Here is a 57,671-nt window from a genome sequence, read left to right as displayed (position 1 = left end):
TCGTACGTCGTCGACATGCGTCAGCCGAAACGCGGGCTCGCGAACGTGCTCCTCGCCGACGGGCGGGACATCAGCGACAAGGTGTCGGTGATGTACGACATCTCGGGCTGGAGCCTTGGCCGGTTGTGGGGCGCGAGTGTCCAACCGGTCAACAGCGGCAGCCTGTTGGGGCTGCCCGTCCGGGCGGTGAAGACGGCGACGCGGGTCGGGTATGTCGCTCCGCAGGGCTGACTGCGGCTGCGCCTGGACGATCCGCGTGAGGTCGCTGCTCTCAACTCCCTGCTGCGGGACGGGGTTTCGGTACGGCGGGCAGCGGACGGCAGTGCGATCGTCCCGGCGTCGGCACGCAGGCGGGCGGTCGCGCTCGCCCGTACGTACGACGTGGCGTTCGACGCGACCAAGGCGACCGGTACGGCCGCCCTGCGTCGCACCCGGGTCGCGGCGGCCGTCACGCCCGGGGAGCTGTTCGCGCTGCGTGAGATGAACTTCGAGGTGACGCCGGTGTCGACGGCCGTCCTCAACGCCGGTTTCGACTGGGCGGGCGTGGATGTGCTGTTCGTGTCGCAGGGCGTGGAGTACGAGGGCCTGAACCAGGCCGCCCGTACGGCACTCGACGCCTTCCTCCGCTCCCGTGGGCTGGTCGGCCGGGGTGCCGAAGGGGCCGCGCTGAACTCTGCCGCCGGACTGCTGGCCGCCAAGCGGGTCGAGGGCAACGGGGACGCCAACGGCGTTGTCCGGGTGGTGAATTCCGGCCAGAGCCTCGTCACCGGCGGGGCGCCGGACCACGGGTTCGTCTACGCGCCCGTCTGGTTCACGGACCTGGGCCCCGACGTGCGGGTCGACCAGTCGTACGGGACCGGGAACCTTCTCGTCTCCGGGCACTGGCGGCCGTTGCCGGGCGGGTTCGGGGGTCCGGCGGCAGCGGCGGGCCAGGCGTCGGTGGTCAGCGGGCCGCACGCGGTGCTGTTCGGTACCGAGCCGCTGTTCCGGGATCACCCCAAGGGGGAGTTCGCACAGGTGGCACGTGCTTTGCTGACCGTGCCGACCGCGACGATCGGTACGTCGAGCGAGGAGAGCCGATGACGCAGGAGACCACCGAGACAGCCGGACGACTCGTCCGGGGCACGGTCGCCGAGGGCTTCGAGGCGGTGCGGGAGGAGTTCGCCGCCTTCGTCGCCGGTGAACTGCCCGACTACGAGGGCCAGTTGTGCGCGTACGTGCACGGCAGGCGGGTCGTCGACCTGTGGGCGGCCCCGGACACCGAGCCGGACGCGGGGCCGGACAGCCTCTACGGCGTGTACTCGTCCACGAAGGGCGCCGCCCATCTCGTGGTCGCCCTGCTGGTCCAGGAGGGCACCCTGGAGCTGGACCGCAAAGTCACCTACTACTGGCCGGAGTTCGCCCCGGAGGGCAAGGCCTCGCTGACCCTGCGCGACCTGATCGCGCACCGGGCCGGTCTGGTCGGCGCCGACGCCGGTTTCACCCTGGAGGAACTGGCCTGCGACCGGCTGATCGCCGAACGCCTCGCGGACCAGCGCCCGTTCTGGCGGCCGGGCACCGCCTTCGGGTACCACGCCCTGGTGATCGGCGCGTTGACCGGCGAGATCGTACGGCGCGCCACGGGCCGTACGCTCCAGGAGGTCCACGAGGAGCGGGTGCGGGTCCCGTACGGCCTCGGCTTCCATCTGGGTCTGCCGGAGGCGCTGGAGCCGCGCTTCCGTACCGTCCAGCCGATGCTGCCGACGCCGGAGCAACGGGAGTTGCTCGACTCGGTCCCCTCCGGACCGCACACGCTCGCGTCGATCGCGTTCAACCGCCACGGGGTGGAGCCCACCGACATCGAGTCACTGCCCAACCACCGGGTGGTCCGCGCCAAGGGTCCGGCGTCGGTCGGCGGGGTGGCGTCGGCACGTGGGCTGGCCGGGCTGTACGCGGCGGCGATCAGTGAGGTGGGCGAGCACGCGCCGCTGCTGAAGCCGGACACGGTCGCGGAGTTCGGCCAGTTCCACTCGGCCGGCTACGACCTGGTGGCGCGGACCCACAAGTCGTTCGGCCTGGGCTTCCAGAAGACCGCCGACGTCGCCTACCCGTTCCTGGGTGCGGGCACCATCGGTCACAGTGGCGCGGGCGGATCCCAGGCCTTCGCCGACCCGCACAGCGGCCTGGCCTACGGCTACACCCGCCGTCGGTACGCCTTCCCGGGCGGCGCGGCGCCGGAGAACGAGCGGTTCGTCCGGGCCGCGCACACGGCGGCGCTGCGCGGCTGAGCCACCCGTCCAGCGACAGAGGCCGCACCCCACGTCCGGGGGTGCGACCTCTGTCGTACCGTCAGAAAGGTCTGGTGGCTCAGAGCTTGACGATCATCTTGCCGGTGTTGTCGCCGCGCAGCACCCCGAGGAACGCCTCCAGGTTGTTCTCGATGCCCTCGACGACCGTCTCGCGGTACTTGAGCTCGCCGGAGCGGACCCAGGCGCCGACCTCCTCGACGAACTTCGGCTGGAGGTCGTAGTGGTCGTTGACCAGGAGACCCTCGATGCGGCCACGGGTGGCGATGAGGCGGGCGAGGTTCTTCGGGCCGGGGGCGGGCTCCGTGTTGTTGTAGACGGAGATCATGCCGCAGACGGCGATACGGCCGGCGTGCCTGAGGGCGCCGATGGCCGCCTCCAGGTGGTCGCCGCCGACGTTGTCGAAGTACACGTCGATGCCGTCGGGTGCGGCCTCGCGGAGCTGCGAACCGACCGGCCCGTCCTTGTAGTTGAAGGCGGCGTCGAAGCCGTACTCCTCGACCAGCAGCTTGACCTTCTCGTCGGACCCGGCGGAGCCGATGACCCGGGAGGCGCCCTTGAGCTTGGCGATCTGGCCGACCTGGCCGCCCACGGCGCCGGCCGCGCCGGACACGAACACCACGTCACCCTCCTTGAAGGAGGCGGTGCGCAGGAGGCCCGCGTAGGCGGTGAGGCCGGTCATGCCGAGAACACCGAGGTACGTCGACAGCGGCGCGGCCTCGGGGTCGACCTTGACTGCGTCCTTCGCGTTCACGGCCGCGTACTCGCGCCAGCCGAGGAAGTGCAGGACGTGGTCGCCGACGGAGATGCCCTCGGCGTTGGAGGCGACGACCTCGCCGACCGCCCCGCCCTGCATGACCTTGCCCAGCTCGAAGGGGGCGACGTACGACTTGGCGTCGCTCATCCGGCCCCGCATGTAGGGGTCCACTGACACGTACAGGTTCCGCACCAGCACCTGGCCCTCGCGGGGCTGCGGGACCTCGGCCTCGACCAGGGCGAAGTCCTCGGCCTTGGGCCAGCCGACCGGACGGCTGAGCAGGTGCCATTCACGGCTGACGGTGGGGAGGGCGGGGGTGGGGGCGTCGGACATGAGGGGGGCCTCCGGTGCGGCTCGGATGTTTCAGGCTCACTTGTTTCACTAACTGAAACAATAATGCTCCTGAATATTTCATGGTGTCAAGTAAAGAGGTAGCCTGGAGAGCATGGCCACACCGGAGAAGACCCGCCGCCGCGACCCCCTGACCCTGGAGGTCATCGACCTCATCGGCGCGGTCGTGGCCCGCTATCACGAGGAGTACGAGGAGGCGGCCACCCAGCACTCCCTCACCGGAGCGCAGGCCCGCCTGCTCAGCCTGCTCTCCCTGGGGCCACTGCCGATGCGCCAACTGGCGCGGAAGCTGCGGTGCGAGCCGTCGAACGTCACCGGGATCGTGGACCGGCTGGAGTCCCGGGACCTGGTCGAGCGCCGCCCCGACCCCTCGGACCGCCGGGTGAAACTGGCCGCCTGCACGGACGAGGGGCTCCGGGTCGCCCGGAGCCTGCGCGAGTCCCTGGACTTCGCCCGGGAGCCGCTGGCCGGGCTGTCCGACGAGGAACGGGTGCTGTTGCGGGGGCTGTTGGTGCGGATGGTGGAGGCGTAGCCGCAGAGATGGGCGCCGAAACAGGCGCGGGGCGGGCGTGGGGCGGCTTTACGTTCCATGAGGGGCAACTGTGCGTTGGCGATGAGTTGAACGAAATTGTTGACGATTTTGCCGCCACCAAATTACGTTCCTGAGCGCAGGCACACCCCTCACGGACCCCAGGAGTCATCGTGAAGCGCAGGACCGTAATCGGAGGACTCGGCGCGGCCGTCGCCGTCCCGGCGATCGCCACGTTCATGAGCAACGAGGCCATGGCATCCGGGACGTCCACATCGTCGGCATCCTCGTCCTCGTCCGGTGCGCTCGTCTTCGACAGGACCGCGTACACCGAGCTGACCACGACGATCACCACGGACGCCGGCGACAGGTCGGTGACGTACCACTTCTACAAGGCGATCACGTACGTCACGAACCCGGTCGACGAGAAGTACCAGAGCCTGAACGTCAGCGTCCCCGTCAAGATCGACGGTACGGCGGTCGACGCGACCCGTGCGCCCATCCTGTTCGCCAACTCGGTGGGCGGCTACCTGCCGTCGTCGGTCGCGGACGCGACCGGAGTGGGCGGCGCCGAGATGACCGGCACGCCCGGGGGCGGGGCGCCCACGGCGTCGGCATCCGCGTCCGCCTCGGCGTCCACCGGTTCGGGTGAGGTGGAGTCCGGCGGCAACGCCCAGGTGGACGGCCAGGGCGGGATGGTGAGCAACGCCAAGCTGGGGCTGGCGGCGGGGTACGTGGTCGTGGAACCGGGGGCGCGCGGCCGTACGCTGGTCGACTCGTCCGGCACGTACTACGGCACGGCGCCCGCCGCGATCGTGGACCTGAAGGCCGCCGTGAGGTACGTCCGCTTCAACAAGGGCCGCATCCCGGGCAACACCGACCGGATCGTCTCCTCCGGTACGAGTGCCGGCGGCGCCCTGTCCGCGCTGCTCGGGGCGTCGGGCGACAGCCCGCTCTACGCCAGGTACCTGAAGGAGCTGGGCGCGGCCGACGCGAGCGACGCGATCTTCGCCAGCGGCGACTGGTGCCCGATCACCGACCTCGAACACGCGGACATGGCGTACGAGTGGAACTGGGGCGCCAACAAGCTCGGTTCGGGGTCGCTGGTGGACCAGACGGTGTCGAAGGAACTGAGCACGGCGTTCACGGAGTACCAGGCGTCGCTGAAGCTCCGGGCGCGGGGGTTCGGCGCGCTGACGGCACGCAACCTGGACGACTACCTGCTGGAGACCTTCCTCCAGCCGGCCGCTACCAAGTACCTCACGTCCCTTTCGGAGTCTGCGCGTTCGACGTACCTGGCGGCCAACACCTTCATCACGTGGGCGGGCGGGAAGGCGACGTTCACATGGGCCGACTTCCTGACGCATGTGGGGGCGCGGAAGAAGGACACGCCGGCGTTCGACGCGTTCGATCTGTCCGCCGGGGAGAACAACCTGTTCGGGGCCGGGACGACGCAGGCCCGCCACTTCACGCTGTACAGCCTGCGGCACGAGGGCAGCGGCAGTGCGCGGCTGGACAGTGACCTGCCCGGGAAGCTGACGCTGATGAACCCGATGCCGTTCCTCGCGAAGCGGAATCCGTCGCGGGCGAAGCACTGGTGGATCCGGGTCGGTACGAAGGACAGCGACACGTCGCTGTCGGTGGTGGGGAATCTCGCGGCGAGCCTTGAGGGGTTGGGGGATGACGTGAACGCGGCGATGTACTGGGACTCGGGGCATGGGGCGAACGACGATGCGGCGGACTTCGTCGCGTGGATCGCGAAGGTGACGGGGTACAAGGGCTGAGGTGGGCCGGGGCTGACGGTTTCTCGCCCCCGCCGCCCCTACCCGTCCCGTCCCTCGGGGGCTCCGCCCCCGAACCCCCGTGTCGCGCTGAACGCGCTCGTCCTCAAACGCCGGACGGGCTGAATGGTGCGGGTCGGACTGGATGGTGTCGTCCGGGCCGCAAGCAACCTCGACCGGCCGGAACCCCTACGAACACCACCACAGAAACTGCTCGCACGTTTCCGAAGGTGACGGTTCCGGGGTCGGGTCCGTGGTGGTCGGGTCGGTGGTCGGGGTTGTCGAGTCCGTCGGAGTTGTCGAGGACTGCCCCCTCGTCGGGGTCGGTGCCGTGCCGATCGGCGCCGACTGGGCGTCCCTGCTCGTGGTCGGTGAGACCGACGGCGACGGTGATCCCGAGCTCTCCGACGCGGACGGTGATGCCGTCGAGGACGGGGACGCCGGGTCCGACGTGTCGTCGTCCACCGTGGCCGACTCGTCGGACAGGGGCGTCTCCGTGGCGCCGGTCCCCGTCGTCGCCGTACCGTCCGCCGTCTCGCCGTCCGCCGCCGTCGCGGTGTTCGGGTTCGAGCCCGGCGCGTCCGTGCCCAGCTCGGCGAGGCTCAGCCCGCCCGCCGCGAGCACGAAACCGGCGACGACGAGCAGCGCCCGCTTCCGTCGCCGGCGGTGTGCGGCGGCCTTGCGGTCACGCCGGCTGCCGCTCGCCTGCCCGGCTTCCCCGGCCTCGGCCTCATCCTCGTACTCGTCGGTGTCCTGCGCGGCCGGGGCAGCGGCAGCCACCTCGCGTCCGCGTCCGCGACCCGCCTTGCGGGCTGCCGCCCGTCCCGGACGGTCCGCCACCACATCATCCGTTTCCGGGCGCGCGTCGGCCTCCTCCGCGTGGCGGTGGAGGGGGGCTGTCGCCGAGCCGCACCCCGGGCAGGCAAGTGCGCCGTTGAGGTGCCGCTGGCAGTGCTGGCAGTAATCCATGACGCGGGAAGAATAGGTCCCCGCAGGGACCGTTCCTAGGGGTCTCTGTGAATATTCCGTACGGAACTTGCGTTTCGGGTTTGCCCAGTTGAGGTCAAGGCCGATCATTCCACGCCATCTCTGGCACGCCGGAGCGGTCCGTCGCACGGCGTACGCGCGACGAACCGCTCCCGGTCGGAGAGTCTCCCCGGTGGCTCAGGTTTTCTTACGGGCCGTCATGGCCCGCTGGATCAGGATGAACGCGCAGAGCAGCACACCGGTGGCGATCTTCGTCCACCAGGAGCTGAGCGTGCCCTCGAACTGGATGATGCTCTTGATGAGGCCCAGGACGAGGACGCCGAACAGGGTGCCCAGGACATAGCCCGAGCCGCCCGTCAGCAGTGTGCCGCCGATGACGACGGCGGCGATCGCGTCGAGTTCCATGCCGGTCGCGTGCAGCGGGTCGCCGGACTGGATGTACAGGGTGAAGAGCAGACCCGCCAGGGCGGAGCAGAAACCGCTCACCGTGTACACCGCGATCTTCGTGCCGCCCTGCGGGAGACCCATCAGCATGGCCGAGTGCTCGTTGCCGCCGATGGCGTACACCCGGCGGCCGAAGCGCGAGTAGTGCAGGACGTAGAAGGCGACGGCCAGCACCACCAGCGCGATGATCGCGCCGATCGACAGGAAGCCCACTCCCAGTTGTGCCTGCGCCTGCGCCATGCTGCTCACCGAGGAGTCGTCGATGGCGATCGACTCCTTGCTGATGACCAGGCACAGGCCCCGGAAGAGGAAAAGGCCGGCGAGGGTCACGATGAAGGGCTGGATCTCGAAGTTGTGGATCACATAGCCCATCAGGAAGCCGCCGAAGGCTCCGACGCCCAGCGCGATGGGGATGACGACCACGATGGGCAGACCCTGCTTCTCCACCAGCCATGCCGTGAGCATGGTCGTGAAGCCGATCACGGAGCCCACGGAGAGGTCGATGCCGCCCGAGAGGATGACGAAGGTGGCGCCCACCGCGGCGACCAGCAGGTAGCCGTTGTCGATGAACAGGTTGAGAAAGACCTGCGGTTCGCCGAAACCGAAGTTCTGGTAGCGGCCGAGGCCCACGAGGTACATCACGAGGAAGAGCGTGGCGGTCACCACGACGGGCAGCCGCCGGTCGCCGAGCAACTGCGCGGCCTTGGACGGCGTACGACGGTTGTCGGGAGCCGTGGGCGTCTTGGTGGTCGTGCTCATCACGACACCTCCATCTTCGGGGCTGCCGCGGTCGTCGGGGCGGTGTCCGCCGGGGTGGCGGCAGGTGTGCCGCCGCCCTTCGCGCCGGACCCGGAGCCGAACTTCCCTCCGAACTTCCCGCCGAAGACCTTGGTGCGGAACTTCGGGGACTGCAGCAGGCAGACCACGATGACGACGGCGGCCTTGAAGACCAGGTTGGTCTGGGTCGGCACGCCGATGGTGTAGATCGTCGTGGTCAGGGTCTGGATGACGAGGGCGCCCACCACCGTGCCGCCGATGGAGAACCGGCCGCCCAGGAGCGAGGTGCCGCCGATCACCACGGCGAGGATCGCGTCGAGCTCGATCCACAGGCCGGCGTTGTTGCCGTCAGCGGCGGAGGTGTTGGAGCTGATCATCAGGCCCGCGATGCCGGCGCACAGGGCGCAGAACACGTACACCATGATCTTGATGCGCAGGGACCTGATGCCGACCAGCCGGCTGGCCTCGGCGTTGCCGCCGACGGACTCGACCAGCAGGCCGAGGGCGGTGCGGCGGGTCAGGGCCACGGTGACGGCCACGACCGCGGCCACCACGAAGATGGAGAAGGGCAGCGTCAGCCAGTAGCCGCCGCCGATCAGCTTGTACGGCTCGCTGTTGATCGTGATGATCTGGCCGTCGGTGATCAGCTGGGCCACGCCTCGGCCCGCGACCATGATGATCAGGGTCGCGATGATCGGCTGGATGCCCATCCGGGCCACCAGGAAGCCGTTCCACAGACCACATACGACGGCTGCCACCAGGCCGATGCCCATGGCCAGGAAGACCCCGGACAGGGAGTCCTGGTCGGCCTGGTCGCTGATGTACGAGCAGGTCAGGGCGCCGGTGATGGCGACGACCGCGCCGACGGAGAGGTCGATGCCGCCGGTCGCGATGACCAGGGTCATGCCGACCGCCACCAGGATGAGCGGCGAGCCGAACAGCACGATCGAGACGAGGCTGCCGTAGAGGTGGCCGTCCGCCATCTTGACCGAGAAGAAGTCGGGGGTGAAGGGAACGTTGATCAGCAGCAGGACGACCAGCACGACCACCGGCCAGAACAGGTGATGCTGCGTCAGCGCTCGCCAACGGGGAGTGGTGGTCACTGGTGCTCTCCGCTCGCGATGGTCTCCAGGATCCGGGTGGGGGTGATCTCGGGCCCGTTGGCGATCTGGGCGACCAGCTTGCGGTCGCGCAGCACGCCGATGGTGTGGCTGAGCCGGAGTACCTCCTCCAGTTCGGCCGCGATGTACAGCACGGACATGCCTTCCTCGGAGAGCGAGACCACGAGTTTCTGGATCTCCGCCTTCGCGCCGACGTCGATGCCGCGCGTCGGTTCGTCCAGGATCAGCAGCTTCGGCTGGGTGATGAGCCAGCGGGCGAGCAGCACCTTCTGCTGGTTGCCGCCGCTGAGCCGGCCGACCCGGGCCTCCGGGTTGGCGGGGCGGATGTCCAGTGCCTTGATGTACTTGGCGACGAGTTCGTCGCGCTGGGCGGCCGGGATGGGCCGGGTCCAGCCGCGGGAGGCCTGGAGGGCGAGGATGATGTTCTCCCGCACCGTCAGTTCGGGTACCAGGCCCTCGGTCTTGCGGTTCTCGGAGCAGAACGCGACGCCGGCGCCGATGGCGGCGTTCGGGGCGCTCATCGAGACCTGCTTGCCGTCGATGGTGACCTTGCCGCTGTCGGGCTGGTCGGCGCCGAAGAGCAGCCGGGCGAGTTCGGTGCGGCCGGAGCCGAGCAGACCGGCCAGGCCCAGGACCTCGCCCTTCTTGATCTCCAGGTCGAAGGGGGCGACACCGCCCGTCCGGCCGAGGCCTTCCGCCTGGAGCAGGGTCTCGCCGACCTCGGCGTGCAGCTGGTGCTCGTGGAGCCCCTCCAGCTGGTCCATGGCCTTGCCGATCATGAGCTGGATCAGTCCGACCTGGTCGAGCTCGCTGACCAGGTGCTCGCCGACGAGGGTGCCGTTGCGCAGAACGGTCATGCGGTCGCAGATCTCGTAGATCTGGTCGAGGAAGTGCGAGACGAACAGGATCGCGACGCCCTCGTCCCTGAGCTGGCGCATCAGGCGGAACAGTTCGAGGACCTCGTCGCGGTCGAGGCTGGACGTCGGCTCGTCCAGGACCAGCACCTTGGTGCCGGTTCCGGCGCCGTCGCTGTCACCGGTGCCCACCGCCCGTACGATCGCGACCAGTTGCTGCACGGCCAGCGGGTACGAGGACAGGGGCGCGGTGACGTCGAGGTCGAGGCCGAGCCGGTCGACCAGTTCCGCCGCGTCCTTGCGCATGCGCGACCACTGGATCTGGCCGAAGCGGATGGGTTCACGTCCGATGAAGATGTTCTCCGCCACCGACAGGTTGGGGCAGAGGTTCACCTCCTGGTAGACGGTGCTGATGCCGGCCTGCTGGGCCTGGAACGGGCTGTCGATCCGGACGGACTGACCGTCGAGGGTGATCTTGCCGTCGTCGAGCGGATAGACGCCGGTCAGCACCTTGATGAGGGTGGACTTACCGGCTCCGTTCTCGCCCATCAGGGCGTGTATCTCGCCGGGGAAGAGCCGGAAGTCGACACCCGACAGAGCGCGTACCCCCGGAAACTCCTTGACTATGCCCGTCATTTCCAGGACGGGCCGCGGCTCTGCCATACCTCTCCTAATGAGGAGGCCACCGGCTTTGCCGGTGGGTAACTTCGTTCCGTGTTAAGTTGATTACGCTCTGCGAGGGGCCGGTTCGGGCTGGACCGCAGCCTGCGGGCTGGAAGCCCCCCAACCGGGGCGGAGTCACGGCAGCGCTCCTCTTTGAAGCGAGCCGCTGCAGGCCCAGAGGGCCCGGCCGACCGAGATTTCGGTCGGCCGGAGGCTCCCTGCCGATGGGTGCGGTCGGTCAGTACTTGCGGGTGGGGAGTGCGGCCTTGGCCTGGTCCTGCATGAAGTCGCCCTCCTTGGTCTTGATCCAGCGCTCGACCGTCTCGCCGTCCTTGACCTTCTTCACGACCTCCATCAGCTGGGGGCCGAGCAGCGGGTTGCACTCGACGATGGCGTTGATCTTGCCCTCGGACATCGCGATGAAGCCGTCCTTCACGCCGTCGATCGAGACGATCAGGATGTCCTTGCCGGGCTTCTTGCCGGCCGCCTCGATGGACTGGATGGCGCCGATGGCCATGTCGTCGTTGTGCGCGAAGAGGACGTTGATGTCCGGGTTGGACGTGAGGAAGGCGGCCATGACCTGCTTGCCGCCGGCGCGGGTGAAGTCACCGGTCTGACTGACGACGATCTTCCAGTCGGAAGCGTGGTCGGCGTCCATGACCTCCTTGAAGCCCTTGGCGCGCTCGATCGCGGGGGCGGCACCGGTGGTGCCCTCCAGCTGGGCGATCTTCACGGCGCCCTTGTGGCCGGCCTTCTCCAGGACCTTCTCGAGGATCTTGCCGGCGCGGCGGCCCTCTTCGGTGAAGTCGGAGCCGACGAGGGTGACGTACAGGGACTCGTCGGAGGTCTCGACGGAGCGGTCGGTGAGGACCACGGGGATCTTCTTGGCCTTGGCCTCCTTCAGCACCGCGTCCCAGCCGGTGACGACCACCGGGGAGAAGGCGATGACGTCCACGTTCTGGGTGATGTAGCTGCGGATCGCGGAGATCTGGTTCTCCTGCTTCTGCTGCGCGTCGGAGAACTTCAGGTTGTAGCCGGCCTCCTTGGCCGCCGCCTTGACCGAGTCGGTGTTGGCGCTGCGCCAGCCGCTCTCCGAGCCGACCTGCGAGAAGCCGAGGGTGATCTTGCCGTCGCCGCCGGAGCTGGTGGAGCCGCCGTCGTCCTCCTTGGCGCAGGCCGCCAGGCCCGTCGCAGCCGCCACGCCGACCGCCGCAGTGAGGAAGTTCCTTCTGTTGAGCATGTGTCTTCTCCTTTGAAGAGCCGGCCCGGTGATGGGCCCGCTGGTACTCGTGGTGCTCGTTGGTACTCGTGGGGCTTGTGTGGTGCTGGTGGTGCTGGTGGTGCTTTTGGTTCTTGTGGGGCTCGTGCGACAGGCCGCGATACGTCCTACCTGTCGATCATTGTTCGAGATATCGGCCACACTGATGGGGCGGGGACGATCGTCGAACCGGTCGGTGCCCCCTCAGCCGGGAGCGGTCGCCGACTGAGGGGCGTACGGGAAAGTGCTGGCGCGGACGAGGAGTTGGGGTTCGATGGCGACCTGGGGCGTCCCGGAGGGGGTCCGGCCCTCGATGAGCTCCAGCAGCAGGGCGATGCTCTGCTTGCCGACCGCCGAGAAGTCCTGCCGGACGGTGGTGAGCGGCGGAGCGAAGAACTCCGACTCCGGGATGTCGTCGAAGCCGACCACCGCGACGTCCTGGGGAGTGCGCACGCCCGCCTCCCGCAGCGCCCACAACACCCCCAGTGCCATCTGGTCGTTGGCGACGAAGACGGCGGTCAGACCCCGGCCCACCCAGCCGGCCAGTTCCTGGCCCGCACGGTAGCCCGACAGCGGACTCCAGTCCCCCCGCAGCGGCGCCGGCGGTTCGACGCCGGCCTCCTCCAGGGTCATCCGCCAGCCGTCGGCCCGGTCCACCGCCTCCTGCCAGTTCTCGGGCCCGGCGAGATGCCAGACCGTGCGGTGGCCCGTGGCCAGCAGATGACGGGTGGCCAGCCGTGCGCCCAGCCGCTGGTCCACGTTGACGCTGGGGATCTCCACGCCGGAGCCGGTACCCACGGCCACCACCGGGAAGGGGTGGCGGAGTTCGGTGAGGGCCTCGACCGCCGACCGCTGCGGGGCGAGGGCGATCACTCCCTCCACCCCGCCCTCACTGAGCCGGTGCATGGCCTCGGACAGCGTCTCGACCGTCAGTTCGCGAAGACTGACCGTCGAGACGAGATACCCCTCGGCACGTGCCGCCTCCTCCAGCGCGAACAGTGTGCTGGCCGGCCCGTAGAGCGTGGTGTTGGAGGCGACCACACCCAGGGTGAGGGTGCGCCGGGTCGCCAGCGCCCGTGCGGAGGAGTTGCGGCGGTAGCCCATCTCCTCGATGGCCTGCAGCACCCTGGCCCGTGTCCCTTCGCGCACATTGGGGTGGTCCCCCAGTACACGGGACACGGTCTGGTGGGACACACCGGCCTGGCGTGCCACGTCGGCCATGGTGGGCGGCCGGAGCTGCGAGCGGGGCTGGGAGCTGGTCTGCGAGTGGGTCACGGCTGCACCTCCCTGGCGGTCGTCTGCGGACAAGCGGATAAGTCCTGTGGGGTGGACGGTCGCCTCCGCGCCGCCGGCCTCACGCCGGGTTTCCGGAAAGCTCCAGGGCACCGGACGGGAAGGCAAGTTGTAACACTGCCGACATGACGCTCGTACCTCCCTCGATGCCCTTGGGCGACGATTGGTGAAGCGGAGGTCATTGTGAGCGCTAACAATCGGCGGCGGTCAAGAGGGCTGCGTCAGGGAGGCCGTCACGGTTGGATAACGCGGCAGGCGAAGGGCAGGAGGGGTGTCGCTCCGGCGATGTGGGAACGGATGGCGGTAGTCCAGGACGCGGCGAGGGTTGTTTGTTCGACCCATTGACACTCCGCCCGAAGCATCCTTACTGTCGCGACAGCATTTCGAACAAGTGACGAAATCTCGAACATGTCACACAGGACTTAGGGAGTACCGTGCGCATCACGGGAATCAGCACGCACGTGGTCGGGACGCCGTGGCGGAACCTGACCTACGTCCAGGTGCACACCGACGAGGGACTCACCGGCGTCGGCGAGACCCGCATGCTGGGCCACACCGACGCGCTGCTCGGCTATCTGCGCGAGGCAGAGGTCAACCACATTGTCGGCTCGGACCCGTTCGCTGTCGAGGACCTGACCCGCCGCATGAAGTACGGCGACTACGGGCGCGCCGGCGAGATCGTGATGTCCGGCATCGCCGTCATCGAGATGGCGTGCTGGGACATCAAGGGCAAGGCCCTCGGCGTGCCGGTGTGGCAGCTGCTCGGCGGCAAGGTCACCGACAAGGTCAAGGCGTACGCGAACGGCTGGTACACCACCGAGCGCACGCCGGAGGCGTACCACAAGGCGGCGAAGGGCGTCATGGAGCGCGGTTACAAGGCGCTCAAGATCGACCCCTTCGGGACCGGCCACTTCGAGCTGGACCACGAGCAGAGCCTGTACGCGGTCTCCCTGATCGAGGCCGTGCGGGACGCCATCGGGCCGGACGCCGAGCTGATGCTGGAGATGCACGGCCGCTTCTCGCCCGCCACCGCCATCCGCCTCGCCAAGGACCTGGCGCCCTTCAAGCCCGCGTGGCTGGAGGAGCCGTGCCCGCCGGAGAACCTGAAGGCGCTGGAGAAGGTCGCCGCCAAGGTCGACATCCCGATCGCCACGGGTGAGCGGATCCACGACCGGATCGAGTTCCGGGAGCTCTTCGAGAGCCAGGCCGTGGACATCATCCAGCCCGACGTCGGTCACATCGGCGGCATCTGGGAGACCCGCAAGCTGGCAGCGACCGCCGAGACGCACTACGTGCTGGTCGCGCCGCACAACGTGGGCGGACCGGTGCTGACCGCCGCCTCCCTCCAGGTCGGGTTCAGCTCGCCCAACTTCAAGATCCTCGAGCACTTCAACGACTTCGCGGACGCGGAGATCAAGAAGGTCATCAAGGGCGCCCCGGAGGTCGTGGACGGCTACTTCCACCTCTCCGACAAGCCCGGCCTCGGTGTCGAGCTGGACGTCGACGCGGCCGCGGAGTTCCCGCAGCAGCAGGCCCGCTTCGACCTCTGGGCAGAGGGCTGGGAGCGGCGCAAGCCCAAGGGGACCGAGTGAGCGGCGCCGTGGTGATCGAGGCTCCGGGCGAGCACCGTCTGGTGCCGCACGAGCCTCGCCGGCCGGACGCGGGCGAGGCCCTCGTCCGGGTCCACGCCGTCGGCATCTGCGGCAGCGACCGCGAGGTCTACCAGGGCAACAGGCCGGAGGGGTACGTCCGTTACCCCCTCACCCCGGGTCACGAGTGGTCCGGGACGGTGACCGAGGTCGGGGCCGGAGTGCCTTCGACCCTCGTAGGCAGCAAGGTCGTTGGCGAGGGTTTCCGCAACTGCCAGGTGTGCGACCGCTGTCACGCGGGCGAGACCACGCTGTGCTCGGCCGGGTACGAGGAGACCGGGTTCACCGAGCCCGGCGCGATGGCCACCACGCTGACGCTGCCGGCCCGGCTGCTGCACGTTCTGCCGGAGGACGCGGATCTGACGGCGGCGGCGCTGCTGGAGCCGGCCGCGTGCATCGCGGCGGCCGCGCTCAAGGCGAACGCCGTTCCGGGTGAGCGGGTCGCCGTGGTGGGCACGGGCACGCTCGGGATGTTCGCCGTTCAGTTCCTGAAGGCGGGCTCGCCCTCCGAGCTGCTCGTCGTGGGGACGCGACCGGACCGGGCCGAGCTGTCGAAGAGGTTCGGTGCCACGGACTTCCGTACCAAGGACCAGCAGCTCCCCGACGACTTCGACGTCGTCATCGAGACCGCCGGGTCCGCGGACGCGGCGGTCACCGCCGCCGCCCTGCTGCGCCGCGGCGGCCGGCTGGTCCTCACGGGGATCCCGGCGGCCGGTGCGGACGGTCTGGACCCGACGGATCTCGTCGTACGGCAGCTGGAGGTGCACACCGTGTTCGGTGCGGCGCCGGACGCCTGGGCGCACACGGTGCGGGTCTTCGGGGCCGGACTCCTGGACCCACTGCCGCTCGTCACGCACGAGCTGCCGTTGGAGGAGTTTCCGCAGGCCATCGAGTTGGTGGGATCCGGCGATCCGAAGGTCGGGAAGGTCCTGCTGCGGCCATGACACACCCCTGAGCCGTACGCCGGTACGGGGTACCTGACGACCCCGTACCGGCGTACATCCAACGTCTTGTGCACCCAGAGCCGCGAACCTTGTCCGAAATACCGAACCCTCCGACCTGCCGGACCTGCCGGACCTGCCGATCCTGAAGGACAGATTGTGACCGACACCACCGCCTCCGCAGCCCGCCGCCCCGGAGAGCAGGCGCTCGCCGCGCTCGGCCTGGACGCGCCCGCCCTAGACCCCGCCGACGCCTCCCCGCACGCCTTCCCGGGTGGTGGACGCTGGCGTACCGAGGTTCCCTCCGTCGAGGGGCCCGAGGCGCTGGGTGTGGTCCTCAAGGAGTCCTCGCGGCTCGATGTGCCGATCCACCGGGTCAGCCAGGGCAGCGGTATCTGGATGCTGACCGACGCCGAGATCACCGAGATGGTGGAGGCGACGGCCGAACGCGACATCGAGCTCTGCTTGTTCACCGGTCCGCGCGGCACCTGGGACATCGGCGGCTCCACCCGTACCGACTCCAAGGGCGGCGGACTGCGTGCCCGCGGTCACGACGCGGTCGCCGGGTGCGTCGAAGACGCCGTCCGGGCAACGGAGTTGGGCGTGCAGTGCCTGCTCATCGCCGACGAGGGCGTGCTGTGGGCCCTGCACCGGGCGCGGCTCGCCGGGATCATCCCGGCGGAGACGACGCTCAAGGTGTCGGCGCTGATCGGGCCGGTGAACCCGGCCGCGTACGCCGTGTACGAGAACCTCGGCGGCGACTCGATCAACGTGCCGAGCGATCTGACGCTCGATCACCTCACGGAGATCCGGCGGGTGTCGGCCGCTCCGATGGACATGTACATCGAGGCCCCCGACGATCTCGGCGGCTACATCCGGATGTACGAGGTCGCCGAGCTGATCCGGCGCGGCGCACCGCTCTACCTGAAGTTCGGTCTGTCGAAGGCTCCCGGGATCTACCCCTACGGCAACCACATGCGTGAGCTGACCCTGAGCACGGCCAAGGAGCGAGTGCGGCGCGGCCGACTCGCTCTGGACCTGCTCGCGCGGCACGGGGCGGACGCCGACATGGCTCCGCTCGGCTCGCGGCTGCCGGGCGACCTGAAGCGGTTCGAAACGCCTGCATAACGTTACGGACAACTCCCCTTCACAAAACACGACGCAGTCGAACAGACTCCGACACGACTCCCTCGGGTTCCTCCCGCACCGCCGACAGGGCACCCGAACCGCCAGACCGCTCCTGGCCTCACGACATCAAGGATGATGATCATGCGTACTCGCAGAGCCGCACTCTCCGCCATAGCCACCTCGGCTGTCCTCGCCCTCTCCCTCTCCGCCTGCGGGCAGAGCGGTGAGGGTGGCAGCGACGCCGGCGGGGACAGTGCCAAGGGCGGCACCATCGGCATCGCGATGCCCACCAAGTCCTCCGAGCGCTGGATCGCCGACGGTGCCAACGTGGTCAAGGACCTGAAGTCGAAGGGCTACAAGACCACGCTGGTCTACGGCGAGGACGACCCCGACCAGCAGGTGTCGCAGATCGAGAACCTGATCACGCAGGGTGTGAAGGCGCTGATCATCGCGGCCATCGACAACAAGTCGCTGAACAACGTGCTGCAGCAGGCCGCCGACGCCAAGATCCCGGTCATCTCCTACGACCGTCTGATCCTCGGCACGAAGAACGTCGACTACTACGCGTCCTTCGACAACGAGAAGGTCGGCGCGCTCCAGGGCAACTACATCCTGGAGAAGCTCGGCCTCGCGGACGGCTCGAAGAAGGGCCCGTTCAACATCGAGCTGTTCGCCGGCTCGAACGACGACAACAACACGAAGTACTTCTTCGGCGGCGCGATGAAGGTCCTGCAGCCGTACATCGACAAGAAGCAGCTCGTCGTCAGGTCCGGCCAGACCGCGCTGACCCAGGTCACCACGCTGCGCTGGGACGGCGGCACCGCGCAGAAGCGCATGGACGACATCCTGACCGCGGCCTACAAGACCGAGCGGGTCGACGCGGTGCTCTCGCCGTACGACGGTATCTCCATCGGCATCCTGTCCTCGCTGAAGTCGGACGACTACGGCTCCAAGAACAAGCCGCTGCCGATCGTCACCGGCCAGGACGCCGAGGTCGCCTCGGTGAAGTCGATCATCGCCGGCGAGCAGTCGATGACCGTCTACAAGGACACCCGCGAACTCGCCAAGGTGGCCTCGAACATGGTCGACGCGGCGCTCACCGGCAAGACCCCGGAGACCAACGACACCAAGACGTACGACAACGGTTCGAAGGTCGTTCCCGCGTACCTGCTGGTCCCGGTCAGCGTCGACAAGACGAACTACCAGAAGGTCGTCGTCGACTCCGGTTACATCAAGGCCGGCGACCTCAAGTAACACCCGCACACCATAGATTGGCAGGCACGACCATGGCGGGACCCGTCCTGGAAATGCGCTCGATCGTCAAGACCTTTCCCGGCGTAAAGGCGTTGTCGGACGTCACCCTGACCGTCCGTCAGGGCGAGGTCCACGCCATCTGCGGGGAGAACGGCGCCGGCAAGTCGACCTTGATGAAGGTCCTCTCCGGCGTCCACCCGCACGGCACCTACGAGGGGGACATCCTCTTCGAGGGGGAGGTCGTGTCCTTCAAGGACATCAGGGCCAGCGAGCACCGCGGCATCGTTATCATCCACCAGGAACTGGCCCTGGTGCCCTATATGTCCATCGCGGAGAACATCTTCCTCGGCAACGAACAGGCCAGCGGCGGCGTCATCAGCTGGAACGAGACGCTGAAGCACGCGACCCGGCTGATGCGCCGGGTCGGCCTCGACGACCATCCGCAGACCCGGGTCGCCGACATCGGTGTCGGCAAGCAGCAGCTCGTGGAGATCGCGAAGGCGTTGTCGAAGGAGGTGAAGCTGCTCGTCCTGGACGAGCCGACGGCCGCGCTGAACGACGAGGACAGCGGCAAACTCGTCGACCTGATCCTGGAGTTGAAGGAACAGGGCATCACCTCCATCATCATCTCCCACAAGCTCAACGAGATCCGGAAGGTCGCCGACTCGGTGACGATCCTCCGCGACGGCCGGACCATCGAGACCCTCGACGTGAAGGCCGCGGAGACCACCGAGGAGCGGATCATCAACGGGATGATCGGCCGGGACCTAGACCACCGCTTCCCCGAGCGCACCCGGCACGACGGGGTGGCGGGCGAGGCGCCGGCCCTGGAGATCCGCAACTGGACGGTCCATCACCCGATCGACCAGCAGCGCAAGGTGGTTGACGATGTGTCGATCTCCGTGCGACGCGGGGAGATCGTCGGTATCGCGGGCCTCATGGGCGCCGGCCGCACCGAACTCGCGATGAGCGTCTTCGGGCGGACGTACGGCCGGTACGCGGGCGGCACGGTCCTCAAGGACGGCGCGGAGATCCGTACGAAGACCGTCCCGCAGGCGGTCGCGCACGGCATCGCGTACGTCACCGAGGACCGCAAGCACTACGGGCTCAACCTCGATGACACCGTCGGCCGCAACATCTCGCTCAGCGCGCTGGACAAGGTGTCCAAGCGGGGCATCGTCGACGGCCACGAGGAACGCAAGGTCGCCGAGGGCTTCCGCAAGTCCATGAACATCAAGGCGCCCAACGTCTTCGAAACGGTGGGCAGGCTGTCCGGCGGCAACCAGCAGAAGGTCGTCCTCAGCAAGTGGATCTTCACGGGTCCGGACGTGCTGATCATGGACGAACCGACGCGCGGCATCGACGTGGGCGCCAAGTTCGAGATCTACACGGTCATCGACAAACTGGCCGCCGAGGGCAAGGCGGTCGTATTCATCTCCTCCGAGCTGCCGGAACTGCTCGGCATGTGCGACCGCATCTACACCATGGCCGCAGGGCGGCTGACCGGTGAGTTCTCGCGGGCGGAAGCCTCGCAGGAATCGCTGATGCGTCAGATGACGAAGGACAAAGAGGTAACGCGATGAGCACGGATGTGACCGCCAAGACGCCGGCCCCCGCGCCGACGGGAAAGAGCGGAACCGCCGCCGCCGACGGCCTGCTGCGGCTGCTGTTCGACGGTATGCGCCGCAACATGCGCCAGTACGGCATGCTGATCGCCCTCGGCGTGATCGTGGCCCTGTTCGCGGTGTGGACCGACGGCGACCTGCTGCTGCCGCGCAACGTCTCCAACCTGGTGCTGCAGAACAGCTACATCCTGATCCTGGCGATCGGCATGATGATCGTCATCATCGCGGGTCACATCGACCTGTCGGTGGGCTCGATCACCGCCTTCATCGGAGGTGTGGCAGCGGTACTGATGGTCAGGAACGACATACCCTGGCCGCTCGCCGTGCTGCTGTGCCTGGCCATGGGGGCCGCCGCGGGCGCGGCACAAGGGTTCCTGATCGCCTACGCGGGCATGCCGTCGTTCATCGTGACCCTCGCCGGCATGCTGATCTTCCGCGGTCTGACCGAGGTCTTCCTGGAGGGCCAGACGCTCGGCCCGTTCCCGGAGGGCCTGCAGAAGACCGCCAACGGCTTCCTGCCCGAGGTCGGCCCGGACACCAACTACCACAACCTCACACTGCTGCTGGGTCTCGCACTGTGCGGTTTCGTGATCCTCCAGGAAGTACGCGACCGCAAGCGGCAGTCGGAGTACTCGCTCGAGGTGCTGCCGGCCAAGCTGTTCGCGGTGAAGCTGGCGGCGCTCAGCGCGGCCGTCCTGACCTTCACGATGCTCCTGGCCAGCTACAAGGGTGCCCCGGTCGTCCTCCTCATCCTGGGCGTGCTGCTGGTCGGCTTCGGCTACATCATGCGCAACGGGGTCATCGGCCGCCACGTCTACGCCATCGGCGGCAACCTCCCGGCGGCCAAGCTGTCGGGCGTGAAGGACAAGAAGGTCACCTTCCTGGTCTTCGTGAACATGGGCATGCTCGCCGCCCTGGCGGGTCTCGTCTTCGCGGCCCGCTTCAACGCGGCCTCGCCGAAGGCCGGCCTGAACTTCGAACTCGAGGCGATCGCCGCCTCGTTCATCGGCGGCGCGTCGATGAGCGGCGGTGTGGGCACCGTCCTCGGCGCGATCATCGGTGGCCTGGTCCTGGGCGTGCTGAACAACGGCATGAACCTCGTCGGCATCGGCACCGACTGGCAGCAGGTCATCAAGGGCCTGGTACTGCTGGCGGCGGTCGGCTTCGACGTGTGGAACAAGCGCAAGGTCGGTTCGTAGGCACGTAGTTCGGCATCACGTCCTGTCGTGGGTCCTGCGGGCAACTGCCCGCGGGGCCTTCGGCTTTTGTACGTCGACATGGGAGGCAGAGCTGTGGGAGGCAGGAACCCCGTGAAGGAACTCTTCGGCAAACTCGCCGACGGTACGGAGATCCACCGCTGGTCGCTGGAGAACGGCGGCACCCGTCTGAAGGTCCTGTCGTACGGCGGGATCGTGCAGTCCCTGGAGATCCCGGACGGCGAGGGCCGGTACGCCAACGTCTCCCTGGGCTTCGACACCATCGAGGACTACGTCGCATCGAGCCCCTACTTCGGCGCCCTGGTCGGCCGGTACGGCAACCGCATCGGCAAGGGCCGGTTCACGCTGGACGGCACGTCGTACCAACTGTCGGTCAACGACGGCGAGAACAGCCTGCACGGCGGCGGCGAGGGCTTCGACAAGGCCGTCTGGGAGGTCGAGCCGTTCACGCGGGGGGCGGACGTGGGCCTGGTCCTCCAACACACCAGCGCCGACGGCGAGATGGGCTTCCCCGGCACGCTGAGCACGAAGGTCACCTACACCCTCACCGAGCACGGCGACTGGCGTATCGACTACGAGGCCACCACCGACAAGGTCACGGTCGTCAACCTCACCAGTCACGTCTACTGGAACCTGGCCGGCGAGAGCGGCGGCTCGGTCGACGGCCACGAGCTGGAGATCGCCGCCGCCCGCTTCACCCCCGTCGACTCCGGCCTCATCCCCGCCGGTGAGCCGGCCGAGGTCGCGGGCACCCCCTTCGACTTCCGGACGCCCAAGACGGTCGGCGCCGACCTCCGGGTCGCCCACCAACAGCTGCTGTACGCCAAGGGCTTCGACCACAACTGGGTGCTCGACAAGGGCGTCACGGCCGAGCCCGAGCACGTCGCCACCCTCAAGGACCCGTCGTCCGGGCGCACGCTGCGGATCGCGACCACCGAGCCCGGCCTCCAGTTCTACTCGGGCAACTTCCTCGACGGGACCCTCGTCGGCAGCGGCGGCGCCATCCACCGCCAGGGGGACGCGCTGTGCCTGGAGACCCAGCACCACCCGGACTCACCGAACCGGCCGGACTTCCCGTCCACCGTGCTGCGTCCCGGCCGGACCTATCGCACGACGACGATCCACTCGTTCGACACGTGACCGGTGTTACCGAGGGTGACAGCGGTGATCGGTTTCACAGGAGCTTCACAATTTTCCATCGAAACCACAGCGGTTGAACAGCACCACACAGCCATCCGTATTCAGGGACGGCCCGTACTCCCCCGCGCGGGCCACCCTGAGCCGGAGGACCCGTCCTCCCCAACGGGTCCGCCACATACGGAGGTTCCATGGCCGACAACGTCACCTCGCTCTTTCGCAGCACGGCGGCGCACAGCCCCTCGATGGCTGCGCTCGCGCGAGAGAGCGACGGGACCGGCCCGGTCGACTTCTGTATCCCGTGCAACCCCTACTTCCCCACTCCGGCCATGATGGACACCATGTCGGCGCGGCTGCGTGACATCATCACGTTCTACCCGAGCAGCGCCGACACGATCACCGCCGAGCTGTGCAATCTGCTCCAACTGCCGCCGCAGGCCGTGGCGATGGGCAACGGCTCGACCGAACTGATCACGTGGATCGACCACTTGCTGGTCCGCGAATCCCTCGCCGTCCCCGTCCCCACCTTCGGTCGCTGGACCGACCAGCCCATGGAGACCGGCAAGCGGGTCGACATGTTCCCGCTCCAGGAGTCCAGCGGCTTCAATCTCGACCTGGGCCAGTACGCCGAGTTCATCCGCGCGCGTGGCACCCGGGTCGCCGTCATCTGCAACCCCAACAACCCCGACGGCGGCTTCCTGCACAAGCACGCGCTCGTGCAGTTCATGGACGCGATGGCCGACCTCGACCTGATCATCATCGACGAGTCGTTCCTCGAGTTCGCCGACGCGGAGGCCGAACCGAGCGTCGTGCAGGAGGCGATGATCCGCCCCAACGTCATCGTCCTGCGCAGCCTCGGCAAGAACTTCGGTCTGCACGGCATCCGCTTCGGCTACATGGTCGCCAACCCGTCGCTCGCGGGCCGCGTCCGCTCGATGCTGCCGAAGTGGAACCTCAACGCCTTCGCCGAGTACGTGGTGTTCATGCTCAAGGAGCACGGCCAGGAGTACATGCAGAGCCTCCACCAGGTGCGCCGGGACCGCCTCGACATGGCGAGCCAGCTTTCCTCCCTGCCCGGTCTGACGGTCTACCCGTCACAGGGCAACTTCCTCTTCGTGCGCCTCCCCGTCGGCGCCGAGGGCACCGTGGTCCGGGACCGGATGCTCACCGAGCATCGCATCCTGATCCGCGAGTGCGGCAACAAGATCGGCTCGTCCAGTCGCTTCGTGCGTCTCGTGGTGCGCCCCCAGGTGGACGTACGTCGCCTGGTGTCCGGCCTGGAACAGGTGCTCTACGGGACCAGGAGGGGAGCCGCCGTACCGGAGCTGAGCGCAGCGACCAACTACAGCTCGGGCACGGCGGCGGTGGACCGGCTGGTCAGTGCCACCAACGGGGGCGGTATGCCGGGCCTTGCCGCTCAGGCCCTCGGTACCGGTATGCCGGGGCTCGCGGTGGCCGCGGCAGCCGGTACCGGCATGCCGACGCCCATGCAGGCACCGATGCAGGCTCCCATGCCGATGCAGATGCCCGCCGCCATGCAGATGCCGGCGGCGATGACCGCGCAGAGTTACGGCGGCGCGGGACAGAGCTATGGCGGCGGGGGGCAGAGCTACGGCGGCGCGAGCATGCAGATGCAGCAGCCGCCCATGCAGCAGCAGCAACCGCAGCAGGTCCCGCAGCCCCAGATGCAGCAACCCCAGATGCAGATGCAGCAGCCGCCGATCCCCCAGCAGCCGCAGCCCCAGCAGATGGTTCCGCAGCAGCAGCCCACCCCCTCCGGTGTCCCGGCCCGCAACGGCCTCACGGCCGCCCAGGTCCGCGGCACCACCGGCCCGGGCCTGGCCCCGGCCCCGGCGACGGGCTGGCCCGCCGCGCAGAGCTGGCCGAACCCGGCGGGCATGGGCCAGGCGGGCTGATCACCCGCCCCGGACCCCGGGGATCAGTGATCGTTCTCCAGGTGGAGTTTGAGCAGGTCGACGCCGTAGTCGCCCCCGTTGGGGGTCCTGACGACGGTGTGGAGGTGCTGCTGCGTGGGCGTGCCCCCGGGCCCGCCCGATGGGGACCTACCCTGTCTCCCACCCCTGCCGCCTCACCAGCGACCACCACCCCGGTACGTCCACCTCGGCCCGTACCGTCTTTCCCGGTGGCTCCCGGTCCAGCACCTCCCAGCGGTCGGCCACCGCGTCGACGACGACCAGCCCGCGCCCGGACTCCACCAGGGGCAACGCAGGCCGTACGTCCCTCGGTCCCGGCGGGCGCGAGCCGCTGCGGCTGTCGGTGACCTCGACGCGCACGCTGCCCGTGACGAGCGTGAGCCGCAGCTCGAAGTCCCGCCCGGGGACGCGTCCATGGGTCACCGCGTTCGCCGCCAGCTCGGCGACGATCACGGAGACGGCCTCGGAGACGTCCGAGCCGTACGGGATGCCCCAGGCGTCCAGTTGGCCCACGGCGAGGTGCCGGGCGAGGCGGGCGCCGCGCGGGGTGGCACTCAGGCGCTGGGTGAACATACGTACGGTAACCGGGTGCTGGGGGGCCGAGGATGCGCTCATGCGCCCAATGTGACGGGCGAGAGGGCCACTTCACCAGGTCGGAGCCGTGTACGCCGGGGCAGCGTACGCGGCTACGGACTGGACAGTACTCGTCACCGCACGTGACCATGGGTGCGCTGGGTGTGTACGGCGGGACGAGTGCGCGAGAGGTGGCCGACGATGGCTGAGAGCACGCAGGGGATTACGGGCGGCGAGCCGGAGTTCTCGGACAGCTTGCGGACGTTCGGGGCGGTGGTCCAGGCCCTGCGCGAGCACATGGGGATGACCAGGAGGGAACTGGCCCTGGCAGTGCGGTTCTCCGAACATACGGTGGCTTCCGTGGAGTTGGGGAGGCGCATGCCCGACCCGGAGTTCGTGGACCGGGCGGATGTGGCGCTCGGCAACACGGGGGCACTGAAGAAAGCGGCCGAGTTCCTGAACCGGCAGCCGGGGTTGGCGGCGTGGTTCAGGAGGTGGGCGCAGCTGGAGGGGACGGCGATCAGTCTGTGCACGTACGAATGCCGCCTGATTCCGGGCCTGTTGCAGACGGAGGCATACGCGCGAGCCGTGACGACGAGTGTGCCGCCGCGACCCGCCGAGGAGGAGATGAACAAACGAGTCGAGGCCCGGCTGGAACGGCAGAAGCTGCTCTCCGTGCAGCGGAATCCGCCGTGCTCGTTCAGCTTCATCCTGGAACAGGCGGTGCTGGAGCGGCACACGGACGGTGAGGAGGTCACCCGGGAACTGCTCGACCATCTGCTGGACGTGATCGACCGGCACTGGAACGTGGAGATCCAGATCATGCCGCTGCGCCAGCCCGTACACGCGGGGCTGGACGGGCCGTTGCGGCTGCTGGAGACACCGAAGAACAAGTGGTTCGCCTACTCCGAGGGGCAGGAGAACGGCCGTCTCATCTCTGACCCAAAAGGGATCAGCATCCTCCACCAGCGGTATGCGAAACTGCGCTCTCAGGCTCTGCCACCGGAGGACTCCCGGAGCCTGCTGGAGCGGATGCGAGGAGCGCTATGAGGACGACGCCCAACCTGGCCTGGTTCAAGAGCAGTTACAGCGGCTCCCAAGGCGACGACTGCGTCGAGGTCGCCACCTGCCCCGGCACCATCCACATCCGGGACTCCAAGGACAAGGCGGGCCCCCAACTCGCCCTCTCCCCCACCACTTGGGCCGGCTTCGTCGCGTACGCCGCCAGGGTCCGAACTTGACCTTGCCGGGCCCGACGATCCGCACCACCACACCGGGAGATCGGAAACACAGGGTCCCTGTCAGGGCGCCGACAAGGACTCAGAAACGATCGAGGTCAAGCCGCCCTGAATGGGTTGATGTAGAACATGGGAACACATAGGGCGACGATGGCAAGCAGATCCAGCCATGAAGGCAGAAGCGCAATACGAATTTTTGCCAGGCGAAAGGATCCGCGCCTTCCCGCTTCACCCATCTGACGTCTCGCGGTAATCACCAGCTGGAACAGGGCGATTCCGCTGGTGACGGAAAACGTAAATCGACCCACAGTCGCAGCAACTGATTCCGGCGAGAGGGAATCGGTGATCACATATGCGATCGCACCAAAGGTGAATGCCGCAAGAATTACTCCCCACCAGGCGATGCCGAGGAAGGAGTTGAAGTCGATCAGCGAATCCGGGTCCACCTCTCCGGTGTTTACCTTTCGCATGCTCTCTATGAGCTGCTCGCGCTCTTCGGGGTCAGTGAAGCTCTTGACTGCCGCCCTGGCGAGAAAATATTCGAACTCGATCATTTTTGGGTCGTTCCGCTCGGGCCCGGTTCGGACCTTGAATATTCCAGGCCCGAACCGGGAAATCAGCGCTTTTACGGGCTAGAAATAGTGGTGGCGGTTATGCCACCAGTACCTTCCCTCGTAGGCGGCTCCCGCGCCCCAGCCGAATCTGTCGGAGTAGCTTCGGTACCGATGGTAACGAATCCCTCGCCGCTTCAAGGCCCGCCTGGCCCTGTGGAAGGCGCGCCTGGTGGCGTATCTTCCGCGGGCCAGTCTTGCTGCTCGGCGCTCCGCGGAGCGGGCGGCGAAACGGTACCCATAGCTGGCTCCGCCGGAGAAGACACCTGCGACGTCCAGCGCGGCACCGACATAGTCGCCGTGCCTGTAGTCATTGTATGCGTCGTAGGCTCCGCTGATCATTGCGGCTACGGCAAATCCTTCGCCTACAAATGGAATGAACGAGCCGACTGTCAGAATCGTGGTGCGGTGATTCTTGACGAAACTCCATGTGCGTCCCCAGAAGGACTGGCCGTCGAGGTCGAACTGGTTGACAGGGTCGCCGCCACAGTAGTCGTACGCGTTCGCACTGCCGCCCGGGACCGGGTCGACCTGGAGGAAGCGTCCAATCGTCGGGTCGTACAGGCGGACGCCCATGAGAATGGCGCTGGTGACTGTTTCGCTGGAGCGCTGCTTCCCGCCGAGCCAGCCATAGCGAGTAGCTGCGGTGCTGTCCTCGGCGTTGCCGAACTCGTCGTAGGACTGGGCGGTCGGGGCCACCGAGGTGTCCACCGGGAGCTGGACAATGGTGTCACCGTGCAGATCAGTCAGCTGGAGGACGGTGCCGCCGGTGGCGCTGGTGGTGGCGTCGAGGTCTCCGCTGGTGCCCTGGACGTTGCGGGTGAGGGTGCTGCTGGTCTCCTGGGTCCAGTCGGGGCTGTCTCCGTCGGCGCCGTAGTGGTTGGTCTTGGACGAGGTCTGTGTCCAGGTGCCGCTGCTGTCGGATTCGGTAGTCCAGGCGGCGAGGCGTCCGGTCGCGTCCAGGGTCCAGGTCTGTCGGTTGGTGCCGGAGGTCTGCTGGCGGACGAGGTCGTTGGTGTAGTAGCCGATGGTGGCACCGGAGGCCTGGGTGGTGGTGCGGCCGAAGGCGTCGTAGACGGTGCCGGAGGTGGTCAGGCGGTCGGCGGTGTCGTAGGTGTAGGAGGTGGTGGTGGCGCCGGTGCCGGTGCACGCGGAGCCGACGTCACTGGTCGAGACCGCGAGTGCGGTGCGGTTGGTGTTCTTGTCGAAGGTGTAGCTCCTGCGGGTGCAGGAGCTGTCGGCGGCTGTGTCGTCGGCCTGGGTCAGGCGGCCGGCCGCGTCGTAGGTGTAACTGCGCGACCGGGTCTGGCCGTTGCTGTCGACGTCCGCGACGGTCTGGCCCTGGACGGTGTGATCGGCGGCGTCGGAGGCGACGACGGTGGCGTCGCTTCCGGTGCCGAGACGGTAGACCCGGGAGGTCTCCGCTCCGGTCTCGTCCTGGGTGTCGGTGAGGGTGTAACCCCCGGGCAGAGTCTCGGTGGCCAGGTCACCGTCCGCGTCGTAGGTGGCGGAGAAGGTCCCGGCGACGGAGTCGGTGCGGGAGGTTTCCAGACCGCGCGGGTCCAGGGTCGTGTCGTAGGTGTAGGTGGTCGTGGACGGGGCCGAGTCGGTGGTCTTCACCGGGCGGTCCAGGGCGTCGTATGCCTTGGTGGCCGTGTTGCCGGCGCCGTCGGTGTAGGAGATCTCCCGTCCGAGCTGGTCGTAGGTGTGGCTGACAGTGCCCGCGCTGGTGGAGACCGTGGCGACGCGGCCGGTACTGGGGTCGTACGTGGTGCTGGTGTCCGGGACGGCTGTGCCGGTGCCGCCGGTGATGGCGGTCGTGAGGATGCGCCCGGCGCCGTCGTAGGTGTGTGTAGCGGTGCGGGTCACGGAGTTGGCGGTCTCGGTGACGATGGCCTGGTTGCCCCACCAGTCGTACTGGATGGTTTTGGTGGGCAACTGGGTCGGGTTGGTGCCGCCGCCGGTGATGGCACCGGCCGGTCCGGTGGAGCAGATCTGGTCGGCCCATTCGAGACTGCCGTTGCAGGTGCCAGTGCCGGTGGCGGAGTAGTAGGTGGTCACCGTGGTGTCGGCGTCGGTGCCGCTGGACGTGGGCTGGGTGGTCTTGATGACCCGGCCCTGGGAGTCGTAGGACGTCGTCGTGGTGATCGCGAGGCCGCCGGGGTCAGTGACCTGCGTGATGGGCAGGCCCTTGCCCCAGTCATAGGCAGTGGTGCTGGTGCGCACGTCCGCGTCGGAGGGGTAGTTCTCGGCCCAGGCCCCGGTCTTGGTCGTGGTGACCTGGTTGGCGACGTTGGCGGTGCCGTCGGTGGGGCGGCCTTCGTCGTAGGTGTTGACGGTGTGCGAGCGCAGCGGCCAGGCGGTGCCCGCGGGCAGGTCGGTGCCACCGGAACCGGCGGCGAGTGCCGAGGTCAGGGTCGCCATGTGCAGCGGACCCTTCTCGTCCAGCTTCTGCAGGCCGTCGGTGGAATACGTGGAAAGGGTGGACAGCAGTCCGGCGCGGACGGAGGTGGTGTCGCCTGCGATGTGCAGCAGGCTGAGCTCGTCATAGCTGTCGCCGCTGGTGGCGGAGGTCAGTGCGAGTTCCCGGTTGCCTGCGGTGAGCTGCATGACGCTGTTGCCGAACCGGTCATAACCGGTGGTGGTGATGTGTCCGCCCGGGGAGGCGGTGTTGACCTCCCTCCCGGAGGCGTCGGTGTAGGTGATGGTGGCGCGGGTGTAGTCGGTGGCCGACAGGCCGGAGCCGGTGTGGGAGGCCGGGACGGCGTCCGGCGGGAAGACCGCGGTGGCGTCGGCGGGGACGTCGCTCTGGCCCCAGTCGTCCACATCCGAGGTACTCATCTGGTTCGGGGCATTGGTACCGGACAGCGGTACGTCGTAGACGACGGACGTGGTGGCGGTGTTGCCGTCGAGGGTGCTCGCGCTGCCCTGGGCCAGGGTCGGCCGGGAAGCGGTCAACAGCATGCCGGTGCCCGCCGTGTCGTAGGTGAAACTCCATGCCAGTTGCGACTGAGACTGGTACCCGGTGACGCGGCCGGCGCTGTCGTAGGAGTACTGCGTTTGCGTGGCCTGCGACAGGTTGGGGTTCCACTCCTGGCGCAGTTTGCCGCCGGCGTCGTAGCGGTAGGTCGCCACGGTTTTGTAGGTCGCCGCTGTCGCACCGGGAGCGGTGGACCACTCGCGGATTTCCTGGACCCGGCCGGTGTAGTTGCCGAAGTCCGATCCGGTGCTGTAGCCGGTGGCGCTGGTGGAGGTCGCGTAGACGAACTCCAGTACCCGGCAGCCGACCGCCGACGGAGTGGACTGGCAGACCGACTGCGAGACCGCGGAGGTGGGCGCGATCAGGTACTTGGGGCGGGAGAGCGTGGTGCTGCCCGGTGCCAGCTCGGAGACCACCTCGGTGCTGGAGTTGGCGGTCGGCGGGGAGGTGGTGGAGACCTGCCAGGTGGTGGCGGTCGGGGCCGCCTTCACGAAGGTGGTCGTGGTGCCCTGGTCGTCCTTGAGGGTGAAGTCGCCGGTGGTCGCCGACTGCGTCAGGGTCAGGTCCTCCGAACCCGGCTCAGGCTTCCAGCCCCCCGCGGAGGTGGCGGTGAAGCCGGTCTCGTCGCCGTCCACGTCCACCAGCGCCACCGAGGTGGCGGTGGACTGCTTCAGGTACGACCAGTCCGAGTCGGTCAGCTCGGCGATGACGCCAGAGGTCCACTGCGAACCGAAGATCGCCGCCTGGCCTGTCGCGTCCGACCCGGCGGTCGGGCGCCGCGAGGACGCCATGCGCGACACGGACATCCCGAATGCCGAGGCGTCGGTCTCGGAGACGGTGAAGTCACCGGTGAGCGCGTTGACCGCGCCGGGGCCGATGTCCTCTGACGGCGCGGTGCCGGCGTTGCGGTCCACGGTGACGGTGTTGGACTGGCTGTAGCCGGTGGTGGAGCCGTCGGTGAAGGCGGCCCGGATGTCGATCGGCCCGTCCGTGGACACCGACGAGGTGACGTCCCAGGTGAGCGGGGCCGGAGCGCCGCTGGTGACGGTGACCGGCCAGGCCGATACGGAGGAGCCGTCGGAAGTCTTGGTGACATGGGTGACCGGGACGTTGGTCCAGGTGTCGGTCTCACCGTGCCGGTACTGGTAGGTGACCCCGGTGTAGGTGGTCTTGCCGGTGGAGGTCAGGCTGACCCGGCGTGCGGTGCTGTCCCCGTTGCCGGGGGTGAGCAGACCGGCTCCGTCGGCGCCCACACCGAAGTTGTACGAGGTCGTCGCGGTGGAGATGTTGCCGCCGGAGTCGATCGTCTTGGCATACAGCGTGTGCCAGCCGAGGTCGGGCGCAATGGAAAAGGTCAGTGGGTCGCCACCATTTCCATCCACGGTGTCGTAGACCGACTTCGGAGTGGTGGAGTCGTCCAGGCCCCACAGGTAGCCCTGGCCGTCGGTGGAGGAGGTGTCCAGCGTGCAGGTCACCGACCCCGACGCCTTGTCCACCCAGGTGTCCTGGGCGTAGGTGGTGCACGAGACGGTGGGGGCGTTGGGCTTGGCGACATTCGGCACGAAGTAGATGTAGGACGACCACGAGCCGTAGTCGACGCCGTCGTAACCGCGTACCCGCATCCGCAGGTGTGAGGCGGCCAGCTGGCTGGCTGCCGGGATCGTCAGCTTCGCCGTGCCGCCGGACGACACCGACGCCGAGGTGGCGGTGTAGGAGTACGAGGTCTCACCGCTGTACGACGGGTCGTTGGTGATCTCGAACTGGCCCTTGACCGTCGAGCCGTCCGCGTCGGTGACCTTCGCCGACAGGGTGGGAGTGTAAGTGGTCACGTACCGTTTGCCGCTGTAGGCGTTCACGGAGCTCGGCGAGACCGCCAGCCCGCTGGTGGTGGCGTAGGAGTTGTAGTTCACCACCAGTTTCGGCGCATAGCCGGACGTATCGTAGTTCGCGGAGCGAAAGCGCCGCCAGCTGGTGGAGTCACTCTCGTCCGCGCTGCGGATCTGCAGACCGTAGTTGGCCGCGCCGTTGGCCCAGGCCTGCACGATGGTCTGCAAATTCCAGTTCGAGTAGGTGGCCGGGCAGGAAGAGCTGTAGCCCCAGTGACCCGTGTTGTTCGCCACGTCCGTGGTGGTGGTCGAGGGCTGCGAACTCCATGTCACCGAGGACGACGACCAGGTGGAAGTGATCCGCCGGGCCTGGGTCGCCGCGCCCGAGGTGGCGCAGGTCGCGGAGTAGTAGTTGTACAGCGACATCGTCGCCGAGGTGATGTCCTTGCCGGTGAACTTCGATACGTCGAACTTCAGGTACGCGCGCGCCACATCGCTGCCGGAGTCGTACGTGCCCGACTTCAGCTCGGTCGAGGACACCTGCGAGTCGGTGTAGTCCGGCGTCTGCACCCAGGTGTCCGTGGTCACCGCCAGCGTGGAGGTCGGATCGACCGTCACCGGATACGTCGCCGTGGCCAGGAAGTCGGCGGCGGGGGTGAGTACCAGGGTCTGCGACCCGTCGTCCGCGGTCTCGACCTTCGTGGCGACCTGTTCCTGGTGCGCCGACTCCCCGGACGCCGCGTCCTTGGACGCGTCCCACATCATCGGTGCCGGGGCCTCGGCGACCAGCTTCCCGCCGGAGTCCTTCAGCAGCAGGTGCCCGGAGTCCGCCTGGGACAGCGTCAGACCCTTCAGGTCCAGCGGGATCCGGTACGACGTCGCGGCGTCCGGCCGCTGGGTCAGGACCAGGTTCTCGGAGAACCCCTGAGCCAGAGCGGTGACCTTCAGAGTCTGCCCGCTGCCCAGGTCGTAGGAGGCAGTGGCGTCCTTCACCGTCGGGGTGGGGAGCTTGTCCTCCCAGCCCAGCCCGAAGGACGTATCCCCCTTCGACACTGACGCCAAGGACTTGTCCCCGCCGTCGGACACCACGATGTCCGCAGCCGCCGCCTCCGGGGCAAGGTCGGCTCCGGTGTCGGACAGCGACGTGTCGATGTCCTTCCACACACCGTCCTGCTTCACCCGGATCGGCCCCGCGTACGCCTCCGTCGACAACGTCCCATCAGGCAGGGCGTAGCTCGTCGAGTCCGCTGTGCGCTCCGACAGCACCTCGATCTTCCGGTTCTGCAACCGCGCCATCAGCACCGCCGACGCCTCGTCCTGCGCCTGCGCAGGACCCAACGCCTTCGTCGAGGTCGATGTCGTGGTTGTCGTCTCGGGGGTGACGGCTATCGCCTGCCCCGTCGATTCCACAACCATCGCCGTCTCAATGGCCAGGAACAGGGCCAGCACTCCAGCTGTCCGTCTTATCCGTCTGCGCACAGACAGTGCGCCCGACACCCTGAACGGACCGGGAGGCCCGCCGGTGGACCAAAAACTCATCGCATCTCCTTCAAGCCGATCTCCGCATGAGAGATCAATGAGAGAGATTTACAGGGCTGAACAGCACTCGGAAAGGCACTGCTCCACGAGGAAATATTTTACATGCACATGCCAATAAGACGTAAATAACCCATAACGACCCGGATGGATGTGAACAAAATGATCAGATCGATATGCGGACTCGACAATTCATCTCGGCAGCCTTTGATGACGAATTTGCTAAAACGAGGAAAGGGCAGGACATTGCCATGAAGGCGCCATTACTCATCCATAGGCGATGCCGGTCCACAGGGGACAAGCGGGCCGGCCAACGGCCTTGGCACCTCGTGTTGGCGTACACGTGAACGTGACTCTGGCAAGATTTTGTCAGGCAGGCCACGTCATACGCCGGATGCTGCAGGAGCGGACGATCCCCTCCACCGCCGGCGTCGACAGCCCACGCTCCGCCGACTCGACGACCTGTGCGGCCAGTTGCCGATCGAGCGCTACGACGAGACGGCCCCCGGCCGTGGACACCGAGCCGGTGCACTCCACCCAGGTGCAGCCGGGACCCGGAGGGCCGTTCATACAACCGCCGGAAAACCCAGAATCGTCGAACGCACGGCACGTCCACTGCGTCACAGTCCCGACAGCATCAGCTTCGGGGGGACCCCATGCGTACGCACACCACCCGCACCACGACCCGACTCGCCCTCGTTCTCACCCTCACCACCGCCTTGTTCGCGGCCGGTTGCGGCAGCGAGAAGGCGGAGGAGAGTATCGGCACCAAGCCCCGCGACCGAGACACCTCGTCGCCGGGGGACGGTCGCGCCCAGCAGGTCGCCGACGCCTGGGACGGCTCCAAGGCCGCCGAGGCGTGGCGCAAGGGCTACTTCCCCATGGGCGAGGCGGCCCAGCCACCCGCCGGCGGCTTCCACAGCAAGGACGACAAGACGGCCTTCACGATGGAGAGCTACGTACTGCGCGGCGAACTCCCCACCACCGCACCCGAGGAGGGGACGGCGAAGTGGGAGGGCGGTGGCTCACTCACCCGCCCCCTGATGGACGCGCGACAGGCGTACACCGCCCTGGACCGCGTCGAGAGCTCCGACGTCCCTCACCTCACCGTCACCGGAGCCAGGTCGGGCGAGATGACGATCGCGACGAGCCGGGGCCCGGCGTCCGTGCCGGCCTGGCTGTTCACGCTGGACGGATATGACGAGCCGCTCAAGCGCGTCGCCCTGCGCCCGTCGAAGCTTCCGAAGTCGCCGATCGGGCAGTTCGGGGAGTCACCCACCGAACTGACGCAGATCCCGCGGCTGGTGAAGGTGTCCGGGGACGGGCGGACCGTCACCGTGATGGCACACCATGGCTCCTGCGACGACGGCCCTCGCGTGCAGGCACGGGAAACGGACGGCAGTGTGGTGCTCTCGGCGACCGTCGCCCCCGGGAAGCAGGATCCGGATCTGGCCTGCGCCGCCGTCATGCTCGGCAAGAAGGTGAAGGTCAAGCTGGACCGGCCGCTGGGCGACCGGGTTCTCCTGGACGCCTTCATGGGACGGCCGGTGCCGTACGGCGAGTGGGACTCACCGAGCTGGAGTTGAGACGGCACCCTTGTCGCTCCAACCCCCTTGTCTCACAATCGACTTGACGCATCGTCACTTTGCCGGATCCCCAGCTTTTCGACAGCTCACGGACAGCTGATGCCACTACATTGCCGTGTTCATGACAGAGATTTCGGAAACGCCCCCCACTGCGATCGGACGCCGCACCGTTCTGATCGCGACCGGTGCCACCGCCGCCGCCCTGGCCGTGGCCGCCGCCGTGCCCGAATCCCCGGCCCCCACCGCAGACAAGACCGCTCCTGTCGCAGCCGCGGCCGTCTGCACCCTCACGAAGGAGTTGACCGAAGGCCCCTACTACCTCGACGGCCAGTACGTCCGCGCCGACGTCCGCGAGGACAAGACAGGTATCCCGCTCAAACTCACCCTCACCGTCGTCGACGACGACACCTGCGCACCCCTCAGCAACGCGCTCGTCGAGATCTGGCACTGCGACGCCCTCGGAGAGTATTCCGGCTACGTCGGCAACAACGGGCACAACGAGGCGGACGACGGCACCTTCCTGCGTGGCGGCGTCCTGACGACCTCCAGCGGAATCGCCAACATCACCACCGTCTACCCCGGTTGGTACCGGGGCCGCTGCGTCCACATCCACGTCAAGGTGCACAAGAACGTCACGCTCACGTCCAACGGCTCGTTCACCGGTGGCACGGAACTCCACACCGGTCAGTTGTTCTTCAACGAGACGATCACAGCGAAGGTCGCGGCACTCTCGACCTACGCGGCGAACACGGTCACCCGCACCACCCTCGCCCAGGACTCGATCTACGACGACGGGGGCGCCACCTCCGGCCTCCTCACCCTTACCGCGCTGGGGAGTTCGACCTCGGCGGGGTACGCGGGAACGCTGACCCTGGGAGTGGAAAGCAGCTGACGCCGGCAGCACCGGCGTAACTCCGCACAACGGGAGGGGTGTTGTGGACACGGCCGGCCGTGTCCACAACACCCGCACGCCCACCGAGCCGACGGGCGGCGCCCCACTCACGGGACGCCGTGCAACCGGCCGGCCCTACAACCGCGTGACGGCTCCGACGGTTCCCACGGTCCTCACTTCGCGGGGCACTGCTGCCACGCCAGGTGGTAGATCGTGTCGATCTCGCCGTCCGTCGAGTCCATCGCCATGAAGCTGGTGCCCGTCGACGTTCCGGCGTTCACCCGCAGCTCCGTATTGATGTTGAAGTTGCGCTGAACTCCACAGGGCGCCCAGACCAGTTGGGCCCACTCGGTGGAGTCCGTGGCCTGCCAGTTGTCGTTGTACGGGCCGTTGTACGTGTGGGTGCGGAACGCCGTGTTCGACGAGCCCTGGAAGTAGTACGAGGCCCGCTGGATGCCGCTCGCGCCCCGCTGAAGGGCCGCGAAGCCCCGGTAGTCGACGCTCGCGATGGCGTACGTGAAGCCCGCCGGGACGTGCACCAGCAGATTGAGCTGGCAGTTCTTGCGGAACGCCGTCGGGTCGGAGTTGCCGCCGACCTGGGCGAGGTAGTCGCTGTAGGTGACGGTGAAGGCGGTGTTGTCGCCGGAGACGGCCACCGCGGCCGTACCCGCGGGACAGCCGGAGCCGTTCACCGTGGCGACCTTGATGACGATCTTGTCCGGGGGCGGGTCCTCGAAGGACGACCCGGCACCCTGTGCGGGTATCGCAGCGGCGAACAGAGCGGCTATCGCGCCGCTGACGAGCAGGCCACCAGCCATGTTTCTCCCTTTCATCGCAGTGATGCTGTGGGGGGTGAGAATCACGCACGCAACAGTCATGGGCATGCCAAATACATGCACGTGACTGCGCTCAACCTGTGATTGAGCCATGAAGAATCTGTGAAGGCCGAGCGGTCGCAGCATAGGTGGCCGGGCAGACCCCAGCCACGTCGATCCCCGGCCAATCCCCGCCCCCGCGCGGCCGGTTCCACCCATCGATGTAACGCGCAGCCATCATTGCGCCACGCGGAGTGTGCCCCAACTCCGCACCAAACCCATGGAGTTGGGCGGTAGGTCCCCAGGGCATTCATAGCCGCGATTTAAGGTAATCCTCAGATACGTCCCTAAGTTTCCGGGACATGACAGAGAACACGAACCCCCAGAACAGCGCCCCCCAGACCGCCGCCGAGACCCTCTCCGACACCACAGCCACCGCGGGCAAACACCGGCTGAGCAAGACCGTCCAACGGCGCCGTGTCCTGATCGGCGGCGGCACCGCCGCGGTGGTCGGCGGACTCGCGGTCGCCGGCTTCGCGTCCGCAAGTCCCACCACCTCGGCCACGGAGTCCGAGACGGCCACCAGCACCTCCGAGGACAGCTCCTCGTCGACCACGAGCAGCGTCTGTGTCCTCACCGCCGAGGTCACCGAGGGCCCCTACTCCCTCGACGGCGCCCTCGTCCGCGAGGACATCCGCGAGGACAAGGAAGGCTTCGAGGTCCAGCACACCTTCACCGTCGTCGACCTCACCAACGACTGTGCGCCGCTCGAAGGCGCCCTCGTCGAGCTCTGGCACTGCGACCACCTCGGCGAGTACTCCGGCTTCGTCGGCGGCAACGGCCACCAGGAGGAGGACAACGGCACCTTCCTGCGCGGCGGGCAGCTGACCGACGCGAACGGCCAGGCCACCATCGTCTCGATCTGGCCCGGCCACTACATCTCCCGCGCCGTCCACATCCACATGCGGGTGCACACGGACGTCACGCTCACGGACACCTCGTACACCGGCGGCGAGGTCATCCACACCAGTCAGCTCTTCTTCGACCCGGACATCAACGCGAAGGTCCAGGCCACCTCCCCCTACTCGGCGAACACCACCAGCGAGACCCTCCTCTCCGCCGACAGCGTCTACGACGACGGTGGCGCCTCCTCCGGACTGCTGACGCTCACCGCACTCGGCTCCAGCGTCTCCGACGGCTACAAGGCCACCCTCACCGTGGGTGTGGACACCTCCGGCTGAGCCCGGAGACGTGAACAGCCTGAGCGCCGTACGAGGACGGCACTCAGGCTGTTCACGTTGTTCCCGTTGTTCACGCCGGGAAGGGGAACGGGAGGCGTGCTACTTCAGGTAGACCAGGCCGTCCGTCGTGACCGCCGGGCGGCCGCTCGTGCCGACGACCACGATTTTGACCGTGTGTTTGGCGCTCGCGCTCCAGCTCTTCGTCCAGATCGCGTCGCGGTACTTGGTCGTCGCCGACTTCAGGTCCACCGTGGCGACCTTGACCCCGTCCACGAAGACGTTGACCTGACCGGACGTCGAGGCCCGCGACACCGCGAGGGCGGCCGAGCGGCCGGTGAACGTCCAGGTCAGCGCGGCGTTCTTGGCGGAGCTGGAGTACGACTTGCCGCCCAGGTAGCTGGTCGACGACTTCGTCGTCCAGGTGCCGGTGCGAGTCGCCGAGGTCTCCTGGAGGATCACCGGGGTACCGGCGACCGAGGCCGCCCTGGTGTTGCCCGCCTGGTCGTACGCCGTCATCGACCAGGTCGTGGCCGCGCCGGGCTTGGCGGCCAGGTCGGCGCTGACGATCGTCGGGCCGTACGTCCTGGCGACCGGGGCCGTCAGGCGCACCTCCTTCAGCGCGGCCGAGTCCGTGGCCTTCCACTTCAGGGTGACCGGGACGGCCGTCGTCTCCACCGTGCCGGCGCGCAGGGCGAGGTTCGGCGCGGTGGTGAAGGCGGGCGGGGTCGTCTCGGCGACGACGGTCGCGGCGGCGGTGGTCGTCGCCTGCCCGGAGATGTGGGTGGCCCGTACGGACACGGAGTGCGTGCCGAGCGCCAGGTTCGCCTTCGCCGAGGTCGCCGTACCGTCGGTGGTGGCGGCCACCTTGCCGTCGACCAGCACCTCGTACTTCGTGATCAGAGCGGCCGGGGTGGTCGCCGACCAACTGACCGTCGTGGCCGACTTGGTGTACGTCCGCGTGCCCGAAGTGCCCGCGCCCGTAACCGAATTGAGGCTGAGACCGGTGACCGGGCCCGCCGCATAGCCGCGGATGGTGGCCAGTTGGGCATGGAGCCTGGTGCCCGGGCACTCGGTGGCGTAGCCGTCGCCGTGGCCGTGGATGGTCGGGAAGGAGAGCTGGTCGCCCGTCTTCCACGTCCTCGTGTTGTACTCGCTGGTCCCGGCCGCGCCCGCGGTGAGCGTGGTCGTACCGGCCGGGTCGACGCCGTACTGGCCGAGCTTCCAGGCGGCGAGGCGGGCGACGGAGGTCAGCACGGCCGTCGGCGGATCGACCAGGTTGTAGTTGCCGAGGACCGAGACGCCGGTGGTCTGGCTGTTGAAGCCGTAGGCGTGCGCCCCGAAGACCGGCTTGTCGACCCCGCCCTTACGGCCCTCGAAGATCGTGCCGCACTTGTCGACCAGGAAGTTGTAGCCGATGTCCTTCCAGCCGTTCGATTTGACGTGGTACGTGTAGATGGCGCGGATCATCGCCGGAGACTGGTCGCACGTGTAGTCGTTCGTCTCGGCGGTGTGGTGGACGACCACCGCCTTGATCCCGTTGGTGAGGTAGTCCGGCGCCTCGGGGCTCATCGACTCGTCCGCGCCCCAGCCCGCCCGCGAGGTGATCGGCGGCTTGGGAGCGGTGGACGGCGGGGCCGTGGGGCCGGTGCTCGCCGAGGCGTCCGGCGAGGCAGGAGCCGAGGTCGTCGCCGGCGCGGTCGTCACGGGCGCGCTGCTCGGCTGCTCCGACGTGCCGGGGGAGGCCGAGGCGGACTCGGTCGGGGAGGCGGAGGCAGGGGCGGACGCCGAGTCCGTCTGTGTCGGCGAGGCGGAGTCCGTCTCGTCCGGCGTGATCGTCGCGTCCGGCGACTCGGTGCTCGCAGCCGCCACGTACCCCGCCGGCTCCAGGTCCGAGGCGGAACCGGTGCCAGGGTCGATCATGTCGACGCGCAGTCCCTCGGGCAGGTCGGCTGACGCCTTGCCGTCGACCCGGACCTCCACGCCGTCGGACGCGCCGACCCACGCGGGCTCGGTGCCGGCGCGGGTCGCGCCCTCCTCGCCGGGCCCGCTGTCCGTGCCAAGCTCCAGCCAGGACGACCAGGTGTCGGTGCCGGCCTCGCGGGTGCGGACCTCGACCTTGCCCGCCATGCGGTCCGACGGGTCGGACCAGGTGACGCCGAGCATGCTGAACGGCTTGGTGTCCCGCTTGGCCAGCGTCGCCGAGTCGCCGTCGGCGGCGACCTTCAGCGCCGCCGCGTACTCCTCGCTCGCGATCGGCCCGGAGACCGGCTTGCCGTCGTCGGCCGCGTTGTTCGCGCCCCCGCCGCTCACGCTCTGCACGATCAGAACCCCGGACACACCGGCGGCCACAACGGCCCCGACGCCCCACCCTCGACGCGATCTCAGCAGACTCATCCCCGTACGCACACCCTTCACCTGGACCCCACACATTGCATGCACATGCAGGGGTCAAGGTATCGGGAGAGTGAAGGGCGTCAACGACCAACTCGCAATTTCACCCTTCCAAGTGGTTTAGGAGCGCTCCGATGGAGCAAGATAAAAGATTCTGAAAAACCGGAAATCTGGAGAATTCACGGGTTTTCCCACGCAGCCGGTTCCGCCGCCAGCCCCCGCACCGGCTCCGGCAGCTCCCCCGCCGCCAGATCGGCGAAGGTCACCCCCTCCAGCACCTTGCGGACGTTGGCGCGCAGGGCGACCCACAGCGGCAGCAGCGGTTCGGCGGGGCCGGTGTAGGCGAGGCCGGTCGGCCGTTCGCCGCGCACCGACACGATGGGCCCGTCGACGGCCCGGACGACGTCCGCGACGGTGATCCCGGCGGCGGGACGCGCCAGCCGGTAGCCGCCGTTGCCACCGCGCCGGGAGTCGACGATCCCGCCGCGCCGCAGATCCCCGAGGATGCCCTCCAGGAACTTGTGCGGAATGGCCTGGGCCGCGGCGACGGTCTCCGCCTTCACGGCACCCTCGTCCTGCCGTACGGCGAGCTCCAGCACCGCTCGCACCGCATAGTCCGCCCGCGCCGAGATCCTCATGGGGTCATTGTCGGTCGTCACGGTGTGGACAATGACCGCACCCGCTCATCCGCGATCACTCACGCGGGTCCCGTACGGCCGAGGAGACCACGTTGGTGTTGAGCAGACGAACCTTCACCGCATTCGCGGGCACCGCCGCCCTCGGCCTCTCCCTCAGCGCCAGCGCCGGCATGGGCTCCGGCGGCCCGGGCGGGTCGGCGTACGCGGCCCACACCGCGCCCACCGGCCCGGCCCCCGACCCGCCCTCGGCGGACGGCCGCCGGCACACCGTCGGCTTCGACCGCTACTCCCTCCTCGTCGACGGCCGCCGGCTCGTCCTGTGGTCGGGCGAGACGCACCCCTTCCGCCTGCCGAGCCCGTCCCTGTGGCGGGACGTCCTGCAGAAGATGCGCGCGCACGGCTACAACGCCGTCAGCATCTACGTGGCCTGGAACCACCACTCCCCCGCCCCCGGCCGCTACGACTTCACGGGCGTCCGCGACCTCGACCTCTTTCTGCGCCAGGCCGCCGAGACCGGCCTGTACGTCATCGTCCGCCCGGGCCCGTACATCAACGCCGAGGTCGACGCCGGCGGCTTCCCCGGCTGGCTGACCGCGACAAAGGGCCGCGCCCGCACCTCCGACCCGACCTATCTCGGGTACGTCGACGAGTGGCTGACCGCCGTCAACAGGATCGTGGCCCGCCATCTCCACACCCAGGGCGACGGAACGGTTCTGCTCTACCAGATCGAGAACGAGTACGGCTCGTACGTCACCGAGCCGGCCGGCGTCGACTACATGGCCCACCTGTACGCCAAGGTCCGCGCCGACGGCATCGACGTCCCCCTCTTCCACAACGACCTGGGCCGGAACGGCTACTGGGCCCCCGGCTCCTTCGACACCGGTGGCGAGCGCGGACGTTGGCTGTACGGCTTCGACGGTTATCCGGACCCCGATCAACTCCCACCGGACTGGGGGCACTTCGGCATCGGCGGCGAGAAGGGCGGGTCCACGGCGAGTCCCGAGACCCCCGGATTCATCCCCGAGTTCGGGGGCGGCTGGTTCGATCCGTGGGGCGGGGCCGAGTTCGACGGCGCGGGGTACGCGGGGTCGGCGCGGACCCGGGACGCGGCCTACGAACGGCGCTTCTACCTCACCAACCTCGCCAACGGCATCACCGTCCACAACGTCTACATGACCTTCGGCGGCACCAACTGGGGCTGGCTGCCCGCCCCGCAGGTGTACACGTCGTACGACTACGGCGCCGCCTTCGACGAGGGGCGCCGGGCGACCCCGAAGGTCGTCCCCATGCACCAGTTCGGCCATCTGGTGCGGTCCGTCCCGGAGTTGGCCAAGCTGGACCGGGCCGAGGACATCGCGGCAGGGGGCGTCCCGGCGGATGCCGGGCGGATCAGGGTCTACCACCTCACCAACCCGGACACCCACGCCCACGTGTACGTCCTGCGCAACGACTCCCCGGAGCCGGTCACCTCGACGCTCCCGGTCGCCGGGATCTCACTGCCGGTCACCGTCCCCGCCTCGGACGCCCGACTCCTCGCCGCCGGAATCGCCCTGGGGCGGCGGAAGCTGGCGTACTCCAACGCCCAGCCGATGCTGTGGCTGACCGTCGGGCGCCAGGACGTCGCCGTTCTCACCGGCCGGGCGGGCGAGGCGACGGTGACGGCGGTGGAGTGCGCGAGCGAGCCGACGGTGACCGTGCTCGCGGGGGACGCGGAGTCCTCGTACGCGGACGGGCGGGTGCGCGTGACCGCCCGGCTCGGCGGGCTCACCCGGGTGCTGGTGGAAGGCGGCGGCGTCTCGGCTCCCCTCCTTCTCCTCCTCGCCGACGACGAGACCTCGGTGCGGCTCTGGCCGCGCGAGACTCCGTCGGGGCCGGTGCTGGTCCACGGGCCGCCGCTGCTGCGGACCGCCGAACTGCGGGGCGACTCAGTGCGGTTGACCGGGGACACCGTCGAGGCCGCCGGGCTGGAGGTGTGGGCGCCGGGCGGGATTCGTGAAGTGGTGTGGAACGGGCAGACGTTGAGGACGTCGGCCACCGCCTCCGGAAGCCTGCGGGCCGAGGAGCCGTTGGCGGGGGTCCCGGCGGTCGCGCTGCCCGTGCTGGGCGGCTGGCGGCGCCAGGAGGAGAACCCCGAGTCCGAGCCCGGCTTCGACGACGCCGACTGGACGGTCGCCGACCGGACTTCGACGTTCAGTACGACCGCCGTGCCCGACGGGCAGCCCGTGCTGTTCGCCGACGACTACAACTTCCACTACGGGGACGTCTGGTACCGGGGCTCCTTCACCGACGCCACGGGTACGGAGTCCGTGTCCCTCTCCTACAGCACCGGGACGCAGGGGCTGCTGATGGCGTGGCTGGACGGTGAGCCGCTGGGCACGCACCGGATGCCGGTGCCCGACAAGAAGACCGTGCGGAAGGGGAGTTGGGCGGCCACGGCGGCCTTCGGCGTGCCGGAGAAGGTGCGGACGGCCGGCGCACATGTGCTGTCCGTGCTGGTGCGGCGGATGCAGCACGACATGGACGGGAAGGCGCGGGACACGCACAAGGTCGCGCGCGGCCTGACTGCGGTGACCTTCACGGGTGCCACTCCTGCGGTGGGCTGGCGGTTGCAGGGTGCGGCGGCGGCCGATCCGGTGCGCGGACCGCTCAACACCGGTGGGCTGTACGGGGAACGGTCGGGCTGGCATCTGCCGGGGTACGCGGACGACGGCTGGCCCCCGGTCGGCCTTCCGCGTACCGAGCGGCGGCGGCAGGGGGTGACCTGGTACCGGACCGGGTTCCGGCTCACCGTCGATCCGGGCGTCGACGCGTCGATCGCACTGGTGCTGGAGGACGATCCGGCACGTGCCTACCGCGTCCAGATCTTCCTGAACGGCTGGAACATGGGCCAGTACGTCAACGACGTGGGCCCCCAGCACACCTTCGTCCTCCCGAACGGCATCCTGCGCACCCGGGGCGCCAACACCCTTGCCCTGGCCGTGCTTTCGGACGGGACGACGGAGTCGGGGCCGGGGCAGGTACGGCTGACGCTGCTGGGGAGCGCGGCCGGGGGAGTTCCGGTGACGGTCGTTCCCTCCCCCGGCCGGTAGCCGGAGACCTGGCTACGCCAGCCTGATCACGTTCCACGACAGCGGCTCCAGGACGGCGGTCAGCCTGCCGTCCTGGAGGGTGGTGCCGGTGGCCTGGTGCGGGGCGACGCGCTCCGGGTCGTCCAGGGTGTTGGCGGCGTCCGGGTCGGCGTCGGCGATCACACTGTGCTCGACGACCGACGTCAACTCCAGGCCGTTCAGGACGACTTCGAGAGGCAGCGGCTGCGTACGGTCGCGGTTCACGGCGAAGACGGTGACCGTGCCGTCGTCGGCGCGTACGGCGGTGGCGTGCAGCAGGTCCGTCTCGCCGTACTTCTTCGTCTCGTACGTCGGCGAGTCCACCCGTACGTCGAGGACCTCGCCGCGCCCGTACCTGCTGGCTTGCGCGAACGGGAAGAACGTCGTCTGGCGCCAGGCCGGGCCGCCCGGCTCGGTCATGATCGGCGCGATGACGTTGACGAGCTGGGCGAGGCAGGCGACGGTGACGCGGTCCGCGTGCCGGAGCAGGGCGATGAGGAGCGAGCCGAAGACGACGGCGTCGGTGACGGAGTAGACGTCCTCCAGCAGCCGGGGGGCCTCGGCCCAGTCCCGTGCGCCGGAGTTCTCGATCGCGTGCCACTCCGACATGTACCAGACGTTCCACTCGTCGAAGGAGAGGTTGATCTTCTTCTTCGACTTGAGGCGGGCGCCGACGTGGTCGCAGGTCGCGACTACGTTGTCAATGAACGACTCCATGTCCACGGCGGAGGCCAGGAAGGAGTCGATGTCGCCGTCCTCGGGCTGGTAGTAGGCGTGCAGGGAGATGTAGTCGACCAGGTCGTACGTCTCCTGGAGGACCGTCGACTCCCACTCGGCGAACGTCTCCATGCCCTGGCTGGAGGAGCCGCAGGCGACCAGTTCGAGGTCCGGTTCGATCTGGCGCATCGCGCGGGCTGTCTCGGCGGCGAGGCGGCCGTACTCCTCGGCGGTCTTGTGGCCGGTCTGCCAGGGTCCGTCCATCTCGTTGCCGAGGCACCACATCTTGATGCCGAACGGGTCCTTGTCGCCGTGCGTGACGCGCAGGTCCGAACGAGCGGTGCCGGAGGGGTGGTTGGCGTACTCCTGGAGTTCGAGGGCCTCGGCGACCCCGCGCGTGCCGAGGTTGACGGCCAGCACCGGCTCGGCCTGCGGGCCGATCTTCCGGAGGAAGTCGATGTACTCGGAGAGCCCGAAGCGGTTGGACTCCGTGGAGCGCCAGGCGAGGTCGAGGCGGCGGGGGCGTTCGTCGGCCGGGCCGACCGAGTCCTCCCAGTTGAAGCCGGAGACGAAGTTGCCACCGGGGTAGCGGACGGCGGTGACGCCGAGTTCGCGGACAAGTTCCAGCACGTCCGTGCGCAGGCCCGCTTCGTCGGCGGAGGGGTGGCCCGGCTCGAAGACGCCGGTGTAGACGCAGCGGCCGAGGTGTTCGACGAAGGATCCGAAGAGACGGGGACTGACCTCGCCGACGGTGAAGGCGGGATCGATCGTGAAGCGGGCGGTGCGGGACATGGGTTCCTCTCCGACATTCGGCGTGCGGTGCGCGGGTGCGGTGTGCGGCAAATCAGCGTTCCGTATATCGGCGTTCGGTATATCGGTGTCCGCTCGTAACTTCGAACAGGACCGTAATTTTGGAGTGTCCGCACGTCAATGGCGCGCGGGTCCAACGATCGTTCCGTGGTCTCCAACGATCGTTGGATTCTCCTGGTGCGCGAGGGTCCGGACGCGTAGGGTCGGCCCGTGAGTGAGCCCCTCTCGAAGACCCTCGCCCTCCTCGAAGAGCGCATCGCCGAGGCCCGTCTCGATCGCGCCGAAGTCCTCGACATTCCAGGCCTGTCGGCCCGTACCGCCCTCACCGAGGGTGAGATCCGGGCCCTGCTGACCGAGGGCGCACGGCCTCCGGCCGACGACATCGAGAGCCGTATCCGGCGCCGGGTGCGCACGCTCCACGAGACGCGGCTCGCGGCGAGCGGCAGGAAGCGCGGCGAGGTCTGCAAGGAGATCGCGGACGCCCTGTCGATCAGCCCCGAGTGGGCCCGTCAGCTGCTCCTGGGCAAGAAGATGCCGAACGTTCCCGACCTCACCGCGCTCGCCGCGTTCTTCGGGGTCGAGCAGGGCACCGGCTTCTTCACCGACCCCGCGCCCATCGCCTTGAACCGTGAACTCCGCCGGCTGCTGGAGGATCTCGGCGGCGCCGAGGAGGGCCCGCTGGTCCGGTTCGCGACCCGGCACGGGGTCGTCACGCTGGCCCTGCGCGGCCGGCGGCTGACCCCGCGCAAGCAGGAGGCCCTCGCGGTGATGCTCGAAGGGCTGCTGAGCGGCGGCGAGGAGACGGACCGATGACGCCGAGGGGGGTGACGAGGCGCGTCCTGGCGGCGCTGCTGCCCGCCCGGGCCGCACACCGCTTCCGGACCCGGGCCGCGATGCGCGAGCTGACCGGAGCGCTCGACGCGGCACTGCGGGAGCACGCCAACAGCCCGTCCGACGGACGGGAGTTGTGCCGGGCGTTGTGCGAGGAGATGAGTGAGCGGCGCGGGCGGCGCGTCGACCTTCGTTTCGAGCGCTTCCCCGACGAGATCGAAGTCACCGGTCTGTGGGTGGAGTTCCACGACTTCGACCTCGTCATCGTCGAGGAGCGGGCCGAGGCGGTCCAGCAACTCGTGATCCTGGGCCACGAGTTGTGGCATCTGCACGCCGGGCACTGTCACCACCACAGCGCCGGCGCGACCGCCGCCCGGGTACTGGCCGACGAGCAGTCCTGGCAGGGCGGAGCGCTGGCCGTCGCCGCCCGCAACGGCTCCCGGGCGGCCGACGAGGCCGACGCCGAGGAGTTCGGCCACCGCCTCGCCACCGTCTTCCGGCCGTGGGTGGAGGACCGTACGGCGAGCACGGGCAGCAGCGGTGTGCAGGCCTCCCTGGGGTATCGCGGCCGGGGAAGCGGAAACGCCCGGCGATGAACCCCTCCGGCTTCCCCGGTGAGCCGTACTCCGTCCTCGTGTTCGGGATACCGGTCGCGTTCCTGGCCGCCGCCCTGGTGTTCAAGCTGCCCAGCATCGTCAGGCTGTGGCGGGACCCGCTGCGGCGCGCGGTCGGCGGGCTGCTGCTGCTCGCCTGCGGCATCTTCGTCCTCGCGGCGCCACCGGCCGTCGCCTGGACCAACCGGGTCACCGGCGTGCCCAACATCGCGGCGCCCCTGGTGTACAGCTTCCTCGTCGCGTTCTGCGGCGCGAGCCTGCTCCTGATGATCGCGTGGCGCGGCGGCCTCACCGGCCACTCGCCGGGATCGGCCAGGGCGCGGCGCGCGATGCGGTGGGTCGCCGCCGGGCACGCGGGGGTGATCGTCGCGCTGTGGGCGTTGTTCGCGCTCGCGGACGTACCCGTGGAACGCCGGCGGGACCTGGACACGTACTACGCCGGTACGCCCTTCATGCGCGAGCTGATCGTGCTCTACCTGCTCGCGCACACCACGTCCTGTGTGCTGACGTTCCGGCTGATCCGGGACTGGATCCACACCGTCGCACTCGACGTGTGGCTGCGCCTGGGTCTGCGGTCGCTGGCCGTCGGTTATGCCGCCAACCTGGTGTTCGACGCGGCGAAGGGCACGGCCGTCGTCGCCCGGTGGACGGGCGGCGACCTGGATCCGCTCTCCACGGAACTCGCCCCCCTCGCCGCGTGCGTCGGGGCCGTTCTGATCGCGACGGGGTTCGTGCTGCCGCACGCCGGCCAGTATCTGCGCGACCGCTGGCGGATCCGGCGCGGCCTGCTCCGGCTCGGCCCGCTGTACGACCTGCTGCGTACCGCCACCGGCAGAGGCGTCCCCTTCTCGCTGCGGGCCACCCCGGAGCTGCGGCTGACCCGCCGTGAGACGTTCATCCGCGACGCCCTGCTGCAACTCGCCCGCCACTTCGACGAGGAGCTGCGGCGACGGGCGTACGAGGCCGCCGTGGACCTGGGACACGGGCCGGGGCGGGCGGGGGCGCTGGCGGCGGCGGTGACGATCCGGGACGCGATCGAGGCGCGTGCCCTGTCCCGTACCCCTTCACCCCAGGTCACCGGCCGCGCAACGCGTTTACTCACGGACCTGCTCCGGGACATCGAATCCGTGTCCCAGGTCCTGAGTCACCCCGATGAGATCGAGGCGGTGCGCGCCCTCGCGACCGCCACAGTAGAGAGCCTGCACGTATATGAGTGATCAGTCGTCTCCCGTCAGATCAGCCGTGGTCCTCGGCGGGTCGCTCGCCGGGCTGCTCGCGGCCCGCGCCCTGGTCGGGTTCGCCGACCGCGTGACCGTCGTGGAGCGTGACGTCCTGCCGGACGGACCTGAGCCGCGCAGGAACCTGCCGCAGGCCCGGCACGCGCACCTGCTGTGGTCCGGCGGTGCCCGGGCCGTCGAGGAACTGGTGCCGGGGGTGGGCGAGTTGCTGCTCGACGCCGGTGCGCACCGGTTGGCGGTCACCACGGACATGGTCGCGCTGGCGCCGCAGGGCTGGTTCCGGCGGTGGGAGGAGTCGCACCACGTCCTCCTGTGCGGCAGGGACCTGCTGGACGCGACGGTCCGGGCCCAGATCCTGGACGACGACCGGATCAAACTGGTCGAGCACGCCGAGGTGCTGGGCCTGGAGGGCACGGACGAGGCCGTCACCGGCGTGCGGTTGCGCGGCGCCGACGGCAGCCGGCGCACACTCCACGCCGACCTGGTCGTGGACGCCACCGGCCGCGCCTCGCGTACCCCGCACTGGCTGCGCGAGTTGGGACTGCCCGAGCCGCCCCGCCGCGTCGTCGACTCCGGGCTCGCGTACGCCAGCCGGATGTACCGGGCGCCCGAACCGGCCCGGCACGGCTACCCGGTGGTCAACGTGCTGGCAGACCCGAGGGCGGGCGGTCCGGGCCGGGCGGGTGTCCTCATGCCGATCGAGGACGGCTGCTGGCTGGTCTCCCTGTCCGGCACCCGGGGCAGCGAACCCCCCACGGACGGCTCGGAGTTCACGCGTTTCGCCCGCGAGGAGCTGCGCCACCCGGTGATCGCCGACCTGCTCGCGGGAGCGGAGGCGCTGACGGACGTCTCCGTCACCCGGACGACGTCGAACCGCCGGCACTACTACGAGCGGATGCGCGACTGGCCGGAGAACTTCACGGTGATCGGCGACGCGCTGGCCGCGTACAACCCGGTCTACGGCCACGGAATGTCGGTGGCGGCCCAAAGTGCCCTGGCCCTGAGGGATGTGATCCGCCGTCAGGGCTGGGGCACGCCCGGTCTGTCGCGCCGTGTCCAGAAGGCGGTGGCCCGTCCGGTCGCGGCGGCCTGGGACCTGGCGACGGGCCAGGACATCTTCTACGCCGGCGCCACGGAGCAGGGCCCCACCCTGCGGGACCGCCTGCTGGCGGCCTACGTGGGACGCCTCATGTACACGGCGACGGGCAACGGCCGGATCGCGCGCCGGGTGACGGACGTGACGTCCCTGGAACGCGGAGCGGAGGTGCTGCTGGCGCCGAGTGTCCTGCTGGCGGCGGCGATCGGCCCGCTCAGGCCACCGCTGAGCGGGCCGCCGCTGCGGCCGGAGGAGTGGAAGGCGGCGGAGTGAGAGTGGCGCCGGCCCCGAGGTGAGAGCGGCCGGGCCGGCGACGGAATTCCCGTTGCCCGCCCGGCCGTTGACGCATCCGTCTTACGGTCGCCGTCCAGTCGTGAGTCGTGCCCCGTCGTGTCCGGTCGTGCCGTCAGCCCGCGAACGGCGGTTGAGCGACCCCCTTGCCCGCTCCCGGTACGACCAGGAGCGAGCCCGACATCGGGTGGGGGGCGGTCAGGCCGACGCGGGCCGTGGTGATGTACAGGTCCGTGAGGTCCGGGCCGCCGAAGGCGCAGGCCGTGGGGCGGACCGTGGGGAGGGTGATCGTACGGTCGAGGGCGCCGGCCGGGGTGTAGCGGCGGACCGCTCCGCCGCCCCACAGGGCCACCCAGACACAGCCGTCCGCGTCGACCGTCAGGCCGTCGGGGAAACCCGCGCCCTCCTCGATCAGCGCCAGTTGGCGGCGGTTGGTGACGCTCCGCCCGTCGGCCGACACGTCGAAGACGTCGACGCGGCGGGTCGGGGTGTCGATGTAGTACATCAGGCGGCCGTCCGGGCTCCAGCCCGTGCCGTTGCTCACCGCCACGTCGTCCAGGACGGTCGTGGCCTCGCCGTCGCCCGTCAGCCGGAACAGTGTGCCGCCGCCCGGCGCCTCGTCGTAGCGCATCGTGCCGGCCCACAGGGAGCCGTCGGCGGCCACCGCCGCGTCGTTCGCGCGGCGGCCGGGGGTCGGGTCGTGGTGCAGCCAGCGGAAGCCGCCGACGGGGTCGGCGCCCTCGCCGTCGCCGTCGTACAGGGCGACTCCGTCGCGCAGGTTCAGGACCAGGCCGCCGCCCGCGCGCGGCTTGGCGGCGCCCACGTGCTGTTCCGTCACCATGACCGTACGGCGGCCGGTCGACGGGTCGTAGGTGTTGACCCGGCAGCCGAGGATGTCGATCCAGATCAGCCGGGACCTCGCCGCGTCCCAGGTCGGGCCCTCGCCGAGGGTCGCCTGCGCCTGGACCGCGACTTCGAGGGCGGGCTCGTACGTCGTCATGCCACGCTCCGGTGACCGAGGCGCTCGGAGAGTTCGGCGGCGCCCTTGACGGCGAGCTGCTCCAGCTCCGAACGGTGGTCCTCGCTCCAGCGGATCATGGGGACGGAGATCGACAGCGCGGCGACCACCCGGCCCGTGCGGTCGTACACCGGCGCCGCCACACAGCTGACGTCCGGGTTCGACTCGCGGTTCTCGACGGCGACGCCCCGGCGGCGGATCTCCGCGAGGGCTTCGCGCAGGGCCGCCGGGTCGGTGATGCTGTTCGGCGTCATCGCGGCCAGCGGAACGTTGTCGGGGACCCGCGCGGAGAGCTCGTGGTCGGGCAGCGAGGCCAGCAGCATCTTGCCCACGGACGTGCAGTGGGCGGGCAGGCGGCGGCCGGCCGCCGACACCATCCGTACCGCGTGGGTGGAGTCCATCTTCGCGATGTAGATGACGTCCGTGCCTTCGAGGATCGCGACGTGCACCGTCTCGTCACACGACTCGGCGACGGAACGGGCCACCTGCAGGCCCTCCGCGGCCAGGTCCAGCTGCTCGGCGTAACGGCTGCCGAGCTGGTAGGGGCGCACGCCCAGGCGGTAGCGTCCCGGCTGGCCGGGGACCTGCACGATGTACGAACGGGCGGCGAGGGTCGTCACCAGTTCGTGCACGGTGGTGCGCGGCAGCTGGAGCCGGCGCACTATGTCCGGGGCGGAGAGTGTGCCGTCTCCGTCCAGGAAGAGCTCAAGAATGTCGAGAGCCCGGGTCACGGCAGGTACGAGGCGTCCCATGACGGCCCCCTCTCTTGTGTCCAGGGTGTTGTCGGTCTCGACGCTTTTCGACGACGTTCGAGATTTCAACAGACGATCGGCATGACGAACAGAGGACAGGCTAGCCACAAGGACTCGGGCGGGCAATGGGCGTGCGATGGCTTCGTTGCGGTCCGTGACTGTCCACGTCTCTCGGCCGGTACGAGACGATGGTCCGTATGTTCACGGTGAGCGAGTTCCAGCTGGTGCTGCTGCGCCGCATGGCCGACCACAACCCGGACCTGGTGGAGGACGCCCGGCACCAGCTGGGCGTGTCGATCGCGGACATGCGCGAGGCCAACAAACGCTGGCAGGCGATGCTCCGCTCCCCGCGCGCCCGCGCCGCCGCCTCCCTCCCCCACTCTCGGCTTCGCTCGAGCGGGGGGACCCCCATCCGCTCGGTCCTCGGCCCCCCGGAGTCGGTGACACCCCGCAGGATCGGCGACCTGGAGTGCGAGGCCTGGCTGTGGCCGGTCCCCCTCTGGCCCGACCTGCGCTTCGAGGTGCTCGTGGCCCCGAACGGCGTCGCCTGGAACGAGTGGCTGGTACGGGCCCCGGGCGCCCCCGCGCCCGCACTCCGCACGCCGGACGACCTGCGCCCCTGGTCCTGCACGGTCGACGAGGTCGCCCACGCCTTCGCCCCCGCGCGCCCCCTGGAGGGGACGGCCCCCACACGCTGGGGCCTGGCGTTCACGGCGCCGGACGGGACGGGGGTACGGCGGAAGTGGGTGGCGGAGTTCACGTGGGGGCTGTTGCAGCGGACGGCGGTCAAGGACTGACAGGTCCGAGGGCAGGGACAGTCCCTAACGGCCGACGGCGGCCCGCAGGATGGCCTGCACGACCACCGGTACCGAGTCCGGATGCAGGTCGAGGAACAGGTTCGGCTCGATCAACTCCACTTCCATGACCCGGGGTTCACCATCGTCACCGAGGACGAGGTCGACACGGGCGTACAGAAGAGCGGAGTTGTCCGGCACGGCGGCCAACGCCCTTTCGGCGACGGCGAGTTCGGCAGAGGTCGGGGACCAGACCTCAAGGTCGGGATGGGCGACCTTCTCGTCGTCGTACGCCGTACCCGGAGCCAGCACGGCCCCCTTGCGGCTGGCGTGCAGGAAACGCCCGCCGAAGAACTGCAGGGCGCGCTCCCCCGTGACGTCGATGCTCCCGACGTACGGCTGCACCATCGCGGTGAACCCCTCGGCGTGCATCCGCGCGAGATGCCGTACGGCCGTCTCCCGGTCCTCGGGCGTGTAGCGGGCGGCGTAACGGGCGCCGGCGCCGGAGGTGGGCTTGACGACGTACTCGCGGTCGTCGGGAAGGTCGGGGGCGTCGCCCGGGCCCAGGTAGTGGGTGGGGACCGTGGGGACACCGGCCGCGGTCAGCTCGCCGAGGTACCGCTTGTCCATGTTCCAGCGCAGGACGCCGACCGGATTCGCGACCCGCGTGAGCTTCCCGCACCGCTCCAGCCAGCCCGCGAACTCCTCCGCGCGCCAGGTGTAGTCCCAGGTGGACCGGACCACGGCGAGATCGAAGGAGGCCCAGTCGATGTCGGGGTCGTCCCAGTGGACGGCGGTCGCGTCGGCCCCGGCTGCCACCAACTCCCTTACCAGGAGCGGGAAATCGCGGTCCTTGCTGGTCTCCGGCCGGGGGTCGTAGGTGACGATCGCGATGCGGACCACGGGGACTCCCTCGATGTAAGGCGCGTACTGCTGGTTCACCACTGATAGCGATACCGGGTGAAGGTTAACAAGCTCTTGACCTTCCCCTTCGGTGAAGCCGCAGCATCGGTGGCGGCACGAGGAACCCGGCGGGAAACCGGGATCGGAAACCAGGATCCAGGAAACGGGGTGCTCCATGACGAAGCCGGAGAGGGAGAGGGAGAGGCTGACCATCGGGGCGTTCGCCAGGGCATGCCGGCTGTCGCCGAAGGCGCTGCGGCTCTACGACGAACTGGACCTGCTCCGCCCCGCCCGCGTCGACCCCGACAGCGGACACCGCTACTACGCGGTCGAGCAGCTGGAGCAGGGCCGCCTGGTGGCCTGGCCGCGCCGGCTGGGGCTGCCGTTGGCCCATATCCGGCAGGTCAGGGCCATGGAGCCACCGGCCGCCGCCCGGGAGATCCGCGCCTTCTGGGCACGGAGCGAGGCGGACGGCTTCGAGACGGCGGGCCTCGTCCTGACGTGGGCGTCGACGGCACTCGCCGACTGGACGGTCCACCGCTCCCGCACGGCCGGTCCCGCCGACGCGATGTCCGACCCGCAGGGCGAACCCGTTCCCGGCCCCATATCCCCAGTCCCCCGCGCGTCAGCGCCGCGTCAGTCCGGTGTCATCGGGCGCCGCCAGCCTGGAACCTCCTCACGGACGCACCGGCCCCACGACCGACGGCGCCTCCCGACGGCGCCGCGCTCGTACGGACCGTGCGAGTCCCCTCGCCCGCGGTGGACCCGCGCAGACGGACGGACCCCTCCCGCACCCGTCCGATCAGCGCATCAGCATCACCACGAAGGGACCCCGACATGAAATTCGACGACGGCCTGTACATAGCATCGGCGGCCGGTTGGCTGCCCGACGTCGTCCCGATGGCCGACGCGATCCGGGACGGACTCGTCGACGCCGAGCACAGCGACATCGGCTACGAGTCGATCGCCGTCGCGGACGGTGTCTCCGGCCCCGAGATGGCGGTGCGCGCCGGCCGGATCGCCCTGGAGCGGGCCGGTCTGGAGCCCGACGAGGTGGGCCTGGTGCTCCACTCGTCCTGCGGCTACCAAGGACACGACATGTGGCCCGCCGCCACGTACGTCGCCAACAACACCGCCGGGCGCGGCGTTCCGGGCTTCGACCTCCAGCAGCGCTGCAACGCCGCCATGGGCTCACTGGCCCTGGCCGCCGGATACATCCGCACCGGATTCGCGCCGGCGGTGCTGCTCACGTCGGGCGACAACTTCGCGCTGCCGTACGTCGACCGGTGGAACGTCCAGCTCAACCTGATCTTCGCGGACGGCGGCAGCGCGCTGGTCGTCTCCGGCCGGACCGGCTTCGCCCGGGTGATCTCCGTGACGCTCGGCGCCGACAACACCCTGGAGGGCTGGAACCGCGGCGACTCGCCGTTCGCCACCGCCCCCGGCCGGGAGATGCCGCTGCCCCTGCGCCGGCTCGGCCTCGAACACGCCGCGAAGCCGGAGGCGGCGGGCTCCTGGGAGCGGTACGAGGCGGCGCTCGCCGCCACCACGGCCCGGGCCCTGGACGAGGCCGGTGTCACCATCGAGGACATCGCCCGGATCGTGGTGCCGCTGATCCACCGGGGTGTGTCCCCGGAGAACTACGAACTGCTGGGCTTCACCGAGAAGCAGAGCACCTGGGACCTCGGCCGCCGGGTCGGCCACATCGGCGCGGGCGACCAGTTCCTCGGTCTGGAGCACCTGGTCCTGGAAGGTTCGGTCGGCCCCGGCGACCTGGTACTGATCGTCGCCGCCGGCGAGGGATTCAGCTTCTCCGCCGCCGTGGTGGAGATCCTGGACGTCCCGACCTGGTGAGCGGACACGGAACGTCCGGGTGACTCAACTCCCTTGTTTTTCAGGGTTGTTCAGGTAACCGGCGAGGCGGTACGCCACCGGCCTCGCCGCCCGCCTCCCGGCCGTCACGCCGGACCTGCCCGAGCACCCGGACCACCCCCGCATCCTCGCCGCCCGGCCACCTGGCCGCCTGGCCGGCCTCGACTCCGGCACGATCTTCGCCGGGTCTCCGCCCCGCCCGTGTCGACCCCGCCACCGCCCCCCGCCACCCGTCCCCCGCCGGTACGACGCGCCGTCGCCACCGCCCACGAGCACGGCACCCGTACTCCTGCCGCCCCGAACAGGGCCGCCTGTTGCACGCCCTGGCCGGCGGCGCGGGTGCCCGCATCGCGGAGACCGGCACGGGGTGCGGGGTCGGCCGGCCCGACGGTGTGAGAGGTGGAGGCGGGGGCAGGTGGGGGCAGGCGGATCGTGAGCATGGAACGGGATCCCCAACTCGCAGGACGTACCGCCGAGTTGTTCGGCGACCACCCCGGCGTCGAGGTCGTCGAGGGCGACTGGCGAAGGATCGCGGAGCAGGCGCCGTACGACCTGCTGGTGCTGGACGGCGGCGGCCAGGGCAAGGCACCCGGCGACCCGCCGGCCGACGTCCACAGCCTGCTGGCCCCCGGCGACCGGCTACCCGCCACTGCACGATGGCGTCCCGGACAGGGCCCGGCTGTTCAGACGCCGGGGGAGCCGCTGGGCACCACGACTTCCTCGAAACTTGCCACCTGGACACCGAACATCCCCGCGCTCGCGGCGTCGGCGACCGTGGTGGACGTTTCCTCCGACAGCTGATGGTGTACGGAGGAGTCGTAGTGGCTGTAGTGGCCGTGGTTGGTGGTGGTACCCGGCTGGGTGTGCCGCCGGGTACCACCACGCCACCGCGCCTGTACAACCGACGTGACGAGTTAAGGAGTACGACGCGTGTCCTCTCCCTTCCCCGGTCTCTTCCCCGGGCTGTCCGAAGCCCCGACCGACACCTCGGGCGAGCGGCCCGCCCTGCGCTTCGGCGACCGCTCGCTGACGTACGCCGAGCTCGCCGTCTCGGCCGGAGCCCTCGCCGGCCGGATCTCCGGCGCGGGCGGCCCGGTCGCCGTCTGGGCGACACCGACGCTGGAGACGGCCGTCGGTGTCGTGGCCGCGCTGCTGGCCGGCGTCCCGGCGGTGCCGCTCAACCCGAAGTCGGGCGAGAGCGAGTTGGGGCACATCCTGAAGGACAGCTCACCCGCGCTCGTGCTCACCGCCCCCGGCGATCAACTCCCCGCTGCGCTGGGCACGTTGAGGCGTATCGACGTTGACGTCGACGTGCGTACGTCCGCGGGGGCCCCCGGGACCACGTACGAACCGGCCCCCGAGACCCCCGCCCTGATCGTCTACACCTCGGGCACCACCGGCCCGCCCAAGGGTGCCGTCATCCCGCACCGGGCCGTCGCCGCCACCCTGGACGCACTCGCCGACGCCTGGCAGTGGACTGCCGAGGACGTGCTGGTGCACGGGCTTCCGCTCTTTCATGTGCACGGTCTGATTCTCGGCATCCTCGGGCCGCTGCGGCGCGGCGGCTCGGTACGGCACCTCGGGCGGTTCGGGACGGAAGGCGTGACCCGCGAGCTGAACGACGGGGCGACGATGCTGTTCGGTGTGCCGACGATGTACCACCGGATCGCGGAAGCCCTCCCCGGCGATCCGGAACTCGCCGAGGCGCTCGGCCGGGCCCGGCTGCTCGTGTCGGGATCCGCCGCGCTGCCCGTGCACGACCACGAGCGGATCACGGCCACGACCGGGCGGCAGGTCGTGGAGCGGTACGGCATGACGGAGACCCTGATGTTGTGCTCGTCCCGGTGGACACCCCCGGACCCCCGGCCAGGTGTCCGCGCGGACGGGGAGCCGCGCGCGGGCACGGTCGGCGTACCGCTGCCGGGCGTCGAGCTGCGGCTCGTCGAGGAGGACGGGGCGCCCATCACGGCGTACGACGGCGAAACCGTGGGCGAGATCCAGGTGCGCGGGCCGAACCTCTTCACCGAGTACCTCAACCGGCCCGATGCCACCGCCGCCGCCTTCACCGCCGACGGCTGGTTCCGCACCGGCGACATGGCGGTGCGCGATCCCGACGGCTATGTCCGTATCGTCGGCCGCAAGGCCACCGACCTGATCAAGAGCGGTGGCTACAAGATCGGCGCGGGCGAGATCGAGAACGCGCTGCTGGAACACGCGGGTGTGCGCGAGGCGGCCGTGACCGGGGAGCCCGACGCCGACCTGGGGGAGCGGATCGTCGCCTGGATCGTCCCCACAGACGCCCAGTCCCCGCCGGACGCCGAAGAGTTGGCGAACCATGTCGCCGGTCGACTCGCCCCGCACAAACGCCCCCGGGTCGTGCGCTATCTGGACGCCCTCCCGCGCAACGACATGGGGAAGATCATGAAGCGGGCCCTGCCCAGTGACTGATCCGGCAACCAACCGAGACGCCGCCCCCACGACCGGCCAGGCGGCCGACCCACTCAATGACCGAGAGACCGATCCGGTCACCAGCCCAGTGGCCGCCCCCTTCACTGACCGAGACGCCGGCCCAGCGGCTGGCCAAGTGGTTGGTCCAATGGCCGACCCATTTGCCAGCGCAATGGCAGACCCAGTCAATGACCAAGAGACCGATCCAGTCACCGATCCAGTCACCGGCCCAGTGGCCGACCCATTCGCTGACCGAGACGCCGACCCCACGACCGGCCAAGTGGTTGCCCCAGCGACCGGCCCAGCTACCGGCCAAGTGGCTGGCCCCATGACCGACCGCACCCCCGGACGCCACTCCGCCCGCGAGCTCATCGCCCTGCTCGCGGACCACTCCCGCGACGGCTCCCATGACAGCTTCCGTGAACTCCCGTACCCCACGTGGGAGTTCAAGCCCGACGGCCCCCTCTCCTGGCAGGGATACGACGCCGCGCGCGCCCGCGCCGCCGCCCGTACCGGTGAGGAGGAGTCCGTCGTCTGCGGGACCGCGCACATCGGCGGCACCCCGGCCGTACTGATCGCCTTCGAGTTCGGCTTCCTCGGCGGCTCGCTCGGTGAACGCACCGGGGACCGGCTGGAGTTGGCCTACGAGTACGCGCGCACCCACCGCCTGCCCGTCGTCCCCCTCGTCGCGACGGGCGGCAGCCGTATGCAGGAGGGCATGCTCGCGCTGACCCAACTCCAGCGCGTGGCACGGCAGTCGACGCTCACGCGTGAGGCGGGCCTGCCGCAGATCGCGGTCCTCCGGGATCCGACGACCGGTGGCGGCTGGGCGACCCTGGGCGCGGGTGCCGACGTCGTGCTGGCGTTG

General features: G+C 69.3%; 44 protein-coding genes and 2 pseudogenes (2 of these 46 running past the window's edge). 28 read left to right on the top strand and 18 right to left on the bottom strand.

What is annotated here, in order from left to right; all coding sequences use genetic code 11:
• Together ACW4TU_RS32215 and ACW4TU_RS32210 are read left to right on the top strand one after the other, a co-directional pair.
• Window positions 1-1,083: pseudogene (locus ACW4TU_RS32215) on the top strand (M14 family zinc carboxypeptidase) (it extends 1,509 nt beyond the left edge of the window).
• Window positions 1,080-2,267, top strand: a complete 1,188-nt coding sequence (locus ACW4TU_RS32210; protein WP_457418896.1) for a serine hydrolase domain-containing protein — start codon at window positions 1,080-1,082, stop codon at window positions 2,265-2,267. The pseudogene ACW4TU_RS32215 and the gene ACW4TU_RS32210 overlap by 4 nt, the downstream one beginning before the upstream one ends.
• 79 nt (window positions 2,268-2,346) lie before the next feature.
• On the opposite strand, the gene ACW4TU_RS32205 is transcribed toward ACW4TU_RS32210, so the two are convergent.
• Complete coding sequence (locus ACW4TU_RS32205; protein ID WP_457418894.1) at window positions 2,347-3,375, bottom strand: NADP-dependent oxidoreductase; 1,029 nt, start codon at window positions 3,373-3,375, stop codon at window positions 2,347-2,349.
• Window positions 3,376-3,487: 112 nt separating this feature from the next.
• Here ACW4TU_RS32205 and ACW4TU_RS32200 point away from each other — a divergent pair, with 112 nt between their 5' ends.
• Window positions 3,488-3,925, top strand: a complete 438-nt coding sequence (locus ACW4TU_RS32200; protein WP_457418892.1) for a MarR family winged helix-turn-helix transcriptional regulator — start codon at window positions 3,488-3,490, stop codon at window positions 3,923-3,925.
• 170 nt (window positions 3,926-4,095) lie between these two features.
• Window positions 4,096-5,706: a subtype B tannase gene (locus tag ACW4TU_RS32195; protein WP_457418890.1), complete on the top strand. Its 1,611-nt coding sequence runs from the start codon at window positions 4,096-4,098 to the stop codon at window positions 5,704-5,706.
• Window positions 5,707-5,892: 186 nt separating this feature from the next.
• On the opposite strand, the gene ACW4TU_RS32190 is transcribed toward ACW4TU_RS32195, so the two are convergent.
• From ACW4TU_RS32190 to ACW4TU_RS32165, 6 genes are all read right to left on the bottom strand, one after another.
• Window positions 5,893-6,672: an SCO2400 family protein gene (locus ACW4TU_RS32190; protein WP_457418888.1), complete on the bottom strand. Its 780-nt coding sequence runs from the start codon at window positions 6,670-6,672 to the stop codon at window positions 5,893-5,895.
• 195 nt (window positions 6,673-6,867) lie between these two features.
• Window positions 6,868-7,893, bottom strand: a complete 1,026-nt coding sequence (yjfF, locus tag ACW4TU_RS32185) for a galactofuranose ABC transporter, permease protein YjfF (RefSeq protein WP_457418886.1) — start codon at window positions 7,891-7,893, stop codon at window positions 6,868-6,870.
• Window positions 7,893-9,014, bottom strand: coding sequence for an ABC transporter permease (locus tag ACW4TU_RS32180; RefSeq protein WP_457418884.1), 1,122 nt, complete (start codon window positions 9,012-9,014; stop codon window positions 7,893-7,895). Before ACW4TU_RS32180 ends, yjfF begins: the two co-directional genes overlap by 1 nt.
• Window positions 9,011-10,549 carry a sugar ABC transporter ATP-binding protein gene (locus tag ACW4TU_RS32175; protein WP_457418882.1) on the bottom strand — a complete coding sequence of 513 codons (1,539 nt, stop codon included), beginning with the start codon at window positions 10,547-10,549 and terminating at the stop codon, window positions 9,011-9,013. Before ACW4TU_RS32175 ends, ACW4TU_RS32180 begins: the two co-directional genes overlap by 4 nt.
• A gap of 238 nt (window positions 10,550-10,787) precedes the next feature.
• Window positions 10,788-11,789 carry an ABC transporter substrate-binding protein gene (locus tag ACW4TU_RS32170; RefSeq protein ID WP_457418880.1) on the bottom strand — a complete coding sequence of 334 codons (1,002 nt, stop codon included), beginning with the start codon at window positions 11,787-11,789 and terminating at the stop codon, window positions 10,788-10,790.
• 222 nt (window positions 11,790-12,011) lie between these two features.
• Window positions 12,012-13,028, bottom strand: coding sequence for a LacI family DNA-binding transcriptional regulator (locus tag ACW4TU_RS32165; RefSeq protein WP_457430429.1), 1,017 nt, complete (start codon window positions 13,026-13,028; stop codon window positions 12,012-12,014).
• 506 nt (window positions 13,029-13,534) lie between these two features.
• On the opposite strand from ACW4TU_RS32165, the gene ACW4TU_RS32160 reads away from it, so the two are divergent.
• From ACW4TU_RS32160 to ACW4TU_RS32125, 8 genes are all read left to right on the top strand, one after another.
• The gene (locus tag ACW4TU_RS32160; RefSeq protein WP_457418878.1) at window positions 13,535-14,692 is read left to right on the top strand and encodes a mandelate racemase/muconate lactonizing enzyme family protein; all 1,158 of its coding nucleotides are present in this window, start codon (window positions 13,535-13,537) and stop codon (window positions 14,690-14,692) included.
• A complete protein-coding gene (locus ACW4TU_RS32155; RefSeq protein ID WP_457418876.1) occupies window positions 14,689-15,693 on the top strand; it encodes a zinc-dependent alcohol dehydrogenase in 1,005 nt (334 codons plus the stop codon). Before ACW4TU_RS32160 ends, ACW4TU_RS32155 begins: the two co-directional genes overlap by 4 nt.
• Window positions 15,694-15,849: 156 nt before the next feature.
• On the top strand, window positions 15,850-16,818 hold the full coding sequence (locus ACW4TU_RS32150) for a hypothetical protein (protein ID WP_457418874.1): 969 nt from the start codon (window positions 15,850-15,852) through the stop codon (window positions 16,816-16,818).
• A 141-nt stretch (window positions 16,819-16,959) separates the two neighbouring features.
• The gene (chvE, locus tag ACW4TU_RS32145) at window positions 16,960-18,072 is read left to right on the top strand and encodes a multiple monosaccharide ABC transporter substrate-binding protein (protein WP_457418872.1); all 1,113 of its coding nucleotides are present in this window, start codon (window positions 16,960-16,962) and stop codon (window positions 18,070-18,072) included.
• Between the two features lie 32 nt (window positions 18,073-18,104).
• A complete protein-coding gene (mmsA, locus tag ACW4TU_RS32140; protein ID WP_457418870.1) occupies window positions 18,105-19,655 on the top strand; it encodes a multiple monosaccharide ABC transporter ATP-binding protein in 1,551 nt (516 codons plus the stop codon).
• Window positions 19,652-20,896, top strand: coding sequence for a multiple monosaccharide ABC transporter permease (mmsB, locus tag ACW4TU_RS32135; RefSeq protein WP_457418868.1), 1,245 nt, complete (start codon window positions 19,652-19,654; stop codon window positions 20,894-20,896). Before mmsA ends, mmsB begins: the two co-directional genes overlap by 4 nt.
• Window positions 20,897-20,962: 66 nt before the next feature.
• Window positions 20,963-22,054, top strand: coding sequence for an aldose epimerase family protein (locus ACW4TU_RS32130; RefSeq protein WP_457418866.1), 1,092 nt, complete (start codon window positions 20,963-20,965; stop codon window positions 22,052-22,054).
• 188 nt (window positions 22,055-22,242) lie between these two features.
• Window positions 22,243-23,967: a pyridoxal phosphate-dependent aminotransferase gene (locus ACW4TU_RS32125; protein WP_457418864.1), complete on the top strand. Its 1,725-nt coding sequence runs from the start codon at window positions 22,243-22,245 to the stop codon at window positions 23,965-23,967.
• A gap of 147 nt (window positions 23,968-24,114) precedes the next feature.
• On the opposite strand, the gene ACW4TU_RS32120 is transcribed toward ACW4TU_RS32125, so the two are convergent.
• Window positions 24,115-24,600, bottom strand: coding sequence for an ATP-binding protein (locus tag ACW4TU_RS32120; RefSeq protein ID WP_457418862.1), 486 nt, complete (start codon window positions 24,598-24,600; stop codon window positions 24,115-24,117).
• A 159-nt stretch (window positions 24,601-24,759) separates the two neighbouring features.
• Between ACW4TU_RS32120 and ACW4TU_RS32115 the strand changes: the two genes are divergently transcribed.
• Both ACW4TU_RS32115 and ACW4TU_RS32110 read left to right on the top strand, forming a co-directional pair.
• Entirely contained in the window at window positions 24,760-25,608 is an 849-nt protein-coding gene (locus ACW4TU_RS32115) for a helix-turn-helix domain-containing protein (protein WP_457418860.1), read from the top strand.
• A complete protein-coding gene (locus ACW4TU_RS32110; RefSeq protein WP_457418858.1) occupies window positions 25,605-25,799 on the top strand; it encodes a DUF397 domain-containing protein in 195 nt (64 codons plus the stop codon). The genes ACW4TU_RS32115 and ACW4TU_RS32110 overlap by 4 nt, the downstream gene beginning before the upstream one ends.
• A gap of 95 nt (window positions 25,800-25,894) precedes the next feature.
• Here the strand turns inward: ACW4TU_RS32110 and ACW4TU_RS32105 are convergent, their stop codons facing one another.
• The 3 genes from ACW4TU_RS32105 to ACW4TU_RS32095 all read right to left on the bottom strand — a co-directional run bounded on the left by ACW4TU_RS32105 (window position 25,895) and on the right by ACW4TU_RS32095 (window position 33,319).
• Window positions 25,895-26,350, bottom strand: a complete 456-nt coding sequence (locus ACW4TU_RS32105; protein ID WP_457418856.1) for a hypothetical protein — start codon at window positions 26,348-26,350, stop codon at window positions 25,895-25,897.
• A gap of 78 nt (window positions 26,351-26,428) precedes the next feature.
• Window positions 26,429-32,629 carry a DNRLRE domain-containing protein gene (locus ACW4TU_RS32100; protein ID WP_457418854.1) on the bottom strand — a complete coding sequence of 2,067 codons (6,201 nt, stop codon included), beginning with the start codon at window positions 32,627-32,629 and terminating at the stop codon, window positions 26,429-26,431.
• Between the two features lie 489 nt (window positions 32,630-33,118).
• Complete coding sequence (locus ACW4TU_RS32095) at window positions 33,119-33,319, bottom strand: hypothetical protein (protein ID WP_457418852.1); 201 nt, start codon at window positions 33,317-33,319, stop codon at window positions 33,119-33,121.
• 86 nt (window positions 33,320-33,405) lie between these two features.
• On the opposite strand from ACW4TU_RS32095, the gene ACW4TU_RS32090 reads away from it, so the two are divergent.
• The gene (locus ACW4TU_RS32090; protein WP_457418850.1) at window positions 33,406-34,335 is read left to right on the top strand and encodes a hypothetical protein; all 930 of its coding nucleotides are present in this window, start codon (window positions 33,406-33,408) and stop codon (window positions 34,333-34,335) included.
• A 121-nt stretch (window positions 34,336-34,456) separates the two neighbouring features.
• Window positions 34,457-35,227 carry an intradiol ring-cleavage dioxygenase gene (locus ACW4TU_RS32085; RefSeq protein WP_457418848.1) on the top strand — a complete coding sequence of 257 codons (771 nt, stop codon included), beginning with the start codon at window positions 34,457-34,459 and terminating at the stop codon, window positions 35,225-35,227.
• A gap of 173 nt (window positions 35,228-35,400) precedes the next feature.
• On the opposite strand, the gene ACW4TU_RS32080 is transcribed toward ACW4TU_RS32085, so the two are convergent.
• Entirely contained in the window at window positions 35,401-36,045 is a 645-nt protein-coding gene (locus ACW4TU_RS32080; RefSeq protein WP_457418846.1) for a DUF4360 domain-containing protein, read from the bottom strand.
• 359 nt (window positions 36,046-36,404) lie between these two features.
• On the opposite strand from ACW4TU_RS32080, the gene ACW4TU_RS32075 reads away from it, so the two are divergent.
• Window positions 36,405-37,283, top strand: coding sequence for an intradiol ring-cleavage dioxygenase (locus ACW4TU_RS32075; RefSeq protein ID WP_457418844.1), 879 nt, complete (start codon window positions 36,405-36,407; stop codon window positions 37,281-37,283).
• A gap of 99 nt (window positions 37,284-37,382) precedes the next feature.
• On the opposite strand, the gene ACW4TU_RS32070 is transcribed toward ACW4TU_RS32075, so the two are convergent.
• The gene (locus ACW4TU_RS32070; protein ID WP_457418842.1) at window positions 37,383-39,677 is read right to left on the bottom strand and encodes an N-acetylmuramoyl-L-alanine amidase; all 2,295 of its coding nucleotides are present in this window, start codon (window positions 39,675-39,677) and stop codon (window positions 37,383-37,385) included.
• A 176-nt stretch (window positions 39,678-39,853) separates the two neighbouring features.
• Window positions 39,854-40,312: an RrF2 family transcriptional regulator gene (locus tag ACW4TU_RS32065; RefSeq protein WP_457430428.1), complete on the bottom strand. Its 459-nt coding sequence runs from the start codon at window positions 40,310-40,312 to the stop codon at window positions 39,854-39,856.
• 92 nt (window positions 40,313-40,404) lie between these two features.
• On the opposite strand from ACW4TU_RS32065, the gene ACW4TU_RS32060 reads away from it, so the two are divergent.
• The gene (locus tag ACW4TU_RS32060) at window positions 40,405-43,401 is read left to right on the top strand and encodes a glycoside hydrolase family 35 protein (protein ID WP_457418840.1); all 2,997 of its coding nucleotides are present in this window, start codon (window positions 40,405-40,407) and stop codon (window positions 43,399-43,401) included.
• Between the two features lie 12 nt (window positions 43,402-43,413).
• On the opposite strand, the gene arfA is transcribed toward ACW4TU_RS32060, so the two are convergent.
• Window positions 43,414-44,928, bottom strand: a complete 1,515-nt coding sequence (gene arfA / locus ACW4TU_RS32055) for an arabinosylfuranosidase ArfA (RefSeq protein WP_457418838.1) — start codon at window positions 44,926-44,928, stop codon at window positions 43,414-43,416.
• Window positions 44,929-45,156: 228 nt separating this feature from the next.
• Between arfA and ACW4TU_RS32050 the strand changes: the two genes are divergently transcribed.
• Genes ACW4TU_RS32050 through ACW4TU_RS32035 form a run of 4 tightly spaced genes read left to right on the top strand, consistent with a single transcriptional unit; the run spans window position 45,157 to window position 48,998 of the window.
• On the top strand, window positions 45,157-45,759 hold the full coding sequence (locus tag ACW4TU_RS32050; RefSeq protein ID WP_457418836.1) for a transcriptional regulator: 603 nt from the start codon (window positions 45,157-45,159) through the stop codon (window positions 45,757-45,759).
• A complete protein-coding gene (locus tag ACW4TU_RS32045) occupies window positions 45,756-46,373 on the top strand; it encodes a toxin-antitoxin system, toxin component family protein (protein WP_457418834.1) in 618 nt (205 codons plus the stop codon). The genes ACW4TU_RS32050 and ACW4TU_RS32045 overlap by 4 nt, the downstream gene beginning before the upstream one ends.
• The gene (locus ACW4TU_RS32040; RefSeq protein ID WP_457418832.1) at window positions 46,370-47,608 is read left to right on the top strand and encodes an MAB_1171c family putative transporter; all 1,239 of its coding nucleotides are present in this window, start codon (window positions 46,370-46,372) and stop codon (window positions 47,606-47,608) included. The genes ACW4TU_RS32045 and ACW4TU_RS32040 overlap by 4 nt, the downstream gene beginning before the upstream one ends.
• The gene (locus tag ACW4TU_RS32035) at window positions 47,601-48,998 is read left to right on the top strand and encodes an FAD-dependent oxidoreductase (RefSeq protein WP_457418830.1); all 1,398 of its coding nucleotides are present in this window, start codon (window positions 47,601-47,603) and stop codon (window positions 48,996-48,998) included. The genes ACW4TU_RS32040 and ACW4TU_RS32035 overlap by 8 nt, the downstream gene beginning before the upstream one ends.
• A 133-nt stretch (window positions 48,999-49,131) precedes the next feature.
• Here ACW4TU_RS32035 and ACW4TU_RS32030 read toward each other — a convergent pair whose 3' ends face one another.
• Both ACW4TU_RS32030 and ACW4TU_RS32025 read right to left on the bottom strand, forming a co-directional pair.
• On the bottom strand, window positions 49,132-50,016 hold the full coding sequence (locus ACW4TU_RS32030) for an SMP-30/gluconolactonase/LRE family protein (RefSeq protein ID WP_457418828.1): 885 nt from the start codon (window positions 50,014-50,016) through the stop codon (window positions 49,132-49,134).
• Window positions 50,013-50,786, bottom strand: coding sequence for an IclR family transcriptional regulator (locus ACW4TU_RS32025; RefSeq protein ID WP_457418826.1), 774 nt, complete (start codon window positions 50,784-50,786; stop codon window positions 50,013-50,015). Before ACW4TU_RS32025 ends, ACW4TU_RS32030 begins: the two co-directional genes overlap by 4 nt.
• Window positions 50,787-50,974: 188 nt before the next feature.
• Between ACW4TU_RS32025 and ACW4TU_RS32020 the strand changes: the two genes are divergently transcribed.
• Window positions 50,975-51,583 (top strand): hypothetical protein, encoded by a 609-nt coding sequence (locus tag ACW4TU_RS32020; RefSeq protein WP_457418824.1) that lies wholly within the window; start codon window positions 50,975-50,977, stop codon window positions 51,581-51,583.
• Window positions 51,584-51,607: 24 nt separating this feature from the next.
• Here the strand turns inward: ACW4TU_RS32020 and ACW4TU_RS32015 are convergent, their stop codons facing one another.
• Window positions 51,608-52,483, bottom strand: coding sequence for an ATP-grasp domain-containing protein (locus tag ACW4TU_RS32015; RefSeq protein WP_457418822.1), 876 nt, complete (start codon window positions 52,481-52,483; stop codon window positions 51,608-51,610).
• Between the two features lie 175 nt (window positions 52,484-52,658).
• Between ACW4TU_RS32015 and ACW4TU_RS32010 the strand changes: the two are divergent.
• The 5 genes and pseudogenes from ACW4TU_RS32010 to ACW4TU_RS31990 form a co-directional block, all read left to right on the top strand.
• Window positions 52,659-52,955 (top strand): annotated as a pseudogene (locus tag ACW4TU_RS32010) (MerR family transcriptional regulator); the annotation flags it as partial.
• Window positions 52,956-53,320: 365 nt separating this feature from the next.
• Window positions 53,321-54,337, top strand: a complete 1,017-nt coding sequence (locus ACW4TU_RS32005; RefSeq protein WP_457418820.1) for a ketoacyl-ACP synthase III family protein — start codon at window positions 53,321-53,323, stop codon at window positions 54,335-54,337.
• A 456-nt stretch (window positions 54,338-54,793) separates the two neighbouring features.
• Entirely contained in the window at window positions 54,794-55,156 is a 363-nt protein-coding gene (locus ACW4TU_RS32000; RefSeq protein ID WP_457418819.1) for a hypothetical protein, read from the top strand.
• Window positions 55,157-55,285: 129 nt separating this feature from the next.
• The gene (locus tag ACW4TU_RS31995; protein WP_457418817.1) at window positions 55,286-56,803 is read left to right on the top strand and encodes an acyl-CoA synthetase; all 1,518 of its coding nucleotides are present in this window, start codon (window positions 55,286-55,288) and stop codon (window positions 56,801-56,803) included.
• A 328-nt stretch (window positions 56,804-57,131) separates the two neighbouring features.
• Window positions 57,132-57,671: the 5' portion of a carboxyl transferase domain-containing protein gene (locus ACW4TU_RS31990; protein WP_457418815.1), read on the top strand. Its footprint extends 894 nt past the window's final position; only the first 540 of its 1,434 coding nucleotides appear in the window; its start codon is at window positions 57,132-57,134; the stop codon falls past the right edge of the window.

It is taken from the genome of Streptomyces kryoterrae (assembly GCF_054072135.1).
The sequence above is the reverse complement of the archived record's forward strand: the minus strand, read 5'-3'. Positions and strand labels throughout refer to the sequence as shown.

Excerpts from the sequence above, each read along its gene's own strand:
- ACW4TU_RS32165 (WP_457430429.1), bottom strand. The coding sequence starts at position 13,028 with ATGGCCGACGTGGCACGCCAGGCCGGTGTGTCCCACCAGACCGTGTCC.
- ACW4TU_RS32125 (WP_457418864.1), top strand. The coding sequence starts at position 22,243 with ATGGCCGACAACGTCACCTCGCTCTTTCGCAGCACGGCGGCGCACAGC.
- ACW4TU_RS32090 (WP_457418850.1), top strand. The coding sequence starts at position 33,406 with ATGCGTACGCACACCACCCGCACCACGACCCGACTCGCCCTCGTTCTC.
- ACW4TU_RS32210 (WP_457418896.1), top strand. The coding sequence starts at position 1,080 with ATGACGCAGGAGACCACCGAGACAGCCGGACGACTCGTCCGGGGCACG.
- ACW4TU_RS32190 (WP_457418888.1), bottom strand. The coding sequence starts at position 6,672 with ATGGATTACTGCCAGCACTGCCAGCGGCACCTCAACGGCGCACTTGCC.
- ACW4TU_RS32170 (WP_457418880.1), bottom strand. The coding sequence starts at position 11,789 with ATGCTCAACAGAAGGAACTTCCTCACTGCGGCGGTCGGCGTGGCGGCT.
- ACW4TU_RS32035 (WP_457418830.1), top strand. The coding sequence starts at position 47,601 with ATGAGTGATCAGTCGTCTCCCGTCAGATCAGCCGTGGTCCTCGGCGGG.
- mmsB (WP_457418868.1), top strand. The coding sequence starts at position 19,652 with ATGAGCACGGATGTGACCGCCAAGACGCCGGCCCCCGCGCCGACGGGA.
- ACW4TU_RS32025 (WP_457418826.1), bottom strand. The coding sequence starts at position 50,786 with ATGGGACGCCTCGTACCTGCCGTGACCCGGGCTCTCGACATTCTTGAG.
- ACW4TU_RS32040 (WP_457418832.1), top strand. The coding sequence starts at position 46,370 with ATGAACCCCTCCGGCTTCCCCGGTGAGCCGTACTCCGTCCTCGTGTTC.
- ACW4TU_RS32075 (WP_457418844.1), top strand. The coding sequence starts at position 36,405 with ATGACAGAGAACACGAACCCCCAGAACAGCGCCCCCCAGACCGCCGCC.
- ACW4TU_RS32095 (WP_457418852.1), bottom strand. The coding sequence starts at position 33,319 with ATGAACGGCCCTCCGGGTCCCGGCTGCACCTGGGTGGAGTGCACCGGC.
- ACW4TU_RS32080 (WP_457418846.1), bottom strand. The coding sequence starts at position 36,045 with ATGGCTGGTGGCCTGCTCGTCAGCGGCGCGATAGCCGCTCTGTTCGCC.
- ACW4TU_RS32105 (WP_457418856.1), bottom strand. The coding sequence starts at position 26,350 with ATGATCGAGTTCGAATATTTTCTCGCCAGGGCGGCAGTCAAGAGCTTC.
- ACW4TU_RS32085 (WP_457418848.1), top strand. The coding sequence starts at position 34,457 with ATGACAGAGATTTCGGAAACGCCCCCCACTGCGATCGGACGCCGCACC.
- ACW4TU_RS32115 (WP_457418860.1), top strand. The coding sequence starts at position 24,760 with ATGGCTGAGAGCACGCAGGGGATTACGGGCGGCGAGCCGGAGTTCTCG.
- ACW4TU_RS32120 (WP_457418862.1), bottom strand. The coding sequence starts at position 24,600 with ATGAGCGCATCCTCGGCCCCCCAGCACCCGGTTACCGTACGTATGTTC.
- arfA (WP_457418838.1), bottom strand. The coding sequence starts at position 44,928 with ATGTCCCGCACCGCCCGCTTCACGATCGATCCCGCCTTCACCGTCGGC.
- ACW4TU_RS32030 (WP_457418828.1), bottom strand. The coding sequence starts at position 50,016 with ATGACGACGTACGAGCCCGCCCTCGAAGTCGCGGTCCAGGCGCAGGCG.
- chvE (WP_457418872.1), top strand. The coding sequence starts at position 16,960 with ATGCGTACTCGCAGAGCCGCACTCTCCGCCATAGCCACCTCGGCTGTC.
- ACW4TU_RS32045 (WP_457418834.1), top strand. The coding sequence starts at position 45,756 with ATGACGCCGAGGGGGGTGACGAGGCGCGTCCTGGCGGCGCTGCTGCCC.
- ACW4TU_RS32005 (WP_457418820.1), top strand. The coding sequence starts at position 53,321 with ATGAAATTCGACGACGGCCTGTACATAGCATCGGCGGCCGGTTGGCTG.
- ACW4TU_RS32110 (WP_457418858.1), top strand. The coding sequence starts at position 25,605 with ATGAGGACGACGCCCAACCTGGCCTGGTTCAAGAGCAGTTACAGCGGC.
- ACW4TU_RS32100 (WP_457418854.1), bottom strand. The coding sequence starts at position 32,629 with ATGGTTGTGGAATCGACGGGGCAGGCGATAGCCGTCACCCCCGAGACG.
- ACW4TU_RS32200 (WP_457418892.1), top strand. The coding sequence starts at position 3,488 with ATGGCCACACCGGAGAAGACCCGCCGCCGCGACCCCCTGACCCTGGAG.
- ACW4TU_RS32175 (WP_457418882.1), bottom strand. The coding sequence starts at position 10,549 with ATGGCAGAGCCGCGGCCCGTCCTGGAAATGACGGGCATAGTCAAGGAG.
- ACW4TU_RS32205 (WP_457418894.1), bottom strand. The coding sequence starts at position 3,375 with ATGTCCGACGCCCCCACCCCCGCCCTCCCCACCGTCAGCCGTGAATGG.
- ACW4TU_RS32065 (WP_457430428.1), bottom strand. The coding sequence starts at position 40,312 with ATGAGGATCTCGGCGCGGGCGGACTATGCGGTGCGAGCGGTGCTGGAG.
- ACW4TU_RS32000 (WP_457418819.1), top strand. The coding sequence starts at position 54,794 with ATGGAACGGGATCCCCAACTCGCAGGACGTACCGCCGAGTTGTTCGGC.
- yjfF (WP_457418886.1), bottom strand. The coding sequence starts at position 7,893 with ATGAGCACGACCACCAAGACGCCCACGGCTCCCGACAACCGTCGTACG.
- mmsA (WP_457418870.1), top strand. The coding sequence starts at position 18,105 with ATGGCGGGACCCGTCCTGGAAATGCGCTCGATCGTCAAGACCTTTCCC.
- ACW4TU_RS32070 (WP_457418842.1), bottom strand. The coding sequence starts at position 39,677 with ATGAGTCTGCTGAGATCGCGTCGAGGGTGGGGCGTCGGGGCCGTTGTG.
- ACW4TU_RS32020 (WP_457418824.1), top strand. The coding sequence starts at position 50,975 with ATGGTCCGTATGTTCACGGTGAGCGAGTTCCAGCTGGTGCTGCTGCGC.